41 protein-coding genes and 1 pseudogene (2 of these 42 cut by a window edge) are annotated in these 57,671 nt (G+C 50.4%); 33 read left to right on the forward strand and 9 right to left on the reverse strand.

What is annotated here, in order from left to right; genetic code table 11:
* Positions 1-3,814, forward strand: the 3' portion of a protein-coding gene (locus ACFOLF_RS18140) for a metallophosphoesterase (protein WP_210046638.1). The gene continues 2,420 nt to the left of window position 1, outside the view; the window shows 3,814 of its 6,234 coding nt (coding positions 2,421-6,234); its start codon lies off the left edge, out of view; it ends in the stop codon at positions 3,812-3,814.
* 123 nt (positions 3,815-3,937) lie between these two features.
* On the opposite strand, the pseudogene ACFOLF_RS18145 reads toward ACFOLF_RS18140, so the two are convergent.
* Positions 3,938-5,159, reverse strand: a pseudogene (locus tag ACFOLF_RS18145) (IS256 family transposase).
* A 502-nt stretch (positions 5,160-5,661) separates the two neighbouring features.
* On the opposite strand from ACFOLF_RS18145, the gene ACFOLF_RS18150 reads away from it, so the two are divergent.
* Complete coding sequence (locus tag ACFOLF_RS18150; protein WP_210039271.1) at positions 5,662-6,666, forward strand: S-layer homology domain-containing protein; 1,005 nt, start codon at positions 5,662-5,664, stop codon at positions 6,664-6,666.
* Positions 6,667-6,914: 248 nt separating this feature from the next.
* On the opposite strand, the gene ACFOLF_RS18155 is transcribed toward ACFOLF_RS18150, so the two are convergent.
* Positions 6,915-8,696 (reverse strand): S-layer homology domain-containing protein, encoded by a 1,782-nt coding sequence (locus ACFOLF_RS18155; protein ID WP_210039270.1) that lies wholly within the window; start codon positions 8,694-8,696, stop codon positions 6,915-6,917.
* Positions 8,697-9,081: 385 nt separating this feature from the next.
* Between ACFOLF_RS18155 and ACFOLF_RS18160 the strand changes: the two genes are divergently transcribed.
* Positions 9,082-10,032, forward strand: a complete 951-nt coding sequence (locus ACFOLF_RS18160; protein ID WP_210039269.1) for an iron-hydroxamate ABC transporter substrate-binding protein — start codon at positions 9,082-9,084, stop codon at positions 10,030-10,032.
* A 392-nt stretch (positions 10,033-10,424) separates the two neighbouring features.
* On the opposite strand, the gene ACFOLF_RS18165 is transcribed toward ACFOLF_RS18160, so the two are convergent.
* Entirely contained in the window at positions 10,425-10,913 is a 489-nt protein-coding gene (locus ACFOLF_RS18165; protein WP_210039268.1) for a DUF4365 domain-containing protein, read from the reverse strand.
* 56 nt (positions 10,914-10,969) lie between these two features.
* On the reverse strand, positions 10,970-11,620 hold the full coding sequence (locus ACFOLF_RS18170) for a hypothetical protein (RefSeq protein ID WP_210039267.1): 651 nt from the start codon (positions 11,618-11,620) through the stop codon (positions 10,970-10,972).
* A 161-nt stretch (positions 11,621-11,781) separates the two neighbouring features.
* On the opposite strand from ACFOLF_RS18170, the gene ACFOLF_RS18175 reads away from it, so the two are divergent.
* Positions 11,782-12,108 carry a hypothetical protein gene (locus ACFOLF_RS18175; RefSeq protein ID WP_210039266.1) on the forward strand — a complete coding sequence of 109 codons (327 nt, stop codon included), beginning with the start codon at positions 11,782-11,784 and terminating at the stop codon, positions 12,106-12,108.
* A 227-nt stretch (positions 12,109-12,335) separates the two neighbouring features.
* On the opposite strand, the gene ACFOLF_RS18180 is transcribed toward ACFOLF_RS18175, so the two are convergent.
* Positions 12,336-12,959 (reverse strand): TetR/AcrR family transcriptional regulator, encoded by a 624-nt coding sequence (locus ACFOLF_RS18180; RefSeq protein WP_210039265.1) that lies wholly within the window; start codon positions 12,957-12,959, stop codon positions 12,336-12,338.
* A 230-nt stretch (positions 12,960-13,189) separates the two neighbouring features.
* Between ACFOLF_RS18180 and ACFOLF_RS18185 the strand changes: the two genes are divergently transcribed.
* The 18 genes from ACFOLF_RS18185 to ACFOLF_RS18270 all read left to right on the forward strand — a co-directional run bounded on the left by ACFOLF_RS18185 (position 13,190) and on the right by ACFOLF_RS18270 (position 39,021).
* Positions 13,190-14,680: a DHA2 family efflux MFS transporter permease subunit gene (locus tag ACFOLF_RS18185; RefSeq protein ID WP_210039264.1), complete on the forward strand. Its 1,491-nt coding sequence runs from the start codon at positions 13,190-13,192 to the stop codon at positions 14,678-14,680.
* Positions 14,681-15,098: 418 nt separating this feature from the next.
* Positions 15,099-17,126 (forward strand): hypothetical protein, encoded by a 2,028-nt coding sequence (locus tag ACFOLF_RS18190; RefSeq protein ID WP_210039263.1) that lies wholly within the window; start codon positions 15,099-15,101, stop codon positions 17,124-17,126.
* Positions 17,127-17,333: 207 nt separating this feature from the next.
* Positions 17,334-18,602, forward strand: a complete 1,269-nt coding sequence (locus ACFOLF_RS18195; RefSeq protein WP_210039262.1) for an alpha-L-fucosidase — start codon at positions 17,334-17,336, stop codon at positions 18,600-18,602.
* A 522-nt stretch (positions 18,603-19,124) separates the two neighbouring features.
* Positions 19,125-20,177 carry an ABC transporter substrate-binding protein gene (locus tag ACFOLF_RS18200; protein ID WP_210039261.1) on the forward strand — a complete coding sequence of 351 codons (1,053 nt, stop codon included), beginning with the start codon at positions 19,125-19,127 and terminating at the stop codon, positions 20,175-20,177.
* Positions 20,178-20,241: 64 nt separating this feature from the next.
* Positions 20,242-21,162, forward strand: coding sequence for an ABC transporter permease (locus ACFOLF_RS18205; protein ID WP_210039260.1), 921 nt, complete (start codon positions 20,242-20,244; stop codon positions 21,160-21,162).
* Entirely contained in the window at positions 21,162-21,956 is a 795-nt protein-coding gene (locus tag ACFOLF_RS18210; RefSeq protein ID WP_210039259.1) for an ABC transporter ATP-binding protein, read from the forward strand. Before ACFOLF_RS18205 ends, ACFOLF_RS18210 begins: the two co-directional genes overlap by 1 nt.
* A gap of 35 nt (positions 21,957-21,991) precedes the next feature.
* The gene (locus tag ACFOLF_RS18215; RefSeq protein ID WP_210039258.1) at positions 21,992-23,947 is read left to right on the forward strand and encodes a GTP-binding protein; all 1,956 of its coding nucleotides are present in this window, start codon (positions 21,992-21,994) and stop codon (positions 23,945-23,947) included.
* A 250-nt stretch (positions 23,948-24,197) separates the two neighbouring features.
* Entirely contained in the window at positions 24,198-26,402 is a 2,205-nt protein-coding gene (locus ACFOLF_RS18220) for an S-layer homology domain-containing protein (RefSeq protein ID WP_210039257.1), read from the forward strand.
* 184 nt (positions 26,403-26,586) lie between these two features.
* Positions 26,587-28,317, forward strand: a complete 1,731-nt coding sequence (locus ACFOLF_RS18225) for a sensor histidine kinase (protein ID WP_210039256.1) — start codon at positions 26,587-26,589, stop codon at positions 28,315-28,317.
* Positions 28,318-28,334: 17 nt separating this feature from the next.
* On the forward strand, positions 28,335-29,948 hold the full coding sequence (locus ACFOLF_RS18230) for a response regulator (RefSeq protein ID WP_210039255.1): 1,614 nt from the start codon (positions 28,335-28,337) through the stop codon (positions 29,946-29,948).
* Positions 29,949-30,115: 167 nt separating this feature from the next.
* The gene (locus ACFOLF_RS18235; RefSeq protein ID WP_210039254.1) at positions 30,116-31,636 is read left to right on the forward strand and encodes an ABC transporter substrate-binding protein; all 1,521 of its coding nucleotides are present in this window, start codon (positions 30,116-30,118) and stop codon (positions 31,634-31,636) included.
* A gap of 38 nt (positions 31,637-31,674) precedes the next feature.
* Positions 31,675-32,679, forward strand: coding sequence for a Gfo/Idh/MocA family protein (locus ACFOLF_RS18240; RefSeq protein WP_210039253.1), 1,005 nt, complete (start codon positions 31,675-31,677; stop codon positions 32,677-32,679).
* 26 nt (positions 32,680-32,705) lie between these two features.
* Entirely contained in the window at positions 32,706-33,680 is a 975-nt protein-coding gene (locus ACFOLF_RS18245; RefSeq protein WP_210039252.1) for a Gfo/Idh/MocA family protein, read from the forward strand.
* 121 nt (positions 33,681-33,801) lie between these two features.
* Positions 33,802-34,761, forward strand: coding sequence for an ABC transporter permease (locus tag ACFOLF_RS18250; protein ID WP_379114400.1), 960 nt, complete (start codon positions 33,802-33,804; stop codon positions 34,759-34,761).
* Between the two features lie 15 nt (positions 34,762-34,776).
* Entirely contained in the window at positions 34,777-35,658 is an 882-nt protein-coding gene (locus ACFOLF_RS18255) for a carbohydrate ABC transporter permease (protein WP_210039251.1), read from the forward strand.
* Positions 35,659-35,797: 139 nt separating this feature from the next.
* The gene (locus ACFOLF_RS18260) at positions 35,798-35,935 is read left to right on the forward strand and encodes a hypothetical protein (protein ID WP_210039250.1); all 138 of its coding nucleotides are present in this window, start codon (positions 35,798-35,800) and stop codon (positions 35,933-35,935) included.
* Positions 35,936-36,175: 240 nt separating this feature from the next.
* Positions 36,176-37,960, forward strand: a complete 1,785-nt coding sequence (locus ACFOLF_RS18265) for an HSP90 family protein (RefSeq protein ID WP_379114403.1) — start codon at positions 36,176-36,178, stop codon at positions 37,958-37,960.
* On the forward strand, positions 37,957-39,021 hold the full coding sequence (locus ACFOLF_RS18270; protein WP_210039249.1) for a hypothetical protein: 1,065 nt from the start codon (positions 37,957-37,959) through the stop codon (positions 39,019-39,021). The genes ACFOLF_RS18265 and ACFOLF_RS18270 overlap by 4 nt, the downstream gene beginning before the upstream one ends.
* A 118-nt stretch (positions 39,022-39,139) precedes the next feature.
* Here the strand turns inward: ACFOLF_RS18270 and ACFOLF_RS18275 are convergent, their stop codons facing one another.
* On the reverse strand, positions 39,140-39,985 hold the full coding sequence (locus ACFOLF_RS18275) for an amidohydrolase family protein (protein WP_210039248.1): 846 nt from the start codon (positions 39,983-39,985) through the stop codon (positions 39,140-39,142).
* 180 nt (positions 39,986-40,165) lie between these two features.
* On the opposite strand from ACFOLF_RS18275, the gene ACFOLF_RS18280 reads away from it, so the two are divergent.
* The 7 genes from ACFOLF_RS18280 to rlmN all read left to right on the forward strand — a co-directional run bounded on the left by ACFOLF_RS18280 (position 40,166) and on the right by rlmN (position 46,265).
* Complete coding sequence (locus tag ACFOLF_RS18280) at positions 40,166-40,444, forward strand: DUF2277 domain-containing protein (RefSeq protein WP_210039247.1); 279 nt, start codon at positions 40,166-40,168, stop codon at positions 40,442-40,444.
* A 193-nt stretch (positions 40,445-40,637) separates the two neighbouring features.
* Positions 40,638-41,081: an SRPBCC family protein gene (locus tag ACFOLF_RS18285; RefSeq protein ID WP_210039246.1), complete on the forward strand. Its 444-nt coding sequence runs from the start codon at positions 40,638-40,640 to the stop codon at positions 41,079-41,081.
* 60 nt (positions 41,082-41,141) lie between these two features.
* Positions 41,142-41,594 carry a MarR family winged helix-turn-helix transcriptional regulator gene (locus ACFOLF_RS18290; RefSeq protein ID WP_210039245.1) on the forward strand — a complete coding sequence of 151 codons (453 nt, stop codon included), beginning with the start codon at positions 41,142-41,144 and terminating at the stop codon, positions 41,592-41,594.
* Between the two features lie 200 nt (positions 41,595-41,794).
* Positions 41,795-42,514: a TetR/AcrR family transcriptional regulator C-terminal domain-containing protein gene (locus ACFOLF_RS18295; protein ID WP_210039244.1), complete on the forward strand. Its 720-nt coding sequence runs from the start codon at positions 41,795-41,797 to the stop codon at positions 42,512-42,514.
* 418 nt (positions 42,515-42,932) lie between these two features.
* Positions 42,933-43,412, forward strand: a complete 480-nt coding sequence (greA, locus tag ACFOLF_RS18300) for a transcription elongation factor GreA (protein WP_210039243.1) — start codon at positions 42,933-42,935, stop codon at positions 43,410-43,412.
* A 158-nt stretch (positions 43,413-43,570) separates the two neighbouring features.
* Positions 43,571-45,016, forward strand: a complete 1,446-nt coding sequence (locus ACFOLF_RS18305; protein WP_210039242.1) for a DEAD/DEAH box helicase — start codon at positions 43,571-43,573, stop codon at positions 45,014-45,016.
* Between the two features lie 157 nt (positions 45,017-45,173).
* Positions 45,174-46,265: a 23S rRNA (adenine(2503)-C(2))-methyltransferase RlmN gene (rlmN, locus tag ACFOLF_RS18310; RefSeq protein ID WP_210039241.1), complete on the forward strand. Its 1,092-nt coding sequence runs from the start codon at positions 45,174-45,176 to the stop codon at positions 46,263-46,265.
* Positions 46,266-46,449: 184 nt separating this feature from the next.
* Here rlmN and ACFOLF_RS18315 read toward each other — a convergent pair whose 3' ends face one another.
* On the reverse strand, positions 46,450-49,542 hold the full coding sequence (locus tag ACFOLF_RS18315) for an Ig-like domain-containing protein (RefSeq protein WP_210039240.1): 3,093 nt from the start codon (positions 49,540-49,542) through the stop codon (positions 46,450-46,452).
* Between the two features lie 306 nt (positions 49,543-49,848).
* Between ACFOLF_RS18315 and ACFOLF_RS18320 the strand changes: the two genes are divergently transcribed.
* The 4 genes from ACFOLF_RS18320 to ACFOLF_RS18335 all read left to right on the forward strand — a co-directional run bounded on the left by ACFOLF_RS18320 (position 49,849) and on the right by ACFOLF_RS18335 (position 55,849).
* A complete protein-coding gene (locus tag ACFOLF_RS18320; RefSeq protein ID WP_379114405.1) occupies positions 49,849-50,667 on the forward strand; it encodes a GDSL-type esterase/lipase family protein in 819 nt (272 codons plus the stop codon).
* Positions 50,646-51,575, forward strand: a complete 930-nt coding sequence (locus ACFOLF_RS18325; protein WP_210039239.1) for an ABC transporter ATP-binding protein — start codon at positions 50,646-50,648, stop codon at positions 51,573-51,575. Before ACFOLF_RS18320 ends, ACFOLF_RS18325 begins: the two co-directional genes overlap by 22 nt.
* The gene (locus ACFOLF_RS18330) at positions 51,568-52,548 is read left to right on the forward strand and encodes an ABC transporter permease (RefSeq protein ID WP_210039238.1); all 981 of its coding nucleotides are present in this window, start codon (positions 51,568-51,570) and stop codon (positions 52,546-52,548) included. Before ACFOLF_RS18325 ends, ACFOLF_RS18330 begins: the two co-directional genes overlap by 8 nt.
* Positions 52,549-52,729: 181 nt before the next feature.
* Positions 52,730-55,849 (forward strand): S-layer homology domain-containing protein, encoded by a 3,120-nt coding sequence (locus ACFOLF_RS18335; RefSeq protein ID WP_210039237.1) that lies wholly within the window; start codon positions 52,730-52,732, stop codon positions 55,847-55,849.
* Positions 55,850-56,086: 237 nt separating this feature from the next.
* Here the strand turns inward: ACFOLF_RS18335 and ACFOLF_RS18340 are convergent, their stop codons facing one another.
* Entirely contained in the window at positions 56,087-57,073 is a 987-nt protein-coding gene (locus tag ACFOLF_RS18340; RefSeq protein WP_210039236.1) for a formylglycine-generating enzyme family protein, read from the reverse strand.
* Positions 57,074-57,105: 32 nt separating this feature from the next.
* Positions 57,106-57,671 carry the 3' portion of a helix-turn-helix domain-containing protein gene (locus tag ACFOLF_RS18345; protein ID WP_210039235.1) on the reverse strand. Its footprint extends 409 nt past the window's final position, so 566 of the gene's 975 nt are visible here — the last part of the coding sequence; its start codon lies beyond the right edge, outside the window; its stop codon occupies positions 57,106-57,108.

The following is a 57,671-nucleotide window of genomic DNA, read 5'->3' on the forward strand; positions in this document are numbered from 1 at the left end:
CAAAAAGATTGTTAGTTTAGGTGTTGATTTAACGGAAGATAATATAGATGAGTTCATCCTGGATAATTCTAAAATCGACCTCGATATTATTAATGCGGCCGAAGCAAGTTTGAATAATGCCATACTAGAAGAATCACTGTTGCTACTTTCAGTGTTCGAGAGTATAGAACCAATAGCCTTAGAGTATATTCAGAGCTATTTAGAGCATAGAGGTATCCAAGTAAGGATGCCAACGATCAAAAAGGAACTTAAGAAAATTGAAAGTGTGATAAGTGACCTTAGATTTGGGAGATTAAAATTTGTAAGAGAAGGGTTAGCCCTGTATTTACTAACCACGTATTTTAGTAAAAGGGATATTGAACATTTTTTAGCCTACGTATTTGAGTGGATATCTTCAGAGGATCAATTAGCAGTTCCATTTGTTTGTGAGTTCATTAGGCATCTAGAAACTGGTGAACTGATAAAAAAGAAACAGTTTGATAGCCTATTAGGAAAGTATGTAGACAAACTGGTTTCCAAACAGCAAGCTCTTAAACTATTCTCTTATGGTAAGTATTTATTTATGGAATCAAACAATGACGTGAGCACATCCTTAAGTTTATTAAGAAGAGCAGCAAGTGAAGATAATATTGATTCAATGATTTTCGTAGCTCTTGCATATATTGATGGAAAAAAAGTAGATAAAAACTTGCAAATAGCTGAAGAGAACCTGCGGAGAGCTTCGGATCTTAACGATGGAAGCGCAAAAGCAATTTTAGGGGTATTGATTCTTGAGAGGGAAGTAAGTGAGGAAAAACTCAAAGAATCCAATGAACTACTTGAACAATCAGCTAAACTAGGAGATAAATTCGGAAAACTCCAATTGGCGATAAGGTTACTAGTAGGAAAGCATCTTGAACAAAACATTGAAAGAGCAGATCAACTCTTATCAGAACTACTTGAAGAAAGTCAAACTGAAGCGATTCGTATTATGGGTACGAGATATCTATATGGCCATTGGATACATGTGGATATTTTTAAAGGTAAAGATCTTTTAGATAAGGCTATTACTCAGGGAAGTTTACAAGCAAAACTTACTTTAGCTAAGTTCAAGATTAGAGCAGGAAAATCTGATGAAGAATTACAAGAAGGTATAAAAACAATAAGTGAATTAATTGTGGCAAACAACAAGGATGCTAAAAAATTCTATGCAGAGATACTTATTGCAGGACCGCTCATTATCAGAGATGTTTCAAAGGGTATGGAATTATTGAAAGATCTTGTGAATGAAGGTGTAGATGAGTGTAAGCTTGACTACGCTATGTATTTATTTCAAGGAGAATTTACTGAACAAAACATTGAGGAAGCAAAGCAGATCTTACAAGATCTTATAGAAAGAGATTATATAGATGCGAAGACTTACTATGGTGAGCTACTTATTGATGGTGAGTTTTATGATAAAAATCCTGCCCTAGGATTATCTATACTTCATGAAGTGTCAGATATTGGTGATGAGTACGCAAAGCGAAAACTTGGATTGAGGTATGCGTATGGATACGGGATTCCTAAAGATATTAGAAAGAGTACTCAAATTTTTAAGGATTTAATAAAGCTGGGTGATAGGGATGCAGCGTACTATCTTGCAAAACTTATTATTGAGGAGTCAAAGGACAAAGGATTAGTGAGTGTTAGCGAAGCATTTGAGCTTTTAGAAAAAGCTGAAACTGCAGGAAGCCTTAAAGCAAAAGTTTATCTCGGAGAGTTGTATATAGATGGAGAATTTGTCGATAAGGATGTTAAGAAGGGAATAAATTATTTTAATAGTGCAATAGAATTAAATGATTCAGGAGCTATGCGAGAACTAGGCTATAGATATTTAAATGGTGTGGGACTAAAAAGAGACGAAGATGTCGCAGTTAAACTCCTAACCAGCTCAATAAATCATGGAAATCTATTAGCAAAAACAATCCTTGGTCATGGGATCGTTCAGGGTAAGGTTAATAAGGATATGACATATGGAATTACTTTACTAGAAGAAGCAGCTTTAGAAGATGTAAATGCAATGAGGATACTTGGAATGATGTTATTAAGTGGAGATTGTGTGAAGCAAGACAAAGAAAAGGGTGAAGAGTTATCAAGAAAAGCGTATAGCAAAGGTGATAACAGTGCTGGTATTAATTTAGTTGATATGTTGCTAGATGGCCTCTACTTGGTGAAGAATACCGAGGAAGGGAAGGCGATTTTATATGAGATGACAAGAAAAGGATATGAAAAAGCGATTGTTAAAGAGTCTAACAGATTGATATACGGGGATGGATTAGATAGGAATATTATTCTTGGTATATCTAAGCTAAATGATCTTTCAAATACCAATATCGATGCAATGTATTATTTAGGACGGACACTAATAATAGGGCCTGAAAGTGTGACAAAGGATTTCAGAAAAGGGGAGCGGTTATTAAGAGAAGCCGAAGAAAAAAATCATAGAGATGCGCGAATACTATTGGTCCAATTAATAAACGATAACATGATAAAGTCGAATGATGAGACTGAGGTCATACAATTATTGAAGAAAGCATGCGATAGTAATGACTACAAAGCAATGCAAATACTTGCTGATTTATACCTGAGTGGGGAAAAGGTTGAAAAAAATAATGAATATGCTATAGAACTCTTAGAAGAGTCAATCATGGGCGAAGATGATGGATCTTTGGTCAACTATGGTATTAAATTAATAGAAGGAGAAGTTATTACACAAGACATAGATCGAGGTATCTTACTTTTGCAAAAGACCCTGGTCAGAGGATATATGAAAGGGAAATACGAATTAGCAAAGATATACTTATCGAGAGAACTTATAACTAATAGGTACGAAGAAGGATTAGAATTAATTTTGCAACTCGTAGAGGATGGCAATGAAAATGCAAAAGAATATTTAGCAAAATCACTGGCATTTGGAGACAAAATGGATAGGGATGTTAAACAAGCAACACAGTTGTTTGAAGAGTTGATCCAGGCAAAACGTGGGTCAGCTGTGTTACTATATTCTGAATTATTATTCGATGGGAATTATTTAAGGAAGGATACGCTCAGGGCAGAGAGACTCATTCGTCAGTTAATTCAGGAAGGTAATCAAGAAGCTGGATATAACTTTGCTACTCGATTAATTGATGGGAATGGAGTACAAAAACATGTATCTGATGGTATCAATAGACTAAAGAAGCTTGCAGATAGTGGGTTAAGTTTTGCGATGTTAGATTATGGGATAAGATTAAAGAAAGGTATTAAGGTCGGTAAAAATATATTAAAAGGGAAAAGATATATGGACAGAGCAATTTCATCAACCAAAGAATATCACTCACTTGGGATAATTGCTTACAATCTTAATGACTATGAGACTGCAACAGAACTATTTGTAAAGTCATTTGAACAAGGATTTGAGCAATCCGGGACATCACTAGCATATATGTTAAGAAGAAATGAAGTTAGAGGAAATATTTCCACTAATAATTTCTATTCGTTATTAGAGAAGTCATTAAAGTCTAACAGTGATACTGCAATAATTAACCTGGCAATATCATTTATTGATGAAGATAGTTCGAATGATAGTAATTGGAAAATTGCAAACTCTTTAATAGAAGGATTATTTAAGTGTTCATTATCGACAAATTGGTGGTATGAATCAGTAACGAGAGGAAAAGATGTAGAAGGTCATCTTGTATTGGGATTACTCGTTAAGCATGGTATTATAAATGATCCAGATAATCTCAGCTATTTAGAGAGGTTTAATACAGCTATGTCTAAATGGGGCATACCTCAATGGATGATGGTTTAAAAATATTTTGAGTTCTCGCATTGGAGGACGGCTATAGTGGGAAAATTGGCTGTTGCAGGATTTCTTTGGGTCTGTCAAATCTTTTGTGTAAACTCTTTTTTGAAGGCTCCCCCCGAGGGGGATTTATCGTAAATGCTGCCCGATGCGATCCGGATAGAAGACCGAGAGCTGCAGGAGCATTTGACCCCAGTTTTGAACACGGCCTGTCCATTTACGGGTGACATCCATGGTGGCCAGATATAGCATTTTTAGTAACGACTCATCCGCCCTGAAAGATGCTTTTTCCCTTCGTCACTTTGCGAAGCTGACGATGGTAACTCTCAATGATATTCGTGGTATAGATGAGCTTGCGGATTTCGGGTGGGTACTTGAAGAAGGTGGCGAGCTCGTCCCAGTTCGTGCGCCATGAGCGGATAATAAGCGGGTACTTACTCCCCCAGGTTTCTTCAAAGCGATCGAGTTCCAGCAGCGCCATTTCCTCCGTCGCGGCCTTGTAAATCGGCTTCAGGTCAGCTGTTACCTTCTTCAGATCCTTGTACGAGACGTAACGAGTGGAGTTGCGGATCTGGTGGATGATACATTTCTGGATGTCCGTCTTCGTGTAGCAGGCTTGGATCGCTTGGCTGAAACCCGTCAGATTGTCGACACAGATGATGAGAATATCCTGCACACCCCGGTTCTTGAGATCATTGAGAACACTGAGCCAGAACTTGGCCGACTCATTCTCGCCAATCCACATGCCCAGCACATCCTTGTTGCCGTCCAAATCGATGCCGATAACCATGTACGCTGCTTTGTTCACGATGGCCCCATCCTGCTTCACCTTGAAGTGAATGGCATCCAGAAAAACAACCGCGTACACGCCTTGCAAGGGCCGGTTCTGCCACTCTTTGATTAGGGGAATGATCTTGTTCGTAACGTTGGAAATGAAGGTGGGCGAGATCTCGATGCCATACAGATTCTGCAGGTGATCCTGAATGTCTCGCGTGCTGACACCTTTGGCGTAGAGGGCGATAATTTGATCCTCAATCCCCGTTACATTGGACTGGTGCTTCTTGACGACAAGCGGCTCGAATTCCGCTTGCCGGTCACGAGGAACAGCAATCTCCTGATCCCCATACTCGCTGACGATGTTCTTCTTACTCTTGCCATTACGACTGTTGGTCGTTTGTTTGTTCTGCATGTCGTGTTTCTCATAGCCCAGATGTTCATCCATCTCGGCTTCCAGCATCTCCTGCAGCGTTTCGGCAAACAGCTCTTTCAATGCATTCTGTGCATCTTGTGCCGAGACCAACTTATTTTCCTTGATGAACTGCCGGAGCTGCTGTTTCGTCCATAATCCCATGTGTTCTCCCCAACCTCTCTTATTCTTCCATTGTAATGGGTTTGAGAGTTTACACAAACTATTTTACAGACTCATTTCTTTCTCGATGCCGTTCGCTTTAAAGTCAAGGAAGCGGCGCTATTGTAAACAAGGGCACCTACATGGTCAGACGGCTGCCATTGTTCAGCGGATAATGGTCAAGGCCATGCTGATTACCAATGCAAATGTCAGGTAGTTAAGTGTACAGGGCCGTTCCCGAGTAAAAGTATTACTCGGGAGCGGCCCCTTTCAATTTCGCACTTTAGATGTTATGGTGAACCATATCGTAAGTAGTGCGAAATTCCGTATGAAAACTTGAAAAAGACTCATCAGTAGTAGTGGCGGTGGCGGCTCCGTTTCGCCGCAACAGCCTCCGAGTGATGAAACTCTCTTCACGCCTGATAAAGATAATCTGCTGAATCAATTGAATGATTCTTTATCCGGCCCAATCATAGTCGATGTCTCCACACGGAAGCTCACGGAAATGGTGAAGGTCGAGATTCCTGCGAGTATTATCGAAAAGGCGAATGAAATGAAGATAGGGATCGTGATTAAAACCAGTGATGCAAAAATCCTTATCCCATCAGGTTCAGTTGATATTAAGGATAGTGATTCGATTGTTCGTCTAGTTGCTTCTGCTTCAAATTCGTTGTCGTCAACTGGCGGATTGCCATTGGGAGCGAAGCTGGTAACAAACATTTACGATTTTACTCTCATGATTGACGACAAACCCGTTACCTCTTTTGGAGAACCGGTACTGGTTACTTTCGAATACGACCAGAACCTTGTACAGGACGTAAATAAACTCGGTGCTTTTTATTTTGATGAAAAGGCAAAGACTTGGACCTACGTAGGCGGGAAAATCAATGGGGACGGCACCGTTTCGGCATCTCTTCCGCATTTCTCAAGCTATGCTGTTATGGAGTATAACAAATCATTTGAAGATATTGGGGACCATTGGGCCCGTACCGAAATCGAACGACTTGCGGCGAAGCAGATCATTACCGGTGTGACCGACGAAAAATTCGAACCAGATTCACCCGTAACAAGGGCTCAATTCACAACTTTGCTCACGAAGGCACTGAACTTGAAGAGTAACCCTCATGATCAGGTTTTCCAAGACGTGGATGACAATGCGTGGTATGGGGATGTATACGCCGCTTATCAAGCCGCCATAGTAAGCGGAATGGACGAACGTCACTTCGCGCCTAATGATTGGATTACGCGGGAGCAGCTATCAGTGATGGTAATGAACGCTTACCAATACGCAAGCGGAAAGCAGCTTTCGGATTTAATCGTCAAAGAAGGAACAAAGTATAGCGATGAAACCACTATTAGTAATTGGGCCCGAGAAGATGTCAGACTCTCGTCCGGCCTCGGACTATTAACCGGAGCGGGAAGCAGCGCATTTAATCCGAAGCAGACTGCTTCGAGGGCACAGGCATCTGTTGTCCTGTATCGTTTATTTCAATTAGTTTCGACATACTGAAATACGATAAATCCCCGTTCGCAGACCAACGGGGATTTATCGTGTTTTCTTGTGCAAAGCAGATGCCTTTCGCCGTTTTGGTGTAAGGGGCCAGTTCAAAAAAATGCTTTTGGATGGTCGGGTCAGGCTCAAGTTTGATGCCATCAGCCTTGCGCCCGTCTTTGACGTGGCTCTGCTTCATCCAAACTCGAGCTGTAAATAATTAAAAAGAGAGGACGACTAGCGTCCTCTCCCTTCAAGGGCAACCCTTATTTTTGCTGATTCGAGTACCGTTTCAAGACCTCAAGCACGTGATTGACCATAGCTTTCGCATCTGCATGGGTAATTCCGTCCTTGGGGTTAAACTTGCCGTCTGAGTCCAGTTCCACAATCTTCAAGGCAATCGCCGTCTGAATGGCGCCTTCGTTCTGGATATCGATCTTGTCGTTATCCTTGATCTCCACCGGCATCAGATTGAGCATCGGCAGTTGGCCGCTTGTTTGGAGCGTATGAACCAGCAGGTACGTGAACGACTCGCGGGTCACGCTGGCATTCGGATCGATCTTGATCTGCAGGTCCGCATCGGGACCGGCGGCTTCCTTGATCAATTGAACGGCCTGTTCCGCCGTGAGGGTTGTGCTCTCGGCGCCAGGTGCCGGGTGAGCTTTCAAGTATTCCACGGCTTTGTTGACAATTCTGGTGGCATCGGTACGGGTAACGTTGGCCTTCGGATTAAAGTTGCCGGCTTGATCCAATTCAACGAAGCCAAGGGCAATCGCCGTTTGAATGGCGCCTGAATTCAAGATTTCCATCTGAGCCTCATCCTTGATCTCCACCGGCTTCAGATTGAGCATCGGCAGCTGGCCGCTTGTTTGGAGCGTATGAACCAGCAGGTACGTGAACGACTCACGCGTCACGCTGGCGTTCGGATCGATCTTGATCTGCAGATCCGCATCAGGACCGGCGGCTTCCTTGATCAATTGAACGGCCTGTTCCGCCGTGAGGGTCGTGCTCTCGTCGCCAGGTGCCGGGTGAGCCTTCAAGTATTCCACGGCTTTGTTGACGATCCCGGTGGCATCGGTACGGGTAATGTTGGCCTTCGGATTAAAGTTGCCGACCTGATCCAATTCAACGAAGCCAAGGGCAATCGCCGTTTGGATGGCGCCTGAATTCAAGATGTCCATCTGAGCCTCATCCTTGATCTCCACCGGCTTCAGATTCAGCATCGGCAGCTGGCCGCCTGTTTGGAGAGTATGAACCAGCAGGTACGTGAACGACTCGCGCGTCACGCTGGCATTCGGATCGATCTTGATCTGCAGGTCCGCATCGGGACCGGCAGCTTCCTTGATCAATTGAACGGCCTGTTCCGCCGTGAGCGTCTCGCTATTGGCGGGCGGCGCCGGGTGAGCCTTCAGGTAAGCCAGCGCGTTGCTAATCTCTACGGCTGCCTCGGCCCGGGTAATTTCTTTCTTGGGGTTAAGCTTTCCGTGCGCATCCAGCTTCACAACACCGTAGTTCAGGGCGCGCTGGATCGAAGCGGAATAATTCAATTTGACTTGATTCTGGTCTTTAAATTCCACAACAACGGGCTTCACCATAGGCAGTTTGCCGCTGGCTTCAATCGCATGTATGAGTTGGTGCGTGAATTCTTCGCGCGTCATCTTGTGGTTCGGCTTCAAATCCGCTGGAAGGTCCAGTCCGTTGACTGCAGCGATAATGAGCGCTTTCGAATACCAGGAGGAATCGTTGGCGTTTGCGAAATAGTCCGAAGCCTTGGGCTCTTTAACGAATCGAACCAGGTCCAGATTCAGTCCCAGCGCATTGACGATCATCTGAACGCCTTCAACCTCCGAGATGGTATTGTGAGGAGCGAACAGGTAGGCGCTGATTCCCTTGATCAGGCCGCTTTGCTGCAGGGCAATAATCTTTTCTTTGCCTTGAACGTTATTGATATCCTTGAAGGATGCGGCGGAAGCCATTTCTTGTCCGGCAAAGCTGAGAAGCAGGGCAGCGGCGGTGGACAGCGTAATTATCTTGAATGGTTTCTTCATTTCATTCACCTCGTGTAGTAGTGTGTTGTTTGTTGTGTCATCATAGACGTGCCTTCTGCAAAAAAGGTTGCTTCATTGCCCAAAATGAAAATTTTATCATGAAATAGAAAGGCCGGAATCCTCTCGCGAAGGGGATTTCGGCTTTTCTATTAGAGGATAAACCTGCGGAATCACACGCCGGAATCGGTGATAGAAAGGAGATCACTTCCGTCGTTTTCATTATCAATATGCCTCATAGGACGGGGCACATGAACATATTAAATGATTGAAAATAATCATTTGACAACCATTGCATGAGAATATATAGTATAGAAGTATATGATAATGATAATCATTATCGTTATCGTTATAAATTTTCTGTAGCCCAACACAAGGAGAATTGAACATGAAAAACAAGCTTTTAATCCCGATGATCCTGTTGTTGCTGGTCATATCCAGCGCATGCGGCAGCCAAGCAAGCAATAATGAGAGCGCACCTTCAGAGAATGCCGCTCCCGCACCGGCCGCTGACTCCAACGAGTCTGGAAAGATAACCTATCAATCCGAACGGGGTCCTGTGGAGGTTCCGGCGGAGCCGAAGCGGATTGTAGCCTTGACGAATGCGCCGAATGTGCTCGCGCTCAGTGGAGCGCTGGTCGGGGTGGATCAATGGACGAACGCGAATCCTCTATTCACGGAGAAGCTGGAGGGCGTTGAGGTCGTATCGGAAGCGGATTTGGAGAAAATTGCGGCGCAGGACCCGGATCTGATCATCGTGGGCACCGAAATGAAAAATATTGACGAGCTGAGTAAAATTGCGCCTACCGTTGCTTATACATGGGGCAAGCTGGATTATTTGGCCCAGCAGCTGGCGATCGGAAAGCTGCTTAACAAAGAAAAGGAAGCGCAAGCGTGGGTCGACGATTTCAAGCAGCGTGCGGAAGCGGCAGGCAAGGAAATCAAAGCCAAGGTCGGCGAGAACGTCACCGTGTCGGTATTTGAGACGGATACGAAAAACTTTTATGTATTTGGGGACAAGTGGGCGCGCGGCACAGAGATCCTGTATCAAGCGATGGGGTTACATATGCCTGACAGTGTCAAGAAAGATGCGCTCGGACCCGGCTATTATACGCTTTCTCAAGAGGTTCTGCCGAAATATGCAGGCGATTATATCGTTCTTAGCAGAGATCTGGATAGCGAAAAATCGTTCATGGATTCAGAAGTATGGAAGAGTATCCCGGCCGTCAAGAACAATCATGTCATTGAGATCGATACTAAGGCTTCTTCCTACAGCGATCCGATAACACTTGAGTATTTGCTGGGTATTTTCAAGAAAGGCTTCCTAGGTGAAGAGTAGGCCGACGACGTACTTTAAATCGAATTATGCAAACGAAACAATAAGACATTGAAATCTTTAGAGGACACCTTCATGCAGGTGTCTTTTTCGTTGGGACTCTTGCACCCGCAGACGCCGCATAGAGCCCTCCCACAAGTATCGGTGAAATAGTTTGTGAAGAAACAAGCGGCAATGGTAAGGGCATATAAAAACATACATGAGATTGTGGATGAGCCATTAAAATAACGAGGAACAATATGGAATAATAACAATCCAGGAGCTGCCGCGGCAAGCTCCTTTCGCATTTTTCGCCGTTATGACCGTTAAGGAGAACCAGTATAGTTATGGAAGAAAAGGTTGTTGCTTCAATGGGCTCTTATGAAGAAATATGACAGTCTGGGAGACAAGGGACATCAAACGCTATCGGTTTCAGGAAGTGTCAGTAAAAAGTCTTTAATGGACTCTTCAAATTCAAATATTTTTAGAATGCTGTAGTTCTTGTTTGAGATATTTATCCCATACTCGGGCTTGCTTGTTTGTCCGGGCTTATTGTAATCTCGATCTACAAACACATCGTTCGGAACTTTCCAAGCTTCGGCAGGGATTAGAAAGAAATCAGGCATTTGACCTTCCTTGAATATTAAGAGAGCCATTAACAAGTTTCGATTGTTAATATTGAATTTACTCTTTTGAGCAAATACATAACCCGTTCCTCTTAAGGATTTAACTTGGATTTCTGAAAATCTGCCCTTTTTATCTTTAACGATAAAATCAATACCGCGATCGTCCACTTCCGATGAAAATACTTCTAATCCAAAGGATGCGAACTCCATCTTTGCAAAATATTCGGCGTATCGTCCCAGTTGCAATGAATTAAGAACAGCCCAGTTTTTATTTGGCATTTAGACCTTCTCCTCCTTGGACATGCACCCAGATCTCTGTTTTGATGGGGAGGCAATTATTCTACTCTGACAGCCCCATCTTTATTAACCCAATAGATTTGAAAGGGCATGGATACTTTTAGCCATCTGATTCGAGGAAGTAAATTGGTATAGGTAATGAAACCATCGGGTAATGCTATACCTAGCTGCACATCGGGATTTTCTCCGTGATATAAAACGAGGTCAAAAACAGCTCCTGAAAACCAGTGACGGGCTTGGATGTTGGGGCTTTTTTCTGGGTAACCTTTTGCACTAATCCATAACTCCTTGTCGTCGGGAGAAACAGCAATTATATCTTTGCCGGGATTTCGAGCGACGGTATCCGCCACCCTACGAATCATGTATTGATTTTGAACAAGATAGTTTATGACATGACTTTGCACATTGCCTTCCCAATACCAGGGCTTTGATAATGTATTAACTGAAGCGATTTCTTCAGAAACGGCACTTAGTGGGGCGGTATTCACATCAAGTAGTCTATTTGTCGTCTTAAGTTTATGACAATGATCGCATTTTCCATAATGACGGTTTATAGATGAGTCGTTGAACAGTGTGCGACAAATGATATTAACCGTTTGTCTAGGCATTACGCCAGATGAAACGGCCAAGCAATCGTCACACAACTCTGCGATCGATAAAGCAGTAATAACTCGATCCTTATTTGTCATCGCGAACCCCCAGTAGTTCTTCGTTTTGTATAATTATACCATACAAGTACTCGTAGCCTAGGTTAACTGTCAATGGTTAAACATGATGTTTAACCGTGGAATTGCTTAATCCGGCTGCATTATTTTGTGATACTGTTATTGCAAAAGGAATGGGAGGATGAATGAGTGTGATTACGTTTGATCGCGCGAAAGCTTCTGTAGGATTATCAAATTTTGTGGAATTTTACGAGGACTACCGAAAATACTATGAGCAACAATCGACGACACTAAAGAGAGATAAGAAGCACCTTGCAAAGAAGTTGCTGGATTCGAATCCAAAAGCTACGTCAATTACTGGTCAGTACACAAGAATTAACTATACCGTTGCAATTTTCTCGAATAAATGGGAGAAAGAAATGCTTAAAGCAACCATTGAATCCAATCACCACGCTGTGAGTAAAGAGACAAAAGCAAAGGCGAGGGATTTGTTGCACCATTATCAACCTTAGATTTTTTACAGACAATTGGATGAGGAAAGCTTGCCTGACAGAAAAATCACCCCCGAACTTCAAGAAAAGTTGAAGTAAACCTGGTAACCGGAACAGATTACTGCTTAACACACCCTCGGCCAGTCACTTCGCTCCTTTACGCGGAATGAACGATAAAGTCCCTACTTTACCAACTATATCTGAGCGAGGCGCATGCACAAGCATGCGCCTCTCTTTTTTTGATGAGATCATTCCAGATTAATGGGCTGGTCTGTATTTTGCAGGATACGAATGAGAGAAAACTGCTTGGCGAGAAACAGCGGCGTATAGGGCATATCATTGCTGAGCCAGAAGACAATTGTACCGATCAAGGCGGAGGAGCCATACCAGATTGCGATATCTTTTGGAACGCTCACTGCTGAATCCGATAAGGAAGCGTGTCGCTTCTCAATATTGTTGGTGATCACATCGACAATCACTTCCAAAAGTCGTTCGGTGAATACCGGTATACGTTTTGAAGCGAGCAGAACCTTGTAAAATTTTGAATTTTCTGCGATATGCTCAAGCATTTTGACCAGAATAGGATGCCCTTGCTTGGGCCAATCCATGCCTCTGAAATCGTTCGGATGCGAAATATCCTTCAAGATAAAATGAAGTTTATTAATCATGTCATCCGCCATCCTCTCCAGCATATCCGGAATATCCCGGTAATGAAGATAGAAGGTGACCCGATTAATGGTAGCGCGTTCCGCAATACGATTCACAGTTATTTTCTCCAGCTCCATCTCCTGAAGCAAATCAATAAAGGCATCTTGAATCAATTGGCGTGTGCGAAGAACACGCGGATCCGTACGCGGTGTTTTTGTTGACATGCGCTCTCAAGTTCCTTTCCCCATAAGTGCTCTGAACGACAATTGCAGCACACTTTGTAAATTATTTTTCGCCTGGACGACAGATCCCGTTCGAATGTAAACTAATATACATTTTTCGAAAATGTGTTGCTTGTGAAATGGAAGAGAGATGATTATAATTTTCTACATTACGTATAGTATACAACAAAGTGTTTATTAGTTTCACGATGAATTTGAAGGGATTGAGCAGGATGAGTAAAGATTTAGCCTTTGACAGTTCTTCCATTAAGAAAGGCCCACTATTGTTTGTCATGATTCTGGGGGCGTTCATCGCCGTTTTGAATCAGACCATTATGAGCGTCGCGCTGCCGGAGCTGATGGTCGACTTTGACATTGCGGCGTCTACGGCTCAATGGCTGACAACCGGCTATATGCTGGTTAACGGGGTTTTAATACCGATTACCGCATTTCTGATGCAGCGGTTTACGACTCGTGAGCTGTTCCAGTCAGCCATGATTATTTTTCTTGGAGGAACGATTGTTTCGGCCGTTGCCCCCAATTTCGACGTTTTGCTCGCCGGACGCCTGATTCAAGCCGCTGGCGCAGGTATTATCATGCCGCTGCTGATGACGGTCATCCTGACCGTTTTCCCGGCCGACAAGCGGGGAGCCGCCATGGGAATGGTCGGGTTCGCCATTATTTTTGCCCCTGCTATCGGGCCTACTATTGCCGGGTATATTATGGAGAATTATTCCTGGCGCACGATGTTTTATGGAATGACTCCGTTTGCCGTTATTGTTATTATTGTCGCCTTTATTTATCTGAAAAATGTTGCTGAACGAAGCTATCCCAAGCTCGACATTGGCGGTGTCATCCTCTCGACAATCGGGTTTGGCGCACTTCTATATGGCTTCAGCAGTGCTGGAAGCAAGGGTTGGTCCAGCGCAGAAGTGATCGTATCTCTTGCTGTCGGTGTTGTTTCCTTGATTGTGTTCACCTGGCGGCAGCTGGTATCCAAGAGCCCGCTTCTTGATCTCAGGGCGTTCAAGCACAGCATGTTCTCCCTGACGACTATCATTAATATTGCGGTTACGATGGTCATGTATGCAGATATGATGCTGCTTCCCCTGTATTTGCAGAATGCGCGTGGATATACAGCTCTGGAGTCCGGGCTGCTGATGCTCCCCGGCGCACTTCTGATGGGCGTTATGATGCCGGTAACAGGCAGGCTGTTCGACCGGTTCGGAGCGAAGTGGCTGTCTATTATCGGAATGGCTATCACCATTGTGACGACAATCGGCTTCGTTAATCTAACCGATTCCACCAGTTATACGTATTTGGTGCTCATGTCCACAGGACGGCGCTTCGGGATGGCCATGTTCCTGATGCCGATTACAACGGCTGGCCTCAACCAGCTGCCTAAAAGACTGTATGCGCATGGTACGGCCATTTCCAACACCATCAAGCAGGTGGCGGGCGGGATAGGTACTTCTCTGCTTGTCACGATTATGACGACCAGAACCAAGACTCATCTTCAGGATATGGCCGCTGCAGGCGGCGCAGGCACACAGGAGCATATGGTGATGGAGGCCTCTATTCAGGGTATTAATGATGCGTACCTTGTTATTATTGGAATCGGAATAGTCGGTCTCCTGCTTTCCTTCTTCATTAAACGTGTAGGACAGGCCGATGAAGAAGAAACCGGAGTCACACTGAAACAAACAAGGGCAGTTGAGTCATAGGAAGAGGACCGGATGAGACACAATGGACCCGGCGTATACGGATGCTCAGGTTCTTGAATGTTAATGTTACAGAAGAGCTTCTCCGCTTCGTATAGCTGGAGAAGCTCTTCTGTTTGTTGGGGGGAGTTTGACACCGCCGAAGAGTGGATGGAACAGGAAGTAAGCTGAACCATTCACAAATAGTGGTAAGGACGCGACTTAAATGTAACGGCTCCGTTTGTTGTTGTCCCTTTTGTATAAAGTGGACATAAAATTTCCCCGTCGTGGTCATTTGACCGCTGACTCGTCTCCGCATCGCCCAACTATGTGTTTTTCGCTCCCATTTTCCCCTTTTCTCAGGAGATGTCTCCTACCCTGCGGGGGGTGAGGCTGGTATATAATCGAATCAGTCTAAATTCATGAAATGGGAGAGAAAGCGATGAACCAACTATGGTGGAAACAGCCGACTCGCGTCATTCAGACGAATTTGCAGGTTCGCGATACGGCGATGATCGAACCGCGGAGGCTTGCCAGGCAGATGAAGGAGCTGGGAGCGACCGCGCTTGTCTTTAACGTTGGCGGCATTTACGCATGGTATCGTACGCAGGTGCCTTTACATTATCAGAACGAATTTTTGCCTACGGATCGCGATTTGCTGGCGGAAGTCATCGAAGCCTGCCACAGCGAGGGCATCCGCTTCATTGCGCGCTTCGACTTCAGCAAGGCGGACGACGGCATTTATCAGCGCAGACCCCAGTGGTTTGTGAGAAACCGCAACGGTGAGCCTCATATCTCGGGCAGCCTGCGGCCGGGACCGTGGTCCCTGCTCATGTCCACCTGCATCAATACGCCTTATCGAAATGAAAGCGTCGCCATTCCGGTGCTGGATGAGGTGCTTTCCAATTACAAGGTCGATGGCATTTTCTTTAACGCGCCGCAGTACCTGGAATGTTACTGCGATTTCTGCCGCCGCAAGTACCGGGAACGCTATGGCCGCGACCTGCCCGGGTCCTCGGAGCAGTTCGAACCCGACTGGGCTTCCGCAAGCCTGAAGGACAACATGAGCCTCATCTACAGCTTCGTCAAAGAGAAAGCACCCGATCTGCCGATGATTCTGTACTATTTCTACAAGGATGATCTGCATGCGCGCGCCGCGACAAGCGATATCATGTGCACGGAAGCGCAAAACATCCTGTCGCGGGGCCATAAGGAAGCCCCCGAATTCTGGGTTCCGGCGGCCAACGTCAAGATTGGCCGGACGCTTATCGACAAGCCCGCGGCATTCGGGATCGTACACTCCAGTCCGGGTATGGATTGGCGGCATACGGGACTGCCGGCCGCGGAGTATTTGTTCTGGATGAGCCAGGTTCCCGCGCACGGCGGCCAAATCTGGCACTCGCTGACCGGGATCCCGGACACCATCACGGACAAACGGATTTTGTCTGCCGTTGCGCAGATGAACGCCATGGTCGCGAAAGTCGAAGCTTATTTGCACGACGCGGTGCCGCATTCACAAGTGGCGCTGATGTGGGAATCGGAGAGCGCCAGCGAGGACTGGGCGGACGGACTGCTGAACACGCAAATTCCGTTCGATCTGCTGCTGGAGGAACAAGCGACGGCGGACCGGCTGAGACCCTATTCGGTGCTCCTTATACCGGATGGCTTCTCGCTGACGCCGCGATTGGTCCGGGAGCTTCTTGCTTACGTCGACAAGGGGGGCCGGCTCGTCTTCGAGGGTGCGATCGACGAAGCTTATCCGGAGCTGTCCGATTTGCTCGGGATCGGGCGGGATTCGGCCGCTTCGGGCGAATCGCTGGCCGCCTCGTATCTCCGGTTCGAGGGTGCGGACAATCCGCTGCAGCGGCAGCTGGAGGAGACGGAGCTTATCCCGCACCGCGGACGGGTCGTCTACTGCACGCCTTTGCCGGATACGGAGGTGCTGGCGACGCTGGTGCCGCCGTTCTCGCCGATGGAAAGCGTAGGCTCGCCGCCGGAGCGGGCGTCGATGGCGGTCGGCCGCACCGATCTGCCGCTGGTCTGCGTCTCCGCTTATGGACAAGGCAAGGCGGTCTATCTGCCTTTCTCCTTGAGCGGGTTGATCAGCCAATATAAGCTGCCCGATCATTATATTCTTCTGGCTAATCTGATGGACATGCTGCTTGGCGGGGACAGATGGATTCGCGTCAGCTCCTATCCGGGGCTGCAGGTTGCGGCGTTCCGCAAAGAGGGGCAGTACCTCGTCAATCTGGTCAACGGAACGGGGCGCAGGCCCTTGGCGGTAAACGTGCCGCTGCGCGGCGTACAGCTCGTCATGCATCTGCAGGCGGCCGAGGCCTCACGGCTGCAAGGCGTACGGCTGCTCATTTCGGAGAAGCCGGCGCCGTACACGCTGGAGGACGGCCAATTGACCGTTGTACTGGACGAGCTGACCATCTGGGAAAGCGTGCTCGTAGAGCTTGAGAGCTGACAGCACAATGAAGGAAGGGCTCCGCCGTCCTCTGGCCTGCACAGCAAGTATCCAGTCTGGCGATTATTCGGCTGAGACAACAGCGATCCAGTCAAGTGACAAGCGGTAGACATGCTCGGAGCACTTGCGAGTATGTATCGGAAGACGTTCGCGCATGCGCGGCCAGATTTTCTCACCGGAATTTAGATGGAGAGGGAGGACCAAGATATGAAGCGGTTTGGCGATGATAGGGATGTGTTTTTTGAGCGGCGGTTCGGGATGTTTATTCATTGGGGGTTGTACGCGATTCCCGCGTGGCACGAACAGATTTTATGGCGCGGCAAAGGGATGATGACGCGCAAGGAATACGAGCAGCTCATTCATCAGTTTAATCCGGAGGAGTTTGATCCGGATGCCTGGATCGACATGGCGCAGGCGGCCGGCATGCAGTATATGTGCATCACGACGAAGCATCATGATGGCTTCTGTTTGTGGGACACGAAATATACGGACTACAATATTATGAACAGCCCGTACGGCAAAGATATATTGGGAATGCTGGCCGAAGCGTGCGCGCGGCGGAATTTTCCGCTTAGTCTCTATTACTCTTGCCCTGACTGGCACCATCCGAATTACCCCAACCTGGGCCGGCATCATGAGATGTTCGGAGCCCGCGCGGGGGACGACCACGACATCCACAAGTACTATGATTTCGTCCGCAAGCAGGTCGAGGAACTGTGCACGAGGTACGGGAAAATCTATCAATTCTTCTGGGATGTCAACGTGGCTGAGCACTACGATCCGAGCCTGAACGAGATGATCCGCGAGCTGCAGCCGGGCATCCTCATCAATGAACGCGGACCGGGACCGGGCGATTACAACACGCCGGAGCGGGTCGTGCCTGAAGGCAACGAGTTCGACAAGCCGGCGGAGGCGGTTCAGTCGCTTGGACGGGAAAGCTGGGGCTACCGGGAGAATGAGGACTACTACCGCTACAAATATGTCATGCAGAGCGTGGACAAAGTGCTGGCTATGGGCGGCAACTATATGCTGAACGTCGGGCCGAAGGCCGATGGCACATTTCCGGCGGAAAGCGTCGCGGCGCTGAAGGAAATCGGCGGCTGGTACAACCGGATTAAGGAAGCCTTCGATGGGACTTTTCCGGCGTCCTCGCTGGTGTACAAGGATGAGATCGTCACCTCGGCCGGCCACCGGATCGAGCGGGATCATGTGCTGGCGACGAAGCGGGACCACATGCTGTATATTCATCTGTACCGCGACATGCAGACGACGGCGGTTGTGCTGAAGCCGTGGGATGTCGTGCCGAAGCGGGCGGTTCTGCTCAACGACGGCCGGGAGCTTGAGACCAGCGTCGATTTCACGCCGTGGTACTGGAGGGAAAAACCGTATTTGCGGATTCGGAACGTTCCTGTCAATGAGTTATCCGATGAGGTGTTGGTGATCCGGCTCGAGTTCGATGAAGCGTTAAGCGAATAAAGGTTGAGCAGCGTCCGCGCGTTTGCGGATATTCCTGCATATATAGCAGCCCGGTCGTCTCCTGTAGAGGAGATTGGCCGGGTTTTTGGTTTGTTCGTCGGATGCGGTCCGGTAGGATGGATCGAATGCAGAGAAGCAAGCGTGAGCTGAGGCGGTTAGACGGAATCGGGACGCCCCTGTGTGATTTTGAAGAATGGATTCGGAGAGAATCCTCCACAAACAGTGTTAAAGTGGACAGTTTTTCGAACCGGATAGAGGATTTGCTTTCATAATAATGAAATAGTATACAAGAGCAAAGCCTCTTATACAGCTGGAAGACAACTATATTGAAATCATAGTGATACAATGAATCATAAAACCTATGGCGTGCTCGCCCATACGGAAGCGGGCTTGACACTCTGGATTGGAGGGGAGGAGGCAGAAGCTTTCAATTTCATATGAATTGACGATCGGAGAGGCGGCTATTAAACTAGGATTAATTATTTGTAAACTAAAATAGGACATAGAAAGAGGGTATTGATAATGAAGAGGAAAATGTTGGCGACTATTGCGCTATCTACTGCTTTATTGCTTACTGCAGCCGGCTGTGGAGGAGCCAAAGAGGAAAACGCCGGTTCATCCAGCCCCACAAATACTTCAACATCAGAGAGCCCTGCGGCAACAAACTATTCGATCGGTATCTCCCAATACGCGCCGCATCCTTCCCTGGATGCAACCAAAGAAGGTTTTCTGGCAGCGCTTAAGGATGCGGGCATTGTTGAAGGCGAGAACCTGAAAATCGATGATAACAACGCTCAGGGAGAGTCAAGCAACAACCTGTCAATCGCCCAGAAATTTGGTTCGGAGAAGTTCGATCTGGTTCTGGGCATTGCCACTCCTTCCGCACTGGCTCTTGCTGATAATGTCAAGGATAAGCCTGTCTTATTTGCGGCAGTTACCGATCCGCTTGATGCCCAGATTGTGAGCGATCTGGATAAACCGGGCGGCAACATCACGGGAGCTTCCGACTCGAATCCGGCGGCCATTACGCAATTAATGGATTTCATTGCCGAGAATTTTTCAACTGTTAAATCGGTCGGCGTTGTCATCAACGAAGGGGAATCCAACTCCGTGATTATGGCGAAGCAAGCAGAAACAGCCTTGGCCGCCCATGATATCAAGTTAGTCAAAGCGCCGGTTACCAACACCTCCGAAGTCCAGCAGGCGGCGCAATCCCTGGTTGGCCGGGCGGACGCCATTTACATCACGCTGGATAATACAGTCGTGAGCGCCGTGGATGCCATTATTAAGGTAGCTGCCGATAACAAGCTTCCATTCTTCTCCAGTGACCGGGATACGGTAGAAGCTGGAGCTTTTGCAACGGTGGGATTCAAATACTACGATCACGGATACCAGGTTGGCCAAATGGCTGTCGACATTCTGAAGAACGGCAAAAACCCGGGGGATATGAAAATCACCATACCGGACAAGCTGGATCTGATTCTTAATCTTAAAGCAGCGGAAGCATTCGGAATCACTGTGACGGATGCAATGAAGGAAAAGGTACAGGATAAGGAAAATAATATTATTCAATAATTGCAATCGGGGTGGACGGCTCCTGTCGTTCACCCCTTTTCTCTTTTATTAAGGAGGGCATAACATGATTCTGGCCATACAAGGGGCAAGTGAGCTTGGTCTTTTGTACGCTGTAATGGCACTCGGGGTTTATATTACATACCGCATTCTGGACTTTCCCGATTTGACTGTCGATGGCAGCTTTACGACGGGCGGCGCCATAGCGGCGATTATGATTACACATGGCTATGATTCCTGGATCGCCACCATAGCGGCATTCGCTGCTGGACTGGCCGCCGGAGCGTGTACGGGTCTCCTCCACACGAAAGGGAAAATAAACGGGCTCTTATCCGGAATTCTCATGATGATCGCCTTATATTCCATTAATCTGCGGATATTGGGTAAACCTAATATTGGCTTCTCCAGAATCGACACGATGTTCACAACGATTTCGGAGGATAAATACATTTATATGACCGTTCTGATCCTGGCTGCCTTGATTATCAAGCTGCTGCTGGACGCTTTTCTTCATACGGACATCGGACTTGCGCTTAGAGCGACTGGCGACAACGCCAGAATGATCCGCAGCCTGGGTGCGAATACGGATAATACGACGATTGTCGGCGTGAGCCTGTCGAACGGATTGGTTGCTGTTTCCGGAGCGCTGATTGCACAACAATCAAGCTTTGCGGATATCAATATGGGGGTCGGGATGATTGTCCTTGGACTGGCTTCGGTTATCATCGGCGAGGCGATATTCGGCAATAAAACGGTATTTCGGGCGACGCTTGCCGTTGTTCTTGGAGCCATCCTGTACCGAATCATATACGCCTTGGCCTTGCGTATCGAGTGGTTGGAAACATCAGATATGAAGCTGATTACGGCTCTTATCGTCATAATCGCGCTCTTGCTGCCTACCATTCAACGTGCGTTGAAGCAAAGAGGTCTTGCCCGCAAACGGGCATCTGAATTGTTGACTGCCTCCAGCAAGGGAGGGAGCGCATAATGCTGCAGCTAACGGATATTACCAAGCTGTTTAACCCTGGCACCTCAGATGAGAAAATCGCGTTAATGAATATCAGCTTGCAATTCAAGCCTGGCGATTTCGTTACGGTCATCGGAAGCAACGGAGCGGGCAAGTCCACTTTGATGAACGTGATATCCGGTGTTATGAAGCCCGACCTCGGCGAGGTACGGATCGAAGGCAATGCCATTCAGCAGCTTCCGGAATACCGGAGAAGCCGTTGGATTGGAAGGGTATTTCAAGATCCGATGGCGGGTACAGCTCCCCGGATGACGATCGAAGAGAATCTCGCTATGGCCCTCTCGCGGGGGAAGAAACGGGGGCTCGGCCGGGGCGTTACTTTCACGAAGCGCGGGATCTTCCGGGAACAGCTGCAGCGCCTTGGCATCGGTCTGGAGAATCGCCTGAACGCCAAAGTCGGGCTCCTGTCGGGAGGAGAGCGCCAGGCGCTGAGCCTGTTGATGGCTACATTCACGAAGCCGCAAATCCTTCTCCTGGATGAACATACGGCGGCTCTTGATCCCGCAAGGGCCGAGCTGATCACCAGCCTGACGGAGAGCATTGTCCGCGAGATGAAGCTGACAACCTTAATGGTTACCCATAATATGGAGCAGGCAATCAGGCTTGGGAACAGGCTGATCATGATGGACAAAGGACGCGTCATACTGGATGTTCCCGAGGAGCGGAAAAGCAGCCTGACCGTCTCGCAGCTGCTTGGCGAATTCGAACGGATCAGCGGACATCAATTGTCGGATGACCGGATCGTGCTTGGCTAGATGAAACCAGACTATAGTGAAATCAAGGGGATACGATGAATCATAAAACGATTGGCATGTTCGCCCATGTGGATGCGGGCAAGACCACCTTTGCCGAACAGCTGCTTTACCATACAAACAGCATTCGGGAGCGGGGCAGGGTCGATCATAAGGACGCTTACCTCGACAGCCACGACATCGAGCGGGCAAGGGGCATCACCGTATTTGCAGACCAGGCCGTCATGTCGTATAAGGGATCAACCTATTATTTGATCGATACGCCAGGGCATGTCGATTTCTCGCCGGAGATGGAACGGGCTGTCCAGGTCATGGATTATGCAATCCTTATCATCAGTGCGGTGGAAGGTGTCCAGGGTCATACCGAAACGGTCTGGCAGCTGCTTCACAAGCATCGCATTCCGACGTTCTTCTTTATCAATAAAACAGACCGGGTTGGCGCGGATGCAGACAGAGTCATCGAGGAAATCCGCATGCATCTGACAGAGGATGTGTGCATGCTGACGGGGAACTTCGCGGATGGCGAGATCGGGGAGGCTTTGCTGGAAAGCATGGCGGAGCAGGATGAACAGTTATTGGAGACGTTTATCGCGGGAACGGGGGACCAGGCATTCTGGCTGCGGACGCTGCAGGCTAAGATCCGCGGCCATCAGCTCTTTCCTTGCGCAAGCGGCTCTGCTTTGCAGGATATTGGCGTTGTCGAATTTCTGGATCAGCTGCATCTGCTGACGACAGTGGATTATGACAGGCAGGCTCCGTTCGGGGGACGCGTCTATAAAATCCGCCATGACCACAATGGTGTGCGGCTGACCTTCATCAAGGCGTTAAGCGGGACGCTGAAGGTTCGCGATGAGCTGTGCTATAGGGGCGGAGATGTGCAAATTTGCGAGAAGGTGACACGGCTTCTCATCTTCAACGGTAGCAAGTCGCATACGGTCGATCAGGTCTCGGCGGGCGATCTGTTCGCGTTAACCGGGCTCTCAAGTGCCGAAGCCGGACAAGGCCTCGGCATCTATTCGGACAAGCTGGCCTATGAGCTGGTGCCGACGCTCACGTCGAAGGTGATTTTCGCCGATTCCCTGAACGCGAAGGATGTGCTGAAAGCCTTCCGGATCCTGGATGCGGAGGATCCGTCTCTGAATGTCATCTGGGAGGAAAGCCTGCAGGAAATCCACATCCACGTTATGGGTCTTATTCAGCTTGAAGTGCTGGAGCAGCTTGTGGCGGAACGATTCGGAATCGGCGTCTCCTTCGGCAGCCCGGAAATTCTGTATAAGGAAACGATTGGGTCGACCGTGAACGGATACGGCCACTTCGAGCCGCTCAAGCATTATGCGGAGGTGCATCTGCGGCTGGAGCCGGGGGAGCGGGGCAGCGGCATTACTTTCGTGAACGCGTGTCATGTGAGCGATTTGAGCGTGGGCAATCAAAATCTGGTCCGAACCCATCTCTATGAGCGGGATCACCATGGTTTATTAACGGGTATGCCGCTTACCGATATCCGGATTACGCTGTTGAAGGGCGGCGCGCACAATGAGCATACGCATGGCGGCGATTTTCGCGAAGCGGCCTTCCGCGCGCTAAGACAAGGCCTGGAGAAAGCGGAAAACCTGCTGATGGAGCCTTACTATGATTTTAAGATTAAAGTGGAAGCGGACGATATGGGCAGGGTCTTATCCGATATTCAGCGGGCCTCCGGTCAGTTTGATCCACCGCAAACCACGACCGCCCATGCTGTCATTACGGGCAGAGTCCCTGTAGCCACCTTTATGAAGTACAGTACGGAGCTCGCTTCTTTTACGCATGGCAGAGGGAGCGTTCATTTCGTCTTCGGGGGCTACGATCGCTGTCATAACGAACAAGAGGTCATCGAGCGAAAAGGCTACCGGAAGGACGCGGATCCGCTGTACAGCTCCTCTTCGATTTTTTGCGCCAAGGGACATGGTTACACGGTGGCTTGGGATGAGGCGGAGGCGAAGATGCATCTGCTGTAATATACAGGCGCAGCGGAACATGACATTCACTGTGATGATAAAATGTTACCTGCCGCAAATGATAGCATTAAAGTAGAAGCCAAGCTCCCGGGCTTCTATTTTTTTTGCGGCGGCCGGATGCAGCAGCATGTTTTTTGTCGCGTTTGGCCCGAATTTTGTCATTTTGCTGTCATTGGTCATAGATATACTTGTATCCGGAGAGCTATTGACATAGTGGGTACTAAAATCAGATGGAAAAGGAAGATAGACAATGAAACGTTATTCGAATTACTCGGTAGTTTTAGTCTCGGTCTTGATCATGCTTGTGTTAAGCGGGTGTGTGGCGACGAATCTGGGGTCGGTTGAATTTAGAACTGTTCAAGGGGTTAGCTTTACGGATTCCGAGCAGGTGTACGTAAGATATTCGACAGGAGAAACCGCAACCGCATCATTCAATCCAGCCAATCCGGCGCTAATAACCGTGCCGACTGCCACTGAGAAAACCATCGTAGGCGGTTATTTGAGCGACGGGAATATAAATTGGGTTCCGACTCATAGCTATCAAATCCCCAATACTATTAATATGAATGATATTTCGCTGCTGAAACCAACGCACCCTGTACGTTATGTTGTTCAAAATGGACCTGTAATCAATAGCACACATCAAGGGTTTGTATGCGTGACATTCGACGTATATGGAGCCGATGGCCAGCTGGTGACGGGCCAATCAGAGGTATTTGCCCATTCCTCCGATCCCGATGTTACATTCTATAATAATGATCCCGGCGATACCAGCTATCAAGGAATATACACAAGGACCGACACGGTAAAGGAAGGATTCTCCTCATACACAGTCAATGGAAAGGTGACCTTCGAGATTCAGTCTGATATTGACAGCTTCTCCTCCATCCCTCTTTCCTTATACACGGGTTCCAGTCTAATCTATGACCCGATAATTAGTCAGGCTGCTTATTCGTTGGCGATCGGATTTGCTTCCGGCGATACGGAACAGCATGTTACTCAGGATTTGACGCTGCCGGTTACGGGGGACAATGACATCGATATATCATGGACGAGCAGTGACCCGGACGTTGTCTCTTCGGCAGGAACCGTGAATCCTCCCAGTGCAGATACCGATGTGACGATGACGGCTACCGTGTCCAGCAACGATCTATTTACGCAAAAAACGTTCAACCTGTCTGTAGCCGGCAAAAGCGACAACAATTTGTTGAGCTCGCTGGATCTAGGCGGCATTACGCTGGACCCGGTGATGAGTGCCAATGTTTATAACTACACAGCAGATGCGACCAACGATATCGCTGAGACGACGGTCGCTTATACTACGGCAGAAAGTCATGCCACGGTTGCGCTGCTGCTGAATGATGCCCCGGCAAGCAACCCGGTTAGTCTGGATGTAGGCTTTAATGCGATTAAAGCCGTCGTTACAGCTCAGAATGGAAATACACAAACCTATACGGTTACGGTTATCCGGGCTGCGGCACCTGTTATCCCGCCGGATCCAACGCCAGCGCCGGACCCGACACCAACACCGGACCCGACACCAACGCCGGATCCAACGCCAACGCCGGACCCGACACCAACGCCGGACCCGACACCAACGCCGGACCCGACACCAACACCGGATCCAACTCCAACGCCGGACCCGACACCAACGCCGGACCCGACACCAGCGCCGGACCCGACACCAACACCGGACCCGACACCAACGCCGGACCCGACGCCAACGTCAAACCCGGCACCAACGCCGGACCCGGCGCCAGCACCTGCCCCGGCGCCAGCACCTGCCCCGGCGCCAGCACCTGCCCCGGAGACAAGTCCCTTCTCCTCGTCCGTCGTAAATAAGGAGCAGCTCTTCGCCAGCATTCAGGAAACGCTGGCAGCGAATAAAGATGCGAAGGTTTCATTCACAGATACCGCGTCACATTGGGCAGCCAATGATATCGCGCTGGCCATGCGCCTGCAGATAATCGCAGGCTATCAGGACGGCAGCTTCAAGCCGAACGCCTCCGTATCCCGCGCCGAATTCAGCGCCATGATCGCAAGAGCCTTCCATATGACGGCAGGCAGCAGCCAAGTCTCGTTCAGCGATATCGGGGAACAGAGCTGGTCCACGTCATATATTGAGATATTAGCTTCCAACGGGATTATAGGCGGTTATCAGGACGGAACGTTCAAGCCGGGCCAAGAGATCACGCGGGCAGAGATGCTGACGATCATTTCCCGGATCCTGAATTTGAAGCAAATGAGCCATGAGGGGCCGGCTTCCAGCTTCAAGGATGTCAATAGCGGGTACTGGGCTCAAAAAACCATTGGGGACGCAACGGCCGCAGGTCTCGTGCAGGGCATAGGCACCGATAAGTTCGCGCCGGACAGTAAGGCCACCCGTGCCGAGGCGTTAAGTCTGATCGTCCGTTCGTTGAAGACGGATCGAAGCATTGAGGAGCTTTTGCAATAGGATCCACCTGAATAACACTGCAGCCGCCGGCTGCAGTGTTATTCAGGTTCAGGGAAGGAGCGGAGCTATAACGACAAGTATTCAGTACCGGAATTTACCCCCCATCAACCTCCTAATTACCAGTTGCCATTCACCGGGATCATGCTATACTTTTTAAAAAAAGCAGCAGCAGGGGGACTACGGCATGAGGGGTCTGAACAAAGCCGTCTTTAAATCGATCCGGTTTAAATTATTATTTGGCGTCCTTCTCATCACCATCCCTCTGATTGGATTGCTGATCAGCAACAATCTCTATGCGATAAGCGTTGTTCATAATCAGGTGATGCAGTCCAACGAGAATATGATGAGCCTGTATATGGGGCAAATCGATGCCAGCCTGAAGGAAGTGGATAATTACCTGTATTCCCTGGCTGCCGCGGATACGGACCTGCTTCTGCTGGACAGGCCCGCGGAACGGAATAGAAATGAATACAATATTGCGAAAATTGCGATTTCGAATAAAATTACAAGCGATATCACCTACTATAAATCGATTGATTCCTTCATTGTCTACTCCCAAACAAACGACGATATGATCATCACGGAAAATTTGAATATATCCTATGCGTACCGCAAAAGCCTGGACGACAGCATCCAGGATTGGCTTAAAGCGGATAAGAAAGAGAATGAGATCTCCAGGGACCGCTGGAGTTCCCACAGGATCGGAGACGAGTATTTCCTGTATCATATCGTGAAGGCCGGTGATGTCTATGTCGTGGGCTGGGTCAATGTCAAGAAGATCATGGTTCCTCTGGAGCTGATTCGGCTTGGACAGGATGGAAGAGCGATCCTTATTGACGACACGGGCAATACGGCCATGAGCGATCAGGATTTTATTAACAAGCACCAAATCAATCTGGCATCGGACGACTTGACCGGTTCCGGCGGCGGCAAATTCCTGGTTGCGCAGGCGAAATCAAGCCAGGGAGCATTCAGATTGGCCGCCATTATTCCGGACAGTGCGATTCTGGAGAGGCTGCCTTATTTTAAAAATATTATTGCCCTCATCTGCATCGGTTCTCTGATTGCGCTCCCCTTCATTGTCCTGGCCTTCCGAAGGATGATTCTGCTTCCCGTCAAACGTATTATGCTTGCGATGAAGCAGGTGAAAAACGGTTATTGGGAGACGAGAATTGAACAATTCTCCTCCTCGATGGAATTTGAAGTGATGCACGAAACCTTCAACACGATGATCGGGACGATCCAGGAATTGAAAATCAACGTATATGAGGAGAAGATCAGCAAGCAGACCGCCGAGCTAATGCATTTGCAGCTTCAGATCAATCCCCATTTTTTCATGAACACGCTGAATATCATTTATAATTCCGCCCAGGTGCGGAACTACCCCATTATTCAGGAAATGTCGCTCTCCCTCGTCCATTATTTCCGGTATATGCTGTTTCAGGGCGATAAGATGAAAGTACCGCTCCGGGATGAGATCGAGCAGATTTTCAATTATCTCCGCATCCAGGAAATGAGATACGGAGAAAGCCTGACCTATGACATTGCGGTGCCGGAGGAGCTGATGTCCTGCCTCGTGCCGCCGCTGCTCATTCAGACCTTCGTGGAAAATACGATCAAGCATACGCTGACGATGGATGAAGCGATTCATCTCCAGATAGACATCGTCTGCGCGAACCCGGATCGGACGAAGATGCAGCTTCTCATTAAGGATACGGGCAGGGGCTTCCCCGATGAGATCCTGCATAAATTGTCCTTGCAGGAGGATCTGCGAAGTGAGACGGGCGAGCATGTAGGGATCTGGAATGCCAGGCACAGGCTTCGACTGCTGTATGGAGAACATGCGGAGATTACATTTGCCAACGGAGAAGAATGGGGAGCTGAAATTCGAATTATGCTTCCCCGGGCAGAGTAGCAAGGGGGAGGTCATCTATGTATCAGCTGCTAATTGTAGACGACGAGGCCTATACGGCCAAGGTTATCGCGGAAGGCGTGCAGTGGGAGCGAATGGGAATCTCAACGGTACACATCTCGACGAATATCCGGCGCGCCAAGGAGGTTATCGCGCATCATCAGGTCGACTTGATCATCTGCGATATTGAGATGCCGCAGGGAAGCGGCCTGGAGCTGTTGGAGTGGGTGAAGGAGCATGAGCCATCAATCGTTTGCATTTTCCTGACATGCCATGCCGATTTCAAATATGCCCAACGGGCGGTTCAGCTCGGCAGCTTTGAATATTTGCTGAAACCGATACAGTTCCCCGAGATTGAGAAGGTTGCCGGCAAAGCGCTCGCAGCGATCTCCGTTGAACGGGAAAAGCTGTCTGATCGGGAGAACTATTTAAAATATCATGAGTTATGGTCATCCCATGAGCCTGTGTTTATCGAGCATTTCTGGCGGGATCTGCTGACTGACATCATACCTCCTAAGCCTCGCAATATCCGGGAGTATCTTGCCAAGGGAAACATCGCTTACAGTGAAGAGGCGAAGCATCTGCCCGTGTTGATACGGATCCAGCGCTGGCATATGGAAATCCCCGTCCATGAAGCGCAAGCAAGGGAGCTTCCCCTGCAAAACGTCATGAAGGAACTGCTGGGGGAACACCGCATCAAGGGGCAGCTTGTGCAGGTGAACCGAGAGGTGCAGCTCCTGATCATGGACGATTTGGCCGATGATGTGTCTGCTCCCGGAACGCTCCAGTTTCTCCTGCGCACATTCATCAGCGTATCCGGCGAATATTTGAACTGCGACCTGTGCTGTTATGTCGGGGAAGCTGTGCCCGCCCATGAGATGGCAGCTATGTATAAGGCTCTTATGAATATGGATGCCGACAATATCCGGAAGAAGAATCAGGTGCTGACCCTTTCGTATAAGCCGCTGCCCAATGCCGGCAAGGCCGGTAACCTGGAGCCTCCGATGCATGTCTGGATGGAGCTGTTAAAGCAAAATTCGGAAAAAGAGCTGTTGTCCGAAATTCATGTCTATTTGAATGCCCCGGATCGGGACGAGCGCTTGAGCGCGAAATGGCTGCGGGAGTTTTATCAGAATTTCCTGCAAATCGTCTATCATGTGCTTCATCTGAAAGGGCTGCAGGCCCATCAAATTTTTGAGGAGCATATGGAAATTTCCCTTAACGCAACGCGTTCCATCGACCATCTGTTTCAGTGGATTCAAGTCCTGGTGCGCCAATCGGTTCAGCACGCGCGGGATGTGGAGAAGACCGTGAACGTGGTTGAAAAGGCGAAATCCTATATGATGCGCAACCTGTCGGATGCCGAGCTTTCCCGGGAGGATATCGCTGCCCATGTATACTTGAATCCGGACTATTTGACCAGGATCTTCAAGAAAGAGACGGGGATGACCATTTCCGACTTCGTGGTACGGGAACGGATGGAGCTTGCAAAGGAGCTGCTGCGCAAGACGAATAAACATATTAACAGCATCGCAAGCTCCATCGGATATTCGAACTTTTCCCATTTTTCCCGTATTTTCAAAAAGAGCACGGGGCTTACCCCTCAAGAATACCGTCACACCCACGATAAATAGGAATGGAATACAGTCGGGAGCGCAGCGCTTCCGGCTGTTGTTTTATCGCATTATGTCATAAATTCTAACATGTCGGAAAACGCACAGCGATTAGTCGGGATACAGGTAGAGAAGACAGAGTGAAATTGATTATGATGAGTCTATCTACAAGGGAGGTTAAGTGACATATGAAAAAAAGAAAAAGGATTACTGCGCTGTTTGTCTGTACGCTCCTGGTAATGATGATGTTAGCCGCATGCTCCGGCAACGGCTCCGGCAACACCCAGACATCGTCAGGCTCCGATCCCGCCCCCGAAGAAGATCTGTATGAAATTACAATGGCTTACCCGGGGGTCGACCAGAAGGATATTTCGCTAATTCAGGATGAGATGAACAAGCTGATCAAGGATAAGATCGGAGCGACGGTGAAGCTGCTGCCGATCAGTTTCGGGGCATGGCAGCAGCAAATCAACCTGATGCTTTCCTCCAATGAGAAGCTGGACATTATGACGGTGCTCGGCAGCGACTACGCCACGCGTGTCGCGAAGAGTCAACTGGTGCCATTGGATGACTTGCTGGCCCAGAGCGGACAGGACATTCTGAAGGCTGTCGAGCCATCCTATCTGGATGCCGCCAGGATTGACGGAAAAACCTACGCGCTGCCGAGCATTCGGGACTTCGCAGCCGGCCCGGGCATTCTCATGAGAAAGGATTTGGTCGATAAATACAGCATTGATGTGAGCAGCATCAAATCCTATGAGGACCTGAGCAAGGTTTTCGAAACGATCAAGAAGAACGAGCCTGATGTCACACCGCTTGTTCCTCTCAGCGGGAGCAGTATTTCCCTGACCTTAACGGATTTGATGGATACCAGCGACTTCGACACGCTGGATGATTCGATCGGCGTTCTTCCCGATCTGGATAATAATCTGAAAGTTGTAAATCTGTTCGAGAACGCCAAATATCAGCAGCGGCTGGGCCTTGTCAGACAATGGTATCTGGACGGGTACATTTCGAAGGACGCTGCGACGTCGAGCGACAGCGCTCAGACCTTGATGGGTGCGGGCAAAGCTTTTGCCTATTTCTGCAGAATCAAGCCGGGCATCGAAGCGCAGGAAGCGGCGGCGACAGGCTATGAGCTGGTATCCGTGCCATTCGCCCAACCGGTGACCCAAACGAGCAATATTACGATCATCATGCAGGGCATTGCGCAAAATTCCCAAAACCCGGAGAAAGCGATGCAGTTTTTGAATCTGTTGTATTCCGACAGCCAGCTGCTCAATCTGCTTGATTATGGAATAGAAGAGAAGCATTATATCAAGACATCCGACACCATGATCGATTATCCTTCGGGCATAACCGCGGCTACCAGCGGATATACGAATTCGGGTATATTTTTCGGAAATCAATTGATCTCCTATGTGTTCAAAGGCAATGAGCCGGATATTTGGAGCAAGCTGCAGGAGTTCAACCAAAGCGCGAAGAAATCCAGAGCGCTTGGATTTACCTTCAATGTGGAGCCGGTGAAGACGGAATCGGCAGCCGTGCTGAATGTCCTTAATCAATATAAGGGCGGGCTGGAAACCGGAACGCTGGATCCGAAGGAAACGCTCCCGAAATTTATGGACAAGCTGAAGGCGGCCGGATTGGACGCCATCATGGCCGAGAAACAGAAGCAGTTGGACACTTGGGCTCAGAACAACCAATAATGGCTGGTGTATGTGTATCCCTATAAGGAGGAATAAAGATGGTTCACATTTTGTTAATAGGCTGCGGCGCGATGGGCGGCGTTCATGCGTTCTCTTATCTGGGTCTGCCCGGGGCGAAGCTCGTCGGTATCGTCGATAAGAATCTGGAGAAGGCAGAGCAATTGGCGGGGCATAACGGAGCGAAGGCGTTCAGCACGATCGAAGAGGCCCTTCAGACGTTGGAAAGGGTCGATATTGTTGACGTATGCGTCCCTACCTATCTGCATAAAGAGTATGTGATGAAAGCGGCGGAGCAGGGAAAACATGTGATTTGCGAGAAGCCGCTTGCCGGAAATCTGCCGGATGCCATGGAGATGATGGAGTACTGCAAATCCCAACAGGTGCGGCTGTTCGTCGGACATGTCGTGCGGTTCTTTCCGGAATACGAGAAGCTGAAATCCCATCTGGACAGCGGATCGATCGGAGAAGCGGGCGTCGTCCGGATGAGCCGCGTCGGACAAATGCCAAGAGGATACCAGGACTGGTACGGGAATACCGCGCTCAGCGGCGGTGTAATCATGGATTTATCCATCCATGACATCGATTTCCTCCGATGGTGCTTCGGCGATGTGGAGCGCGTTTATGCGAAGAGCCTGCATGGACGTGAGAGAAATACGACGAAGATGGACTATGGATTGGTCACGCTCCGCTTTAAGAACGGTGTGATCGCGCATGTCGAAGGCTCCTGGGCGCATGAGAATTTTTCAACGAAGGTGGAGTTTGCAGGCTCTGGAGGGATCGTCGATTATGACAGCGACCGGGATAAGCCATTGACATTAACCCGCCGTAAGACCAAGGAAGCGGCCGAAGGCGTCTATGTGCCGGTGAGTCCGGTCGAGCCTAATCCTTACGCCCGTGAGCTGCAGCATTTCATTGAATGTCTTGAGACGGGCGCCATTCCGAGAGTAACGGCGGAAGACGGCTATAAGGCCATAGAAATCGTGCTTGCAGCCATCAAGTCGATGGAAACGGGTCAGCCGGTTACGCTGGGCGTTCACGCATAATGTACTCAAATAAGGAGGGGCAATCCATGAAGATAGGTATTATCAGTCTCGCGCATTTGCATGCGGTTGGCTATATAAGCGTCATTCTCGGAATGAAGGATGTGGAAATTGTCGGAGTTGCCGACGAAGACCAGGAAAGAGGCAGGCAGTGGACCCAGCAGTTCAAGCTTCCCTATTTCCAGAATTATGAGGAATTGCTGAAGCAGGACGTCGACGTTGTCATCGTAACCTCGGAAAATGTAAAGCATCATGAGCATGTCCTTGCTGCGGCGCGTGCCGGCAAGCATGTATTATGCGAGAAGCCGCTCGCGACCAACCTGAAGGACGCCCAGGAAATGATCGATGCCTGCAAGGAGAACGGCGTATTTCTCAGCACGGCCTTTCCGGTCCGCTTCAGTACGCCTGTTGCGGCAGCCAAGAATGCCATTGACCTCGGGCAAATCGGGAGCATCCTGGCCATTAAAGGAACCAATCACGGATTTATTCCGGGAGGCTGGTTTACGGATCCTTCGTTATCGGGGGGAGGAGCGGTTATGGACCATACCGTGCATCTGGTGGATTTGATGAGATGGTTTATGGGTTCCGAAGTGAGAGATGTCTATGCAGAGCATGACAGCCGCTTCTCGGACAACCCGATTGATGATTGCGGCATCGTTACTTTGGAATTTGAGAACGGCGTCTTCGCTACGATCGATTGCAGCTGGTCCCGCACCAAGGCCTACCCGACCTGGGGGGATGTAACCATGGAGATCATCGGAACGGACGGCATTCTGCTGGTGGATGCTTTCGGTCAGAAGGTCAATCTGTACAGCGAAACCGCAGGCGTGAAATGGGATCCCTGGGGAGACAACATGGACGCGGGATTGCTTCTACACTTTATCAACAGCGTCCGGGAAGGCAAAGAGCCTTTGATCACGGGTCTCGACGGCCTGCGGGCTACGGAGGTGGCGTTAGCCGCTTATCAAGCCGCCGAACAGAAGACAACGGTCGTGCTCCGATAAGAGCAAGACTGATCCACGATACGTTCGAAAACTGTGATCCGCGCTGCTTGGCGGCATGAATGGCGGGTCACTTTTTTTTGAACGGAATAAGGCATACCGCCTCTGAAAGGGGATTTTGAAGATGGCGCAAGACACAGCAGCCGCCCCTGCACCCATGGCTTCATCAGGCAGAAGCGGAAGAAAGCTCAAACGGTATGGGATTCTGGCATTGATGATGGTGCCGGGGCTAATCTATTTTCTGGTCAACAACTACTTGCCGATGTTCGGTTTGGTTGTCGCATTCAAGGATGTCAATTTCTCCAAAGGCTTTCTTGCCGGCGACTGGGTAGGGCTGAAAAATTTTGAATATTTGTTTAAAACGACGGATGCCTATATCATCACCCGCAACACGATCCTCTATAATGGCTCGTTTATCCTGATAAACACAGTGGCGGCTATCGCCGCAGCGATTCTTTTGAATGAAATCAAGAATAAGCTTTTCATGCGTTTTTATCAAAGCATCCTGTTGATCCCTTATCTTATCTCCACCATTATCATCAGTTATCTGGTTTTTGCGATGCTCAGCACGGAAACCGGCTTTATCAACAACACCATACTGCCATGGTTTCATGCCGAAGGTATCTCCTGGTACAATGAAGCGAAATATTGGCCGTTTATCTTAACGATCGTCAATACCTGGAAGAGCGTCGGCTTTCTGTGCGTCGTATACCTGGCTTCCATTATCGGTATCGACCCCGAATATTACGAGGCGGCTACGATCGACGGCGCGTCCAAATTCCAGCAGATCCGTGCCATTACGCTTCCTCTGATTATTCCAACGATCGTTGTGATGACACTGCTTGCGATCGGACGCATTTTTTATTCCGACTTCGGGCTGTTCTATCAGGTTCCGATGAATTCGGGTTCGCTCTACGATACGACCAACGTAATCGATACTTACGTCTATCGGGGGCTGATCCAGCTCGGAGATATCGGGATGTCGTCTGCCGCAGGGCTGTACCAGTCCCTGGTTGGTCTGATTCTGGTGCTGCTGTCCAATTACGTCGTCCGGAAAGTCAACCGGGAAAATTCATTGTTTTAAGGAGGGGAGCAGCGAATGAATAAAGAAAACCAAGTTTGGCAGTGGATTTCGCATATCGTCATGGTGCTTGTTTCAATTGCGTGCTTGTTTCCGTTCGTGCTCCTTGTGGTCTCCTCGTTCACAAGCGAACATGACATCATCCGCGAAGGGTATTCCTTTTTTCCAAAATCATTAAGTCTTGATGCCTACACGTATTTAGGCAATAAAATGGGTGAAATTGCAAGGGCTTACGGAATCACCGTATTGATTACCGCCGCAGGCACCATTGTAGGGGTAGCGATTACCGCCATGCTGGCCTATCCAATTTCCAAGCCCGACATGCCCTATCGGAATGTGGTTGCGTTTCTGATCTTTTTCACGCTGCTGTTCAATGGCGGGCTTGTTCCCACCTATCTGATCTATACGCAAGCGTTCGAGATTAAAAATACGATTTGGGCGCTGATCGTACCGGGATTGCTGACCAACGGGTTTAATGTAATGCTGGTACGGTCGTACTTCACCACGTCCATCCCTGCGCCCGTCATCGAATCGGCGAATATAGACGGAGCGGGGGAGTTCAGAACCTTTTTTTCTATTGTCATTCCGCTGTCCACTCCCATTCTCGCGACAATCGGATTGTTTCAGCTCGTGCTCTACTGGAACGACTGGTTTAACGGCATGATCTATATCACGGACAGCAAGCTGTACAGCCTGCAGAATATGCTTAACCGCATATTGACGGATATACAGTTCCTGTCATCCAGCAATCTGAGCAGCAGCGTAAAATCCGGTCCGATGCCAAGCGAAACGGTCAGAATGGCAATCGCCGTGATCGGGGTTATTCCCCTGCTGGTCGCGTATCCGTTCTTCCAGCGTTTCTTCGTGAAAGGACTTGTCGTCGGAGCCGTGAAAGGGTAACGGAAAAGCACAGCTTGATTCAAATGGAGACTGTTGCGATTGGAAACGGCATCCACAATGTCGAGGTTTCTCAATAACATGAGCCTATTCGTAATTTCGAATGGGCTCTTTTTGACCTTGGCCAAGGCAGATGAAGCCCATGAAGGATGAAGGAGCCAATGACTTCATAGCGAGGCCATTTGACCGGACCGAGGTAATCCAGCGCATTCATAATCCGCCGGGAACGAGATACTACCATCTGCAGCATCAGGATCAGACTTATTTGAAAGAGAACTAAAGCATACGTAAAAGGCAAATGGTATACGTCATAAGCGGTAGCAGTTCTGGACTAGACTAGTTTTTTGCTTGTCCGTGGTTGCTGCTTTTTTAAAGGCCTGCTCCGCCTGTCCTTTTCACCTGACCTATAAATATTTGTAAATGGGAGAACGGACTCATAGCGGGACAAGGAGAAATCCAAAACAATATCGAAATTAGTAGGCAATGACCATAATTTAACCATCCTAGGGGTACATTGCCGATGACAAATATGAATTTCCAAGTAAACCTGCAAGGCGTTATCGATCTATTGTCGAATCATCTTTATTCCGATCCCGGCGTATTCATCCGCGAGCTGCTTCAGAACGGAGTCGATGCGATTACGGCCAGGAAGCGGCTGGGCCACTCATTTGAGGAGAAGGTGAAGGCGGAGATATTCCCGTCTTCCCACACGCTCTCTTTTCAGGATAACGGCTGCGGACTCACGGAGTCCGGGATTGAACAGTTCCTCGCGCGAATCGGGAGCACAACGAAGAAGGACAATCTGGACGCATCCGATGATTTCATCGGTCAATTCGGCGTGGGACTCTTATCCTGTTTCGTGGTGAGCGATGAAATTGTATTGATTACGCGTTCTGCGCTTGAAGGCGATTCCCTGGAATGGCGGGGCAAGCCTGACGGCACCTATCAGATCAAGAAGCTCAAGAAGGATGTTTCAGTTGGTACAACGGTCTATCTGAAGGCCAAGCCTGAGTATGAAGAATACTTCGAATTTTACCGGGTGCGGGAATTGCTCCAGAAGTTTGGAGAGTTTCTGGCCGCTCCCATCTACTTGATTGAAGAGAAATATGAGCAGCGGATCAATGAGTCCTTGCCTCCCTGGCGGATGGATAAAGAGGCTGCCATGACCTATGTGGAGGATGCCACCTACAATAAACCGTTGGATATTATCCCGCTGCGTTCGATTCTTGGCGGCGTGGAAGGAGTTGCCCACATTCTTCCCTTTGCGGTCAGCCTGCAGGACGAGAAGAAGCATAAGGTTTACTTGAAGAACATGCTGCTTTCCGACAAAATGAACAACATCCTGCCGCCATGGGCTTTTTTCGTGAATGGCATTCTGAACACAGACAGCCTGCGGCCGACGGCTTCGAGGGAAGCTTTCCAGGAGAATGATCTGTTCTTCACGGTCAGGGATGAGCTGGGGGAATGCATCAAGTCCCATCTGATTGGGCTGGCAGAGCAGAATCCGGAATTGTTCAAACGCATTATTCTTGTGCACTACGCCTCCATCAAAGCCATGGCTGTAGAGGACGAGGAGCTGTATGCATTATTTATCCGCCATCTGAACTTTGAGACCTCTTACGGCACAATGGATATGGCGGCGATTACGAGTCTTCATTCCTCGATTCTATTGACCCCGACGCTCGATGAATTCAGGCAGATCTCCAGAGTAGCGAAGTCGCAGGAATTAATGGTCATCAACGGCGGGTATGTCCATGATTTTGAGCTTGTCCGTAAAGTTGCCAGCGTTATGGAGCATGTCAAATTGACGGTTCTGGATATATTGGAATTCTCGAACCGGTTCGAGCCGCTGGGCCGGGAAGAACAGATGGACGTCCAGCCATTTCTGGAATTATCCGATCGTCTGCTGATGAAATATCAATGCCAAAGCTTGATCAGATGGTTTGAACCGGCAGATTTGCCTGTGCTCTATAATACGAATCAGGAAGTGAACTTTTTTAAGCTGGCGGAAGAAAGCGAGAAGGAAGCGAACGCGCTTTTTACCGATATCGTGCATGTCATTCGGACAGAGCTGTATGAGAAGCCTTATGCGCGGCTGTGCTACAACTATAATAATCAGATTGTGCGCAAAGCCATCGCATCCAACGATATCCGGATTCAGCAAGTATGCATAGAGCTGTTCTATACGCAGTCCCTGTTGATGGGCAATCACCCTCTAGGTCCGGAGGAATTGAGATTAATGAACGATTCTTTGCTGGAATTCATGAACATGGGCTTGGATCGGGCGAATGGGGCAGACCTATGAAGAACCGGTTTAATCATTTGCGGAGACAGACGTGGAGTATGCCCGATGGCGTCCAAAAGCTTGCGCTGCTGGAAGAAGCCATTCATATCGCGGATAAATATTTGACGGAAGAAAATGCTTATGACGCCCGAATGGATTATTCTAATGCCGCTCTGGAATGCGGCTGCCCGGAGAGGATCTTCATCTCCTTCTCGTGGTGCCTGGCCAAATTCGAGAACTCGCCTGGCGTATATTCCACCTTCAATATCATGTGGCATTATAAATGGATACTGGGCCAGCTTTGGCGGATTCCGCAATTCAGTCTGGAGCAGATCGAGCAGATATTTGACGATTTCAAAGAGAAGTGCAGCAAGTACGGTTATTCCCTAAGGGCCTATTACCAGCAGCAAGTGAATTTCAAGATGTCGCAAGGCAATATGGAGGAAGCGGCCATTCATTATAAGCAGTGGAGAGCAGCAAATCGGGACTCATTATCCGACTGCAAGGCCTGCGAGCAGAACTTGTTCGGCAGATACCACTTTATGATCAATCAAAATAAAAAGGGCATGCAGACGGTTAAACCGATATTGGAAGGGAAGCTGCAATGCCGCTCCATACCGCAGAACACCTACAGTCAAATCATTAATCCTTTACTCAAGCTGGGCGAATATGAGCGGGCCATCAGTACGGCCAATAAGGCTTTCCGAACGATCACGGGTCCCGGGTATTTGACCGAATACGGCATCTTTATGGAGTTTTTCACGGTGACGGATATGAGGAAGGCCGTCAAACTATATGAACGGACCATTCGATTGGGATTGGAGAGCAGAGTGCCATGGGACCAATTGCAATATCTGCTGTCTCTTCGTCACTTCCTTCAGGAATGGAGTAAAACAAGACGCAGAAAAAAGCTGCTGGAATCCGACACGGTCACCTTGAGCTGGCTGGATAATGAAATTCAGTCGATAGCCGAATTGTTTAATGCCAGAAACGGCAATGACTATATGACACAGTATATCTCGGAGAAAGAGCTGAATTTCCGCCGGCTGGTTCTTGCTTATTCAAAAGCGCAGAAGGAATAAGTGTAAATGACAATACTCCATATAATAGTCCGCAAATAGCAGCGGCAGTCCGGACATTATTGATTCCCGGACCGCCGTTTGTGCTGTTAACCGGAGAACTACGGCAAGCTTGGATGAATCAATCAGGAAGACCGAGACCCAGCAGCCTGGCTCCATTCTCATACAACACTTTGTCTAACACGCCTTCATTCCAGCTTTGGCTGCGGAAGTGCTGCAGCGCGAATCCATAAGGCATGTTCGGATAGCAGCTGCCGTAGAGAATCCGGTCCGAGAGCGGGAAGTTCGCGGCTTCCACATACAGCTGGCTGCCGGGGAAGCCGAGATATAAATCCGGTGAGAGGTAGATATTCGGGCAATAGATAGCCGTTGTGACGGCCTCGCTGACGAATGGCCATGCTCCATGGGAAATAACGATGTTCAGCTCCGGATATTTCCTGGCAGCGCGAATGAGGCGGTTAGGTCTTATATAGTCGTAATCCGGTGAAGGGCTGATCAGCCCAAGAAATCCGCTTAACGTAATGGATAACGGCAGATTATGCCTCAGACATGCTTCTAAGATAGGATCCCACGACGGGTCTCCAATCGGGGTAAGAGGCTGGAGGGTCACCGGATTGATCGATACGCCGTGGAACAGCTGCGAAGCCGCATAGGTCTCGATGGTTTCTACTGCACCTTCCACATCCATATTGTCCAAGCCGATGAATCCAATAAACCGCTTTGTCGGCTGACTGCCCAAAAATGCTCCGAGCTCCTTATTGGAGGAGCCGGGCTCGTTGCCGCGTCCCATTACCACGGCGTGAGTAATGCCAAACGCGTCCATTTCCCCAATTACCTGCCCGAGTGTTTCCGACTTGATGGGTTCAAGTCCCTGCAGATTCAAAAAGCCGGTCAAGGCATCCCGGCCTTCCGCGAACAGCTGCTCCCAGGCAGGCAAGGGCGGTTTCATGCGAAAATCAATAATCATGCGCATACTCCTCCGTTTAGATTCGAATATCCAAACTCTAACATTGGACCAGCAGACCGTCTAATAGATCAATCGGTTCCCATAATCAATAATCTCTATTAAGGGCCCGGATACTATTTTTGCCGGAAGCGTTCGTGTATAGTAAGATAATAAAAAAACCACGTGCAAAGGAGAAAGCCTATGTGCCGGAATATTAAGCCGCTTTTCAACTTTGACCCACCTGCTACCGAAGATGAGATTCAAGCCGCTGCGCTTCAATTTGTAAGGAAAATCTCGGGCTTCACCAAGCCCTCCAAGGCGAACGAGGAAGCGTTCAATCAGGCCATTATGGAGGTAACGCTGGTGGCCGGCAAACTGTTGGAGTCACTGGTGACGAATGCTGAGCCGCGCAACCGCGAAATTGTAATTCAGCGTGCCCGCGCCGGATACGCGAAAAGGTTCGGAACTGAAAGTAATTGAGGATTTGGTTTATTGCATTTCTAAACGTTCCTGCACCACTAAAGGACCTTACGCAAACCGTATAATCGGCTTGCGTAAGGCTCTTTTTCGATTCAGCTTGTTCAGTCGGGGGCTTTATTGGCAGGATTACATTATTTACACATATAATATGTATACATATAATTAATACATATATTAAATGAGGAGTGATTATATGTGGGAATTCGAGCACACGATAACGACAGGGGCAAGAGCCAAGACGATCTGGGAACTTTATAGCGACATCTCGTCATGGGTAGTCTGGGATAAGGGAATCGCCTATGTCTCCTTGGAAGGTACTTTCACCGCGGGTACCCGTGGAATCTTGCAGCCAGAGGGGCAGGAGCGCTTGGCCTTTGAACTTACAGAGGTGGAGCCCCGGCGCGGCTTCTCGGATGTTACCGACATGCCGGAAGCGGGGATTCAAATCCATTTCACTCATCGTCTTCAAGAGACTGGCGAAGGGACGGCCATTACGCACCGGGTTCAGATTACAGGTCCCGAGGCAGAACGGCTTGGCCCGCAGATAGGGGCCCACATGGTTCAAGGCATCCCGGATACTATGGAGTGCCTAGCCTCGTTAGCATTGGACAGAGAGCGGCAGCAGCATGCCAAGTAATGCAATAAATGAGCGCCTGGGATTTTCAGACGATTGCCGGCGCTATGCTGGAGGAATGAAATGAGCTCAGAATTTAAGGAATCGAGGGATAGCCCGGGTTTTCTCCTGTGGCAGACAACGAATATTTGGCAAAGGGAGATTCGGCGTGTTCTGGAGCCCCTCGAGCTGACACACCCCCAGTTCGTGCTGCTTTTCTCCTGTCAGTGGCTGAACGGCAAAGGCAGCGATGGCGGTGTGACGCAAGTCCAGCTGGCGAATCACGCCCAGATGGATGTGAATGTGACTTCGCAGGTACTGAGAACACTTGAGAAAAAAGGCTATATCAAACGAAGTCCCCATTCGATCGATACCCGGGCGAAGGTCATTACGATGACTGCACCCGGCAATGATCTCGCCACCCGGGCTGTACAAGTCGTCGAAGCGGCGGATCGTGCATTTTTCGAGAGCATCGGCGACGATAAGGGGCAGCTGATTGACCTCTTGCTGCAGCTGGTGAAGAGGCATAATTCCTGAGCAAAGATTCTTCTCAAATGAAAGAGGATTTCCCGTCCAGGCGCCCGCACCGCGCGCAGCTCCCAACGCCCGGTGCGGCGCTGCATGACGGCTGTCCGACCACATACAGACGGACATCCGGAGTAATTCCCATTGCTGCAGGTCAGGTGATCTTTGGAAGTGCTATGCTATACTTCTCATATAAAAGGGGGAGATCCTTTATGGCGAGAAGACGAATTTATCCTCAGAATTTAGCCTCCGGCTCAGAGGGGCAGGAGATAACCCATATCCCGCTGGACCAGGCCCGGATCACGCAGACGGCTCTTCTTTTATTGAATGAGATCGGCCTGAAGGAATTAAGCATGCGCAAAATAGCGGATAAATTGCAGGTCAAAACCGCCTCCCTGTATTACCATGTCAAAGACAAAGACCAGCTGCTTCAGCTGCTGGCTGACAAAATAAGCGAACAAATGGTATGGCCGGATGCCGACCTGCCTTGGACCGACCAGATTCTGCAGTGGGGGGAGCAGTTCAGGCGGGCGCTCCATGCTTACCGGGACGCGGTCGATATTTTCAATACCACGATCGCTATGGGGTATCACCGTTTGCTGCAAATCGAGAAGCTGTATAAGCTCCTTGCCTCGGCGGGGTTCCCAGATCATCAAATTCCCTGGGCGGCTTCCATGCTGAAAAACCATGTACTTGGGTTTGTCGCGGAAGAGGCCCGCTTGAGGGAATTTGCCGGAGAAGACGGGGATACGCAGGAGAAGATGAGCGGGAATTTCAATCAATTTTATTCGCAATTACCGGAGGATCAGTTCCCCTATATGATCCGTCTGGCCTCCTATACGACAAATTCCAACTGGGACGAGGAGTTTCAATTCGGTTTGAGTGTTTTCATCGCTGGATTTTCCCTAAAGCTTCCGCCTGCTGAGTCGTAAACCGCTTCCCCCGGGAACGAAGCCGATCGGCGCTGCCGAGGACGGCAAGGGTTGGCTGGAAGCGGGCGGGATCGGCAGCGTTCCAGACGTTATCATTGGACAAGCTGCAGCGAATTTTGCCCAAGCCTTCTTGGATGCGATAGCGGCTCGCCGCCACTGGGACAGGCAGCTCGTATAAGGGATAGATCCGGAACAAGGAAACGAATCCGGGACCGGGCAAGCAAAGAGCCGTGCATCATGTACGGCTATTTGCTCTCCTACTGCCGAAACGCCGCTGGCAGCACAAATAGCAATTGTGATTCTTTCGCATGAGGGAAAAAGAGGGCATCCTTTATAACCATCGCTATATTCCTGCATATCGGTTAGAATTAAGCAGAGTATAACAAATAGAGCTTTTAATCGATTGGGAGCTGTGGGAATGTCGAAGGAAGAAGAAATTATATTAACCAAAGAAGGCCTGGCCAAGCTGGAGTTCGAGCTGGATGATCTCAAGACGGTCAAACGCAAGGAGCTGGCCAGCCGTATTAAACTCGCGATCAGCTACGGCGATTTGAAGGAAAACAGTGAGTATCATTCCGCCAAAAATGACCAATCCTTCATGGAAACGAGAATCATGGTTCTGGAAAAAATGCTGAATAAAGCACGTGTCGCGGATGACAGCATGGATATCTCCACTGTTCAGATCGGCCTTATTGCGGTCCTGAATGATGTTGAATTTTCCGAAAAATTAGAATACATGCTTGTCGGCTCCAGCGAGGCCGATGCTTCCGATAATAAAATCTCCTACGAGAGCCCGCTCGGCAAAGCGCTGATGGGAAAATCCGTGGGCAGCATCATCAGCGTGAATGCCCCGATGGGCGTTATCCAATACGAACTGCTTGAAATCAAAGCCATGTAAGAAGAGATACTCGGCATCAACATTCTTATATTCAATCTGTGTGGCGTTGTGGACTTCTCTCTAATATTCGAACCTGGCGCCGCTTCTTTCATGACGAGAGAGGCGGCGCCGTTTGTATGAACGACCGGCAGTGAAACTATAACGGAAGAGGCAGGACTATGAGTAAGCAGTCATTCAAAGACTATGCGATAAGTGAAGAGATCATCAGAGCATTGGACAGCCTCGGGTACGAAACGCCGACCAGCGTGCAGCAGGAAGTCCTGCCCGCGGCGCTTGCAAGGCAGGATCTGGTGGTGAAATCGCAAACCGGAAGCGGAAAAACCGCGGCATTCGGGATTCCGGTCTGTGAGCTGGCGGACTGGAATGAGAACAAGCCGCAGGCGCTGGTTCTGACTCCCACACGGGAGCTTGCGGTCCAGGTGAAAGAGGATTTGACCCATATCGGGCGGTTCAAACGAATTAAGGTCGCGGCTCTTTACGGCAAGCAGCCCTTTACCATTCAAACAGCGGAATTAAAGCAGAGAACCCATGTGATCGTCGGGACTCCAGGGCGTGTGCTGGACCACATCCAGCGAGGCACGCTTGTGCTGGACCGTCTGGCCTGCCTGGTTATTGATGAGGCCGACGAGATGCTGAATATGGGCTTTATCGAGCAGGTGGAGGCGATCATTCAGGCGCTGCCGGGAAGCAGGGTGACGATGCTGTTCTCGGCGACCCTGCCGCGGGATGTGGAAAGTCTTTGCCAGAAATATATGAACAATCCTGTTCATATCGAGCTTGAGGCAGCCGGGGTCACGACGGACCAGATTCAGCATTCTCTGATCGAGGTGAAGGATGCCGACAAGTGGCCCTTGCTTCAGGCGGTCACCATCGTCGAGAATCCGGACAGCTGCATGATTTTTTGCCGGACGAAGGAACAGGTGGACCAGCTGTTCATACGAATGGCCGCGCTGGATTATTCATGCGACAAGATCCATGGAGGTCTGGAGCAGGAGGTCCGGTTCGAGGTCATGAACGCCTTCAGGCGCGGACAATTCCGCTACCTGATCGCTACCGATGTCGCCGCCAGAGGCATTGATATCGATAATATATCGCTGGTCATTAATTATGATCTCCCCATGGAGAAGGAAAGCTATGTCCATCGTACGGGAAGAACCGGCCGCGCGGGCAAGCAGGGGAAGGCCATAACGTTCGCAACCCCTCACGAGGGCAAGTTTCTGGCGGACATTGAACGCTATATCGGGTTTGCGATTCCGGTTATGAAGGCTCCTTCAAGAGAACAGGTTGCCCTGAGAGAACCAGCCTTCGAAGCGAAGTCGCATGCCCGGACTACGCTCAAGAAAGACAAGAATGAGCAGATTAATGCGGGAATTATGAAGCTGAATTTCAACGGCGGCAAGAAAAAGAAGCTCAGAGCCGTTGATTTTGTCGGCACGATTGCCAGAATTGAAGGGGTAACCGCAGAGGATATCGGCATTATTACGATCCAGGATAATGTGTCCTATGTGGATATTTTGAATGGCAAAGGGCCGCTGGTGCTTGAAGTCATGCAGACGACGAACATCAAGGGCAAGCTGCTGAAGGTCCGCAAGGCTTTGAAATAAAACGGGTTCATGGCGGGGATTCGCCTTACCTTTCATGGATCTCCCCTTGTGTTAGCAAAAAAAATTTGGGACAATAATAAATAGATGGGCGAACATAGCCCTTCTCTGTCATAAGAAACGGCCCTACATTTCGAAGCTTTTGAAAAGAGGATATCCAATGAATAAAGCATCTATATATGGAATGACCCTGGATCAGCTGACGGCCTGGCTGTCGGAGCGTGGACATCGGAAGTTCCGCGCCGCGCAGGTATGGGATTGGCTGTACAGGAAGCGGGTAACGGCTTTCACGGACATGACCGATGTCCATCCGGAATGCATTGCCGTACTGGAGGAGCATTTTGTCATCCAGACTCTGACCGAGCATGTGAAGCAGGAATCGGCTGACGGCACGATCAAGTTCCTGTTCAAGCTGGTGGACGGCAATCTGATCGAAACGGTGCTCATGAAGCATAAATTCGGACTATCGGTGTGCGTGACGACCCAGGTGGGCTGTAACATCGGCTGCAGCTTCTGCGCAAGCGGACTGCTGCCCAAGAGCCGGGATCTGACAAGCGGCGAAATCGTGGAACAAATCATGAACGTTCAGCTTCATCTTGATCAAGCCGGACAGGAGGGCAAAGTCAGCCACGTAGTCGTGATGGGTATCGGCGAGCCATTCGATAATTTTGAGAATCTGTCCGATTTCCTGCGGGTCATTAAGGACCATAAGGGGCTTGCTATCGGAGCAAGGCATATCACGGTTTCGACCAGCGGCCTCGCGGATAAAATCATCGAATTCACCGATTCCGATATGCAGGTGAATCTGGCGGTGTCCCTGCATGCGCCCAATAATGAGCTTCGCACGCGGATTATGAAAATCAACCGTGCAATTCCCATCGAGAAGCTGATGGAGGCGATCCAATATTACTGGGATAAAACCAACCGCCGGATCACGCTGGAATACATTTTGCTGAAGGATGTCAATGATCACAGGGAGCAGGCTCTTGAGCTGGCTGAGCTGATCGGGGACAACAAGCATCTGGCCAATGTGAATCTCATTCCCTACAATCCCGTGGATGAGCACAGTCAATATCAGAGAAGCGAGCAGGAGTCGATACGGGCTTTCTATGATACGCTCAAGAAGCAGGGCGTCAGCTGCAGCGTCCGCCTGGAGCACGGCACCGATATCGATGCTGCGTGCGGACAGCTCAGAAGCAAGCAAATCAAGGAATCCAAACCAGCCGGCCCGGGCAGGATTGCTGCGGGATAAAGGAAGAAAGGCAATAGCAGGCTTCTTCCGGCACTTGCCTGGTTCAATATAAAATCAAATCGTCATGAACCGGTTCCGGCTGTTTGATGAAAATAAAGTGTTAAACTGACTCTAATAAAGGAAACAGCGGCAGGCTTTGGACGAAAAATTAGTCCAGAACTGCCGCTGCTGCGTTTATTGAACATTAACCGTTGGTGGACGCTGTTTTCCACAAACGGAGAAGGGCTACCGCTGCTTCTGCCCTTGTCGCTCGCGCGTCCGGAACAAACCGTTTTCCTTCTCGCCCGACCAGCACGCCATGCCAGACAGCGGACTGAATGTAGCCTTTTGCCCAGTTGGGTATATCGGCATCATCGGCAAAAGAGCTTTGCGTGCTATCCGGCTTCCATTTCGTGGATTTGGCAAGCATAGCTGCCATTTCGGACCGGTTTATTGTCTGCTGCGGCCGGAGCGTGCCGTCCGGATAGCCATCCAGTACGCCATGCTCCACCGCTGCGCTGATGGTTCCTTTTGCCCAAGACGGGATTTGTCCACTGTCGGTAAACGGCAGATCATCCGCTTCCGATCCAGAGGCTAACCCCAGCGAACGAAGCAGCATGGCGGCAAACTCCACTCTCGTCACCATCCCGTTCGGACGAAAAACGGTCGGAGAATCGCCCACGACTATGCCTTTTGCGAACGCTTCGCAAATCTGCGCCTCTGCCCAATGGCCTTCAATATCAACATACGTACAAGGTGTAATTTCCGGTATCTCCTGCCTGTATACGGTCAAATCGTACGTCTTGATCGTACCGTTCTCCGCTTTGACGGAAAACTCAAATCGATTGTCCCCATCCTCCAATGGAACGGTTTTTGCGCCAATTAAAGCTTCGCTTTTCAAGGTTACGGACGCGTTGGCATCAGATGGAACCGCCTGAATCGCGATCTGCTCCGCAGCGGTTTCAGTTTTGTAGCTTGTGGTGCCGGCAGCAAAAGCCGGGCTTAATGCCAGGTCATCCCCGCCGGCTGTGACGGTAAGATGCTTGAGATCCGCATTCCCGGATAGATACCAGCCGGAGTAACTGCTCCGTGCGCTCACATAGACCGTCCGCGTCACTTCTGCCGCCGCGTTGCCGGCAATATCCTGTGCGTTGTAGCGCAGCGTATACGTTCCCGGAATTTGGTTGTATACCGTTCCGGTCACTGTAATCCTATCCGACAGATCCCGATCAAAGTTATCGTCTGCCGCCGCGCCCGGATCGACAAAAGCGTCACCTTCAAACAGTGCGATGGCGCTATCCCCTAAAAGCGTGATAACCGGAGCCGTCATATCCACTGTAAACGCAATGACGTTGGAATCGGTGCCCGTGTTGCCCGCAGCGTCCGTCGCCCGTATGCTGGCCGTGTGCGCACCTTCGGCAAGCGTGGGTGCCGTTGTCCATGTCCAGCTTCCATCGCCCGCAGCCGTGGTCGTTCCCACGGAAGCCCCATCCAGTACAATCGTCACTGTCGAGCCAGGCTCTGCTGTGCCGCTGAAGGTTGGTGTCGCATCATTCGCCGTCTGCCCATTGACTGGGCTTGTGATGACAGGCGCAGCCGGAGCTGTCACATCCACTGTAAACGTGGTTATAGTGGAATCGGCGCCCGTGTTGCCCGCAGCGTCCGTCGCCCGTATGCTGGCCGTGTGCGCACCTTCGGCAAGCGTGGGTGCCGTTGTCCATGTCCAGCTTCCATCGCCCGCAGCCGTGGTCGTTCCCGCTGAAGCTCCGTCCAGTACAATCGTCACTGTCGAGCCAGGCTCTGCTGTACCGCTGAAGGTTGGTGTCGCATCATTCGCCGTCTGCCCATTGACTGGACTTGTGAAGACAGGAGCAGCCGGAGCTGTTATATCTATTACATTAAAAGTTAATGATTGCTGGCTCGCATGTCCCGATACGGTATCGTTTATTGTTACGTGTATCGTGTAGGTACCGGCTGTGTAACTGCTCTCGTCGAGCGTAACCGGAAATTGAAATCTCTGATTATCTCCTGTAGAGTCAGTGGCATACACATCCTGGGCTACAGTGGTGTTCAAAGCGTCCTCTATGAAGTAACCGACTTCAAATATTTCTCCGATGCTGCCGTCACGCATATAACCAGAGAGCGCGAACTGGTTACTCCCGGGTTCAGTGGAATATACCACCGATGATGGAAGCGGATCTACCCTTAATGCCGGAGAAAAAGAAAGCAAATAGGGGGAGGTTTTACCTTCCTGAATTCCCCAAACCAACGGGTCCCATCCGGTGTAAGTGGCCCAATGCTTCATAGCGTCACTAGTGACGGCTCCGTCCATTTCTATTTCAGAACCTATCGTCTGCAGAGTGGGATTATCGCTGAGGTTCCAATAGGAGTTGATAATGGGGCCAATGCCAAATGTGTTGTCTTCTTTACCAACGAGGCCCCCTGCAACGCCGGCAGGGCCTACAATTCCAGCTGAATAACTATTCTTAATGTCCCCATTGGTCCAATAGCCTAGCAGCCCGCCAATAGTAGAGGTCGACGCCCCCGTGACATTACCGGTTGCATAGCTGTTGATCATGTCTCCTGACTGTTGGTATCCAACCAGACCTCCGGCGTACCCTTTGCCTGAAACATCGCCTGTTGCAAGGTTATTCTCCATTTTACCCGATTGGAAAGCTCCGACTATTCCCCCTGCAAAACTATTGTTAGTACTGTCAAGCTCTAAATGGACGTGAGCATCGCTGTTTGTGAGCGTGCCTTGAGACAATTGTCCGAGTAAGCCGCCCGCCGTAAAACCAACACCCTCTATGTTACCGGTTACTGAACATCGGTCAATGGTATTTTGATAGGAAACGGTTAAACTGGCAAGTCCACCGATTTGGGCGTTCGCATTGGACGATGTTATATCCACATTCTCCAACCGCACATTTTTAAACGTTGCCGCTCCGCCTACATAACCAAAGAGTCCAATAAAATTATCGGACGAATGGATGGTCAATCCGGTAATGGTGTTGCCCATTCCATCAAAATTGCCTGTAAACATATCGCTGGGACCTGAACCGATCGGCTGCCAGCTTCCATAGGATGACAGATCAATGTCCCCATAAAGTGTGTAATTTGACGTCAAGTCATCCCGGATATGATCCAGATCCTCCGCCGTTTTAATGATATAAGGATCTCCCGGCGATCCATCCCCGTCACTGAAGCTGTAGGCTGCTTGCGCCTGAACCGGCCACAATCCAATTAATGGAAGCGCCGTAATGACGGCAATCAAAAATAACGTCATACTCTTTTTCACTTCAATCCCCCTTCTCTGCCCGTTCAACTTTTTATATATTAAGATACCTATCATCCGCTTGGAAACTGCAAGATACAGCATCCAACCCGTAATAATAGACAATCTTCGACAAATGCATGAAAATTTTGTCTAATACGCTACTTTCCCAGTCTACAACTTTTTTTCATGGACTCATACTATATTTTTCAGTCTATAATTATATTTTCTTTAAACATCAGCTCTTTTGGGGCAGGTTTTTAAGTATGGTTTCAGCTTAATATGTTATATATGTCTGAAGCAGCGCCCAGCAGGGGAGGCAAGAGGAAGATGATGAGGGAAAAAGCCATCAAGTGGCTGATTGGCATATCGGCATTATCCTGTCTGATATGGGCGGGGGGCCTGGCCTGGACACTGCAGGATACCTTCAGCGGAGCGCCGGCAGCGGCTCCGCCTATAGAAGGGACCGCTCCCGGCACAGAGGAAGAGGCGCCTGAGCCTATTGTGGACGACGGTTCGTTCCGGCTGCTGGCGCTTGGGGATTCGTTAACGAAGGGAACCGGCGATACCGAGGGCAAGGGGTATGTCGGTTATTTGCTGGAGGATCTGAAGGAGAAGTCCGGGCAGGATATTGTGCTGGGCAATTATGGCGTGAACGGACAAGTATCCAGCCAACTGGCCGAGCAGCTTGGGCAGAGCAGGATTAAGGACGAAGTGGTGGCCGCTGATGTCATTGTGGTCAGTACAGGCGGGAACGATTTGTTCCAGGGGGGACAGACTCTGGGCAATCTGGAGCCTGCCCACATACAGAAGATTGAGGATGCTTATCTGCTTCAATTGAAATCCATTCTGAAGCAGCTTCGGGAGAATAATGCCGATGCCCGTATTTTTCTCATTGGCCTCTACAATCCGTTTGGCGCCCTGGAGAATGCGGAAGCTACGACAAAGATTGTCCGGGACTGGAACTACAAAGCTGCCGAGGTTGCGGCAGACTATCCGCAGACTGTGCTTGTTCCAACCTTTGATCTGTTTCAACTGAAGGTTCAGGATTATTTGGCCCGTGACTTATTCCATCCCAACGCAGCCGGATACCGTCTGATCGGGGACCGGGTAGCGTCGCTGATTACATGGCAGGGGGTGAAGGGTTGAGCGAGATCACATTGGCTGTCCAGGGTCTCAGGAAGATTATCGGGAAGCGGGAAATTATCCATAATCTCGATTTTGAGCTGCGGCGAGGAGAGGTATTCGGTTTCCTTGGACCCAACGGAGCGGGAAAAACGACAACGATCCGCATGCTGGTCGGACTGATCAAGCCGACATCAGGCTCTATTCACATCTGCGGCTATGATCTTCATAAGCAGTATTCCGAAGCGATGAGCAATATGGGCTGCATTGTCGAGAATCCGGAGCTGTATACGTATTTGAGCGGCTGGCGGAACCTGGAGTATTTTGCCCGGATGATGGACGGGATCGATGAGGCGAGGATGAATGAAGTCATCCGGCTGGTCGGGCTGGACGCGAGAATTCACGACAAGGTGAAAACCTATTCGCTGGGCATGCGCCAGCGGCTGGGCATCGCCCAGGCGCTGCTGGGAAGGCCGAAGGTGCTCATTCTGGATGAGCCGACCAATGGCCTCGATCCCTCCGGCATTAGGGAGATGCGGGAATTCATCCGCTATCTGGCGGAGGAGGAAGGTCTGAGCGTGCTGGTCTCCAGCCACCTGCTGAGCGAAATTCAGCTGATGTGCGACCGGGTTGCCATTATATCCAAGGGTCGGGTCGTCCGCGTGGATACCGTCCATAACCTGCTGGCCCATCAGGAGCGGGTGCATTGGAAGCTTTCCCCCATGCCGCAGGGCATTCAGGTGCTGCAGCGTCTCACGGATCCGGTGGAAACGGAAGGGGATACCGTGAAGACATCCTATCCGGGGCAGGAGATCGGGCGATGGAATCAGGCACTGGTGGAGGCGGGCGTAACGGTAACGGAGATGAGCCGCAGGCTTCCCTCGCTGGAGGATTTGTTCCTCGAATTGACGGGTGGTGAAGGCATTGAATAATCTGGTCTACAATGAGATGGTGAAGCTGACAGGAAAAAGGAGATTGCTGGTTGTCGCCTTCATTATCGCCATCCTGATTTCCCTGTTCACCTACGCTCAGCTTCGCCAGGCCGAGGAGAACCGCAAGCGGTTCGGAGATGTGGATTGGCGCCTCGCCCTGGAGCAGCAGCTTGCAGGCTGGGAGAACCGGCTGTCCAGCGGGCGGGCGTCCGAGGATGACGGAGAGAATCTGAAGGTCCGGATTGAGCAGCAGCGGTACTACCTCGACCATAATATTAACCCCTCGGAGCCGGGTGCGCCGACCTTTGTGCGGGGCTTCGTTGAGAACGGGATCAATCTGCTGCTGCCGCTCATGATGATGATCGTTGCTGCTGATATTGTGTCCTCGGAGTACAGTGCCGGAACGATCAAGGTTCTGCTGACGCGCAAAGTGATGCGATGGCGGATTTTGCTGAGCAAATATTTGGCGCTTACCCTCTCGGTGTCGCTGATTATCACCCTGTTCGGTTTGCTGTCCACGCTTATATCCGGGGTGGTGTTCGGCTTTCAGGGCTGGACGGCGCCGGTTCTGACCGGCTTCTCCGTGAGCAATGGGCTGCTTGACGCCTCGGGTGTCCATACACTGCCGCAGTGGCAGTTTATTATTATGGAGCTGGGACTGGCCTGGTTCGTATCCCTCATCGTGGCGACCATTACGTTCATGCTCTCGGTCCTGTTCCGCAGCACAGCGGCGGTTATGGGAGTTATGCTCGCCTGCCTCATAGCCGGGACGATCCTGAGCGCGATGGTGGAATCATGGGAATCGGCCAAATATCTGTTCATGGTCAATCTTCAGCTCATTGGATATCTGGAGGAGGCGGCCCCGCCAGTCGAAGGCATGTCCCTGGGCTTCTCGCTGCTCGTGCTGCTCGTCTGGGGCGCTTCGGCGCTGGCGGTAGCTTTTATTACATTTACAAAACGGGATGTTTATTAAAATCGCGATAGGCAGGACCAAGCAGCCGCAGGCTTTACCTGCGGCTGCTTGTTTCGTTCCAATATAGTATAAAAATTTCATGATAAGAGTCCGGCAATTAACTAAAGTAAATTATATCGGACGCAAGTCCCGTGCTATTCTTCCTCCTGAGATAGCTACTTCAGGGAAAAGGATGATGGATGTGAGGAAGAAGAATAGAGGCTGGAGAGCGGCTGCAGCCGCGTTGATCTTCTCATTGTTATGGTCGGGGGCCGCTTGGACTGCCACAGCCGAATCTGGCGATATTCAGAGTCATTGGGCTGCGCAAACGCTGCAGAGGTGGACGGAGAACGGGCTGCTGTCCGGCTATGCCGACGGGTCGTATCATCCTGATCAGCCTGTTACGAGGGCGGAGTTTATTACGCTTGCGAATCGTGCCTACAAGCTGAACGGAACTTCGGGGGCTGTCTATTCCGATGTCGAGGCTGGCAAATGGTATGCTCCGGAAATCGGCAAAGCCGCGGCAGCGGCATATATTTCCGGTTATGAGGACGGGACGATGCGGCCGATGAAGAACGTCACCCGCCAGGAAGCGGCGCTTATGCTCTCCAGGCTGGCGAAGCTGGACGCTGCTCAGGCAGATACCGCGGCACTCGGCTTCACGGATGTCTCCCGGATCGGGGGCTGGAGCCGGAATGCGGTGGCTGCGGTGTCGGAGAGGAACTGGCTGTCCGGCTATCCGGATGGCAGCTTCCAGCCTGAACGGGATCTGACCCGTGCAGAAGCCGTTGTTGCGCTGGATCGGTCCATGGAAGCGCCGGCTCCCGCAGAGCCTGTGGCGGATACGGTGTACAAGGAAGCCGGAACTTATGGCCCTTCCAGCGGAACAGAGGAAGTGACGGGCGATGTCGTCATCGCGGCAGCGGGCGTCACGCTGCAGAATACGGTAATCCACGGGAATCTGACGCTGGAGAAAGGAATTGGAGAAGGCGATGTGCAACTTAAGAAAGTTATCGTGCAGGGAACGACAACCGTACACGGCGGCGGCGCCAACAGCGTTCATCTCGTCGATTCGGCTTTCAATCTGATTATTGTGGACAAGCCGGAAGGTACGGTGCGCCTGGTTCTGGAGGGTACAACCACCGTGGAGGCCATGCAGGCTCTGACTCAAATGATCCTTCTTATTGCCGAAACGGGCTCAATTGAGAAGCTGGAGGCGCATGCTTTCCTTACGATGACCGGTCAAGGCGTTATTGTTGAGGCTGTGCTTTTTGTACCGGGTTCCACCTTTGAGCGCGCTCCGCAAAAGGTTAACCGTTACCCGCCAGAGCCCAATCCTGGCTCGGGTTCAAACATTCCCTTCCCTGGAGGAGGAGCCGGCGATCCGGTTCCGGTCATTACCGGGGTGCAGGACGGGCAGACGTATCTTGCCTATGTGACTCCGGCAAGTACCAGTTCCATATCCTCCGCTGTTTTGGAGAAGGATGGCGCAGCAGATGCCTCTTATAAACTTGGAGACATGATCAAGGAAAGCGGCGAATATGTCCTGACTCTAACCGGTGCAGGCGGCAAGAGCACGGTGAGCTTCAGTCTCCGGGCCGACGCCAGTTTGACTGCGCTGGAGCAGGGAGTCAGCTATAAGGATCACCTGCTGACCGTCCCGCTGCAGCTTCGCAACTCGGGAGCGGACTTTGCCAATGCGGTAAACACCCTGAAGCTGAGCGTGAGTGGACTGGCAGATGATGTGCAGTCGCTGCCTGCGTCGGCCAGCTCCCCGGATCATGAAATGGACTTTGTATTGAAACGCGATGGGGACAGCGATGATTTCATTGCCATGTTTCCACCCTCCCCATATACGCTGACGCAAGGCTGGGATCATGCTGTAACATACACAGTGGATCTGGGGCTTTCGCTGCACGACCGGCCATTAAGCATCGATGCCTGGGTTGGTAGGGCGGCAGAATCCTCACAGCAGGCTGTTGCCCGGCTGCAGACGATCAACATCACGGCCGAAGCCGATCCTGCCGCCCCTATTGCCGATTTGGCGGTCACTGCCAAGGCGGAGACAGCCGTGGATGTAAGCTTTACGCAGCCGTTATGGGCTGAGCATGTATCCCTCGAGCAATCCGGGGATGATGGAGAAAGCTGGACAACCGCTGCGACGAGCGAGGGCTTGAGCGCTCAATCGGCTGCGGCTCAGGTCATTGATTTGAGTCCGGGCACCGATTATCTCCTGCGCCTGATCGTTACGGGCGGACTGCATGCTGGCGAATCGAATAGAGTCGCCGTCACGACGAATTCGGCGGAGCAGCCGGGCGGAGGCGGGGATGAGCCGGAGCCGGAGCCGGAGCCGGAGCCGGACCCTGTGATCGTCGGTGTTCTGGATGGGCAGATCTATGCCTCCTATGTGACGCCTGAACGTGCGGAAGGCAGGACGATCGTCTCCGCGGCTCTGGTGAAGGATGGCGAAGAGGATGAGTTTTACGAGCTGGGTGATGAAATCCGGGAGAGCGGTTCCTACGAGCTGACCGTAACAGACGACAGCCAGAGCCGTACAACGATCCGGTTTACGCTTGTGCCGGATGCGCAGTTGACCGTGATCAACGATGAACAGTATCAGGTTGCTTATAATACCAGGGATCATATGCTGTCCATTCCCGTACATGTTGTCAATGCTGGAGCTGACTATGCAGGCGCGGTGAATGGCGTGAAGCTGAACGCCCCGGGCTTGGCCAAGGATGTGGATATGCTGACGGTAGAATACGGGAATTCAGGCTCTGGGCCTTATGCCTATTTTTATCTTTACCGGGAGCCGGGCACCGATCATTTCTCAGGCACGTTCCCTCCTTATCCCTACACGCTGACAGGCGGCTGGGACGAGAACGTGACGTATTCGGTGCAGCTGCTGCCTTCACTGACGGACCGGACGATTCGTGTCGACGCATGGGTGGCTTTCGAGCAGGATTCATCGCAGGAGCATGCCATTGCGAGCATCCAGACCGTTAACCTCATAGCGGAAGCGGATCCGCTGGCGCCGATTAGTGATCTGGAAGTGCTGTATACATCCGATACGACAACCTATGCCAGTTATACGATGCCATTGCTGGCAACCGAAGTGAACCTGGAGATATCGGAGGACGACGGGGAAACCTGGCAGAACGCCCAGACGGATTCGCCTGTAACGCCTGATGCAAGTTTTGTGCAGGTGCTCGGATTGAATCCCGGCACTGCGTACCGCTTGCGGCTGTCTGTAGCGGACGGGGTGAATGCCGGACAATCCAATGAGGTGATTTTTACAACAGAGCCGGAAGATCACACCTAATGAATATCAAAGTTAAACAAGGAATATCCGCCAGCCAATGCCTTTTTAACGGCTGCAGATCTACAGGATCCGGATAATCCACATTCCGTTGAGCTGGAGACGCTCTGTGCAATTCGGCTGCCAGCATTGCTGTAGGCATGCGCGAGTGCAATCACGAAGATGGAAGCCAGAAAGCCCCCATGGGAAAAGAACTTTTCCCCGGGGGCTCTTCTTGGTTGGATAAAGGCAGTCTGCTGACTAGGCGTCTCTCGCACAGCGGAACCCCATATTGCCGGCGGAGCTGTCCGGCGTGTTGGAGCTTCGGGCGGCGACCCTGTATCGGTTGCAGTACGAGCGGTGGCAGAGATAGGAGCCGCCTCTCATTACTTTGCTTTGGCCTTTGGACGGACCCTTGGGGTTCACACGGCCGGCCTTCAGATGATGATCGGGGCTGAACCAGTCCGAGCAGAATTCCCAGACGTTCCCCGACACATTGTAGAGGCCGTACGCGTTGGGCTGATAGGCATTCACGGGAGCCGTCCCGACATATCCGTCGCTTGCATGGTTGACCAGCGGGAATTTGCCCTGCCATATATTGCAGCGGTGCTCCCCGCCGGGCTTCAGCTCGTCCCCCCAGGGATAGCGCTTCTGCTTGAGCCCGCCGCGGGCGGCGTACTCCCATTCCGCTTCCGTAGGGAGCCGCTTGCCTGCCCATTTGCTGTACGCCAGGGCATCATTGTAGGTGACTTGGACGACAGGATGATCCATCCGGTCCTCCACGCTTGAATCCGGCCCCTCCGGATGGGCCCAATCCGCGCCGCCCACCACCCACCACCAGGGCGAGCGTTCGACCGAGCGGGTCACGGTGCGGGCGGTGGCTTCGGACACGAGCAAATGAAAGACATAAGACCAGCCGAATTTCTCGGACTCGGTGATGTAGCCGGTGGCTTCCACGAATCGGGCGAACTCGGCATTGCTGACGGTGCAGGGATCGATATAGAAGGGGGCCAGCGTAATTTCGCGGACGGGTCCTTCCCCGTCGGCGGGAAATCCTTCATTGTCGTTGGTGCCCATCAGGAATGAACCGCCGGGCAAATGAATCATCTCCTGCTCCTTCCAGGAGGATGGGGCTTTGGGCTTCTGGCTGTCCTTGCCGGAGATATCCGGCTTCAATGAAGCGGGCCCTTCACTTCTCCCTGCGGCACAGCAGGAGCTGGCTGGTTGATTTTCCGTACGATCACTCATTCATATCACGCTTACCCTTCCGTTCCATTTAGTTATGCTGAGGTGAAATATCCGGTTTGTCTGGAGCTGTTTCCCTTCTGTCTGCGGCGGTATTCCATCGGCGACATGCCTTCACTCTGATGAAATGCCCGGGAAAAATGATGCTGGTTCTCAAAGCCGACCATCCCGGCGATCTCTTTCATCGGATAGTTGGACAGCAGCAGCAAATCCCGTGCCCGCTGCAGGCGGATTTGCCGGACATACTTGATTGGCGAAATCCCCAGTGTCGATTGAAACAAGGTGCGGAGCTGCTCCTTGCTGAGCGAGACATACTGCGCCAGCTCGTCCAAAGTCGGCGGCTCCTTCAGATGCTTCTCCACATAGGTGCAAACCCCGAATACGCGGTTGTCATAAGCGATGGGCCGATCAGGCAGATGCTCCTGCAGAGCCTCGAACAGCTTGAGCGTCCATAGCGTTCCGCCGGCCCGGATCCGCAGATGCTGGATGGTCTGGCTGGTATCCAGCATGAAGACGGGATAATCCCCGTCGCCGCCTCTTCCATCCTCATACCTGCGTTCCGTAGCTTTCAAGTCCTTTTTGTCGAAAGGCTTCAAAAATT

It is taken from the genome of Paenibacillus sepulcri, assembly GCF_042647105.1.
Lineage (GTDB): Bacteria > Bacillota > Bacilli > Paenibacillales > Paenibacillaceae > Paenibacillus_Z > Paenibacillus_Z sepulcri.

What these genes read in the sequence shown, in the direction of transcription:
- ACFOLF_RS18205 (WP_210039260.1), top strand. Translation starts at nt 20,242, where the DNA reads ATGATTCTGGCCATACAAGGGGCAAGTGAGCTTGGTCTTTTGTACGCT.
- ACFOLF_RS18295 (WP_210039244.1), top strand. Translation starts at nt 41,795, where the DNA reads ATGGCGAGAAGACGAATTTATCCTCAGAATTTAGCCTCCGGCTCAGAG.
- ACFOLF_RS18155 (WP_210039270.1), bottom strand. Translation starts at nt 8,696, where the DNA reads ATGAAGAAACCATTCAAGATAATTACGCTGTCCACCGCCGCTGCCCTG.
- ACFOLF_RS18320 (WP_379114405.1), top strand. Translation starts at nt 49,849, where the DNA reads ATGATGAGGGAAAAAGCCATCAAGTGGCTGATTGGCATATCGGCATTA.
- ACFOLF_RS18250 (WP_379114400.1), top strand. Translation starts at nt 33,802, where the DNA reads ATGGCGCAAGACACAGCAGCCGCCCCTGCACCCATGGCTTCATCAGGC.
- ACFOLF_RS18265 (WP_379114403.1), top strand. Translation starts at nt 36,176, where the DNA reads ATGACAAATATGAATTTCCAAGTAAACCTGCAAGGCGTTATCGATCTA.
- ACFOLF_RS18150 (WP_210039271.1), top strand. Translation starts at nt 5,662, where the DNA reads ATGGTGAAGGTCGAGATTCCTGCGAGTATTATCGAAAAGGCGAATGAA.
- ACFOLF_RS18160 (WP_210039269.1), top strand. Translation starts at nt 9,082, where the DNA reads ATGAAAAACAAGCTTTTAATCCCGATGATCCTGTTGTTGCTGGTCATA.
- ACFOLF_RS18275 (WP_210039248.1), bottom strand. Translation starts at nt 39,985, where the DNA reads ATGATTATTGATTTTCGCATGAAACCGCCCTTGCCTGCCTGGGAGCAG.
- ACFOLF_RS18230 (WP_210039255.1), top strand. Translation starts at nt 28,335, where the DNA reads ATGTATCAGCTGCTAATTGTAGACGACGAGGCCTATACGGCCAAGGTT.
- ACFOLF_RS18210 (WP_210039259.1), top strand. Translation starts at nt 21,162, where the DNA reads ATGCTGCAGCTAACGGATATTACCAAGCTGTTTAACCCTGGCACCTCA.
- ACFOLF_RS18260 (WP_210039250.1), top strand. Translation starts at nt 35,798, where the DNA reads ATGAAGGATGAAGGAGCCAATGACTTCATAGCGAGGCCATTTGACCGG.
- ACFOLF_RS18340 (WP_210039236.1), bottom strand. Translation starts at nt 57,073, where the DNA reads ATGAGTGATCGTACGGAAAATCAACCAGCCAGCTCCTGCTGTGCCGCA.
- rlmN (WP_210039241.1), top strand. Translation starts at nt 45,174, where the DNA reads ATGAATAAAGCATCTATATATGGAATGACCCTGGATCAGCTGACGGCC.
- ACFOLF_RS18290 (WP_210039245.1), top strand. Translation starts at nt 41,142, where the DNA reads ATGAGCTCAGAATTTAAGGAATCGAGGGATAGCCCGGGTTTTCTCCTG.
- ACFOLF_RS18235 (WP_210039254.1), top strand. Translation starts at nt 30,116, where the DNA reads ATGAAAAAAAGAAAAAGGATTACTGCGCTGTTTGTCTGTACGCTCCTG.
- ACFOLF_RS18270 (WP_210039249.1), top strand. Translation starts at nt 37,957, where the DNA reads ATGAAGAACCGGTTTAATCATTTGCGGAGACAGACGTGGAGTATGCCC.
- ACFOLF_RS18325 (WP_210039239.1), top strand. Translation starts at nt 50,646, where the DNA reads ATGGCAGGGGGTGAAGGGTTGAGCGAGATCACATTGGCTGTCCAGGGT.
- ACFOLF_RS18285 (WP_210039246.1), top strand. Translation starts at nt 40,638, where the DNA reads ATGTGGGAATTCGAGCACACGATAACGACAGGGGCAAGAGCCAAGACG.
- ACFOLF_RS18255 (WP_210039251.1), top strand. Translation starts at nt 34,777, where the DNA reads ATGAATAAAGAAAACCAAGTTTGGCAGTGGATTTCGCATATCGTCATG.
- greA (WP_210039243.1), top strand. Translation starts at nt 42,933, where the DNA reads ATGTCGAAGGAAGAAGAAATTATATTAACCAAAGAAGGCCTGGCCAAG.
- ACFOLF_RS18175 (WP_210039266.1), top strand. Translation starts at nt 11,782, where the DNA reads ATGAGTGTGATTACGTTTGATCGCGCGAAAGCTTCTGTAGGATTATCA.
- ACFOLF_RS18200 (WP_210039261.1), top strand. Translation starts at nt 19,125, where the DNA reads ATGAAGAGGAAAATGTTGGCGACTATTGCGCTATCTACTGCTTTATTG.
- ACFOLF_RS18225 (WP_210039256.1), top strand. Translation starts at nt 26,587, where the DNA reads ATGAGGGGTCTGAACAAAGCCGTCTTTAAATCGATCCGGTTTAAATTA.
- ACFOLF_RS18190 (WP_210039263.1), top strand. Translation starts at nt 15,099, where the DNA reads ATGAACCAACTATGGTGGAAACAGCCGACTCGCGTCATTCAGACGAAT.
- ACFOLF_RS18195 (WP_210039262.1), top strand. Translation starts at nt 17,334, where the DNA reads ATGAAGCGGTTTGGCGATGATAGGGATGTGTTTTTTGAGCGGCGGTTC.
- ACFOLF_RS18185 (WP_210039264.1), top strand. Translation starts at nt 13,190, where the DNA reads ATGAGTAAAGATTTAGCCTTTGACAGTTCTTCCATTAAGAAAGGCCCA.
- ACFOLF_RS18280 (WP_210039247.1), top strand. Translation starts at nt 40,166, where the DNA reads ATGTGCCGGAATATTAAGCCGCTTTTCAACTTTGACCCACCTGCTACC.
- ACFOLF_RS18180 (WP_210039265.1), bottom strand. Translation starts at nt 12,959, where the DNA reads ATGTCAACAAAAACACCGCGTACGGATCCGCGTGTTCTTCGCACACGC.
- ACFOLF_RS18305 (WP_210039242.1), top strand. Translation starts at nt 43,571, where the DNA reads ATGAGTAAGCAGTCATTCAAAGACTATGCGATAAGTGAAGAGATCATC.
- ACFOLF_RS18245 (WP_210039252.1), top strand. Translation starts at nt 32,706, where the DNA reads ATGAAGATAGGTATTATCAGTCTCGCGCATTTGCATGCGGTTGGCTAT.
- ACFOLF_RS18220 (WP_210039257.1), top strand. Translation starts at nt 24,198, where the DNA reads ATGAAACGTTATTCGAATTACTCGGTAGTTTTAGTCTCGGTCTTGATC.
- ACFOLF_RS18240 (WP_210039253.1), top strand. Translation starts at nt 31,675, where the DNA reads ATGGTTCACATTTTGTTAATAGGCTGCGGCGCGATGGGCGGCGTTCAT.
- ACFOLF_RS18170 (WP_210039267.1), bottom strand. Translation starts at nt 11,620, where the DNA reads ATGACAAATAAGGATCGAGTTATTACTGCTTTATCGATCGCAGAGTTG.
- ACFOLF_RS18215 (WP_210039258.1), top strand. Translation starts at nt 21,992, where the DNA reads ATGAATCATAAAACGATTGGCATGTTCGCCCATGTGGATGCGGGCAAG.
- ACFOLF_RS18165 (WP_210039268.1), bottom strand. Translation starts at nt 10,913, where the DNA reads ATGCCAAATAAAAACTGGGCTGTTCTTAATTCATTGCAACTGGGACGA.